At 42.7% G+C, this 47722-nt stretch carries 35 protein-coding genes and 1 tRNA gene (1 of these 36 running past the window's edge); 24 read left to right on the forward strand and 12 right to left on the reverse strand.

Annotated features, from left to right (window positions below; translation table 11 throughout):
- Both DWX23_RS21195 and DWX23_RS21200 read left to right on the forward strand, forming a co-directional pair.
- A protein-coding gene (locus tag DWX23_RS21195; protein ID WP_122375943.1) for a DUF3810 domain-containing protein crosses the window boundary here: on the forward strand, positions 1-849 show its 3' portion. It extends 204 nt beyond the left edge of the window; only the last 849 of its 1053 coding nucleotides appear in the window; its start codon lies off the left edge, out of view; the stop codon is at positions 847-849.
- A gap of 65 nt (positions 850-914) precedes the next feature.
- A complete protein-coding gene (locus DWX23_RS21200; RefSeq protein ID WP_122353983.1) occupies positions 915-2357 on the forward strand; it encodes a TlpA disulfide reductase family protein in 1443 nt (480 codons plus the stop codon).
- Positions 2358-2391: 34 nt separating this feature from the next.
- On the opposite strand, the gene DWX23_RS21205 is transcribed toward DWX23_RS21200, so the two are convergent.
- A complete protein-coding gene (locus tag DWX23_RS21205; RefSeq protein ID WP_122375944.1) occupies positions 2392-2982 on the reverse strand; it encodes an RNA polymerase sigma-70 factor in 591 nt (196 codons plus the stop codon).
- Between the two features lie 127 nt (positions 2983-3109).
- Here DWX23_RS21205 and DWX23_RS21210 point away from each other — a divergent pair, with 127 nt between their 5' ends.
- The 4 genes from DWX23_RS21210 to DWX23_RS21225 all read left to right on the forward strand — a co-directional run bounded on the left by DWX23_RS21210 (position 3110) and on the right by DWX23_RS21225 (position 11417).
- On the forward strand, positions 3110-4126 hold the full coding sequence (locus tag DWX23_RS21210) for a FecR family protein (RefSeq protein ID WP_122375975.1): 1017 nt from the start codon (positions 3110-3112) through the stop codon (positions 4124-4126).
- A gap of 230 nt (positions 4127-4356) precedes the next feature.
- Positions 4357-7830, forward strand: a complete 3474-nt coding sequence (locus DWX23_RS21215) for a TonB-dependent receptor (protein WP_233587722.1) — start codon at positions 4357-4359, stop codon at positions 7828-7830.
- A gap of 12 nt (positions 7831-7842) precedes the next feature.
- Complete coding sequence (locus DWX23_RS21220) at positions 7843-9825, forward strand: RagB/SusD family nutrient uptake outer membrane protein (RefSeq protein ID WP_122375945.1); 1983 nt, start codon at positions 7843-7845, stop codon at positions 9823-9825.
- A 326-nt stretch (positions 9826-10151) separates the two neighbouring features.
- Positions 10152-11417 (forward strand): glycoside hydrolase family 76 protein, encoded by a 1266-nt coding sequence (locus DWX23_RS21225; RefSeq protein WP_122375946.1) that lies wholly within the window; start codon positions 10152-10154, stop codon positions 11415-11417.
- Between the two features lie 123 nt (positions 11418-11540).
- Here the strand turns inward: DWX23_RS21225 and DWX23_RS21230 are convergent, their stop codons facing one another.
- Positions 11541-12146, reverse strand: coding sequence for an HU family DNA-binding protein (locus DWX23_RS21230; RefSeq protein WP_122375947.1), 606 nt, complete (start codon positions 12144-12146; stop codon positions 11541-11543).
- A gap of 254 nt (positions 12147-12400) precedes the next feature.
- Here DWX23_RS21230 and DWX23_RS25210 point away from each other — a divergent pair, with 254 nt between their 5' ends.
- A complete protein-coding gene (locus DWX23_RS25210; protein ID WP_122375948.1) occupies positions 12401-12757 on the forward strand; it encodes a BT4734/BF3469 family protein in 357 nt (118 codons plus the stop codon).
- Positions 12727-14286 (forward strand): VapE domain-containing protein, encoded by a 1560-nt coding sequence (locus tag DWX23_RS21240; RefSeq protein WP_147382560.1) that lies wholly within the window; start codon positions 12727-12729, stop codon positions 14284-14286. Before DWX23_RS25210 ends, DWX23_RS21240 begins: the two co-directional genes overlap by 31 nt.
- Before the next feature lie 104 nt (positions 14287-14390).
- On the opposite strand, the gene DWX23_RS21245 is transcribed toward DWX23_RS21240, so the two are convergent.
- The 3 genes from DWX23_RS21245 to DWX23_RS25030 all read right to left on the reverse strand — a co-directional run bounded on the left by DWX23_RS21245 (position 14391) and on the right by DWX23_RS25030 (position 16563).
- Complete coding sequence (locus DWX23_RS21245) at positions 14391-15215, reverse strand: hypothetical protein (RefSeq protein ID WP_122375950.1); 825 nt, start codon at positions 15213-15215, stop codon at positions 14391-14393.
- Between the two features lie 590 nt (positions 15216-15805).
- A complete protein-coding gene (locus tag DWX23_RS21250) occupies positions 15806-16405 on the reverse strand; it encodes a GNAT family N-acetyltransferase (protein ID WP_122375951.1) in 600 nt (199 codons plus the stop codon).
- Positions 16402-16563 (reverse strand): hypothetical protein, encoded by a 162-nt coding sequence (locus DWX23_RS25030; RefSeq protein ID WP_183671084.1) that lies wholly within the window; start codon positions 16561-16563, stop codon positions 16402-16404. Before DWX23_RS25030 ends, DWX23_RS21250 begins: the two co-directional genes overlap by 4 nt.
- Before the next feature lie 231 nt (positions 16564-16794).
- Here DWX23_RS25030 and DWX23_RS21260 point away from each other — a divergent pair, with 231 nt between their 5' ends.
- Positions 16795-17766 carry an aldo/keto reductase gene (locus DWX23_RS21260; protein ID WP_122375953.1) on the forward strand — a complete coding sequence of 324 codons (972 nt, stop codon included), beginning with the start codon at positions 16795-16797 and terminating at the stop codon, positions 17764-17766.
- Positions 17767-17849: 83 nt separating this feature from the next.
- On the opposite strand, the gene DWX23_RS21265 is transcribed toward DWX23_RS21260, so the two are convergent.
- Complete coding sequence (locus DWX23_RS21265; protein WP_122375954.1) at positions 17850-18257, reverse strand: DUF86 domain-containing protein; 408 nt, start codon at positions 18255-18257, stop codon at positions 17850-17852.
- Entirely contained in the window at positions 18250-18543 is a 294-nt protein-coding gene (locus DWX23_RS21270) for a nucleotidyltransferase family protein (protein WP_122375955.1), read from the reverse strand. The genes DWX23_RS21265 and DWX23_RS21270 overlap by 8 nt, the downstream gene beginning before the upstream one ends.
- Before the next feature lie 163 nt (positions 18544-18706).
- On the opposite strand from DWX23_RS21270, the gene ileS reads away from it, so the two are divergent.
- From ileS to DWX23_RS21295, 5 genes are all read left to right on the forward strand, one after another.
- A complete protein-coding gene (ileS, locus tag DWX23_RS21275; RefSeq protein ID WP_122375956.1) occupies positions 18707-22135 on the forward strand; it encodes an isoleucine--tRNA ligase in 3429 nt (1142 codons plus the stop codon).
- Between the two features lie 119 nt (positions 22136-22254).
- The gene (locus tag DWX23_RS21280) at positions 22255-22635 is read left to right on the forward strand and encodes a TraR/DksA C4-type zinc finger protein (protein ID WP_007657507.1); all 381 of its coding nucleotides are present in this window, start codon (positions 22255-22257) and stop codon (positions 22633-22635) included.
- The gene (locus DWX23_RS21285; protein ID WP_122375957.1) at positions 22636-23262 is read left to right on the forward strand and encodes a lipoprotein signal peptidase; all 627 of its coding nucleotides are present in this window, start codon (positions 22636-22638) and stop codon (positions 23260-23262) included.
- A complete protein-coding gene (locus DWX23_RS21290) occupies positions 23263-24060 on the forward strand; it encodes a DUF4296 domain-containing protein (protein WP_122375958.1) in 798 nt (265 codons plus the stop codon).
- A gap of 3 nt (positions 24061-24063) precedes the next feature.
- Positions 24064-24405, forward strand: coding sequence for a hypothetical protein (locus DWX23_RS21295; protein ID WP_233587724.1), 342 nt, complete (start codon positions 24064-24066; stop codon positions 24403-24405).
- Here DWX23_RS21295 and DWX23_RS21300 read toward each other — a convergent pair.
- Positions 24340-25095 (reverse strand): RNA methyltransferase, encoded by a 756-nt coding sequence (locus tag DWX23_RS21300; protein ID WP_122375960.1) that lies wholly within the window; start codon positions 25093-25095, stop codon positions 24340-24342. The genes DWX23_RS21295 and DWX23_RS21300 overlap by 66 nt on opposite strands.
- Before the next feature lie 74 nt (positions 25096-25169).
- Between DWX23_RS21300 and DWX23_RS21305 the strand changes: the two genes are divergently transcribed.
- The 10 genes from DWX23_RS21305 to DWX23_RS21355 all read left to right on the forward strand — a co-directional run bounded on the left by DWX23_RS21305 (position 25170) and on the right by DWX23_RS21355 (position 41255).
- On the forward strand, positions 25170-27524 hold the full coding sequence (locus tag DWX23_RS21305; RefSeq protein ID WP_122375961.1) for a BamA/TamA family outer membrane protein: 2355 nt from the start codon (positions 25170-25172) through the stop codon (positions 27522-27524).
- Between the two features lie 67 nt (positions 27525-27591).
- Positions 27592-27665 (forward strand) — tRNA-Arg (locus DWX23_RS21310).
- Positions 27666-27866: 201 nt separating this feature from the next.
- Positions 27867-28418, forward strand: a complete 552-nt coding sequence (locus tag DWX23_RS21315) for an RNA polymerase sigma-70 factor (RefSeq protein ID WP_122375962.1) — start codon at positions 27867-27869, stop codon at positions 28416-28418.
- Positions 28419-28501: 83 nt separating this feature from the next.
- Positions 28502-29458 (forward strand): glycoside hydrolase family 43 protein, encoded by a 957-nt coding sequence (locus DWX23_RS21320; protein WP_122375963.1) that lies wholly within the window; start codon positions 28502-28504, stop codon positions 29456-29458.
- A gap of 51 nt (positions 29459-29509) precedes the next feature.
- A complete protein-coding gene (locus DWX23_RS21325; RefSeq protein ID WP_122375964.1) occupies positions 29510-31525 on the forward strand; it encodes a beta-L-arabinofuranosidase domain-containing protein in 2016 nt (671 codons plus the stop codon).
- Between the two features lie 519 nt (positions 31526-32044).
- Positions 32045-33028, forward strand: coding sequence for a FecR family protein (locus DWX23_RS21335; protein ID WP_233587726.1), 984 nt, complete (start codon positions 32045-32047; stop codon positions 33026-33028).
- Positions 33029-33135: 107 nt separating this feature from the next.
- Positions 33136-36594, forward strand: coding sequence for a TonB-dependent receptor (locus tag DWX23_RS21340; protein ID WP_122375966.1), 3459 nt, complete (start codon positions 33136-33138; stop codon positions 36592-36594).
- Positions 36595-36599: 5 nt separating this feature from the next.
- Positions 36600-38441, forward strand: coding sequence for a RagB/SusD family nutrient uptake outer membrane protein (locus DWX23_RS21345; RefSeq protein WP_122375967.1), 1842 nt, complete (start codon positions 36600-36602; stop codon positions 38439-38441).
- A 16-nt stretch (positions 38442-38457) separates the two neighbouring features.
- Entirely contained in the window at positions 38458-39198 is a 741-nt protein-coding gene (locus tag DWX23_RS21350; RefSeq protein WP_158607111.1) for a DUF3823 domain-containing protein, read from the forward strand.
- Positions 39199-39428: 230 nt separating this feature from the next.
- Positions 39429-41255: a glycoside hydrolase family 2 protein gene (locus tag DWX23_RS21355; protein WP_122375969.1), complete on the forward strand. Its 1827-nt coding sequence runs from the start codon at positions 39429-39431 to the stop codon at positions 41253-41255.
- A gap of 127 nt (positions 41256-41382) precedes the next feature.
- Here the strand turns inward: DWX23_RS21355 and DWX23_RS21360 are convergent, their stop codons facing one another.
- Genes DWX23_RS21360 through DWX23_RS21375 form a run of 4 tightly spaced genes read right to left on the reverse strand, consistent with a single transcriptional unit; the run spans position 41383 to position 47604 of the window.
- Entirely contained in the window at positions 41383-42375 is a 993-nt protein-coding gene (locus DWX23_RS21360; RefSeq protein WP_122353952.1) for a family 43 glycosylhydrolase, read from the reverse strand.
- Positions 42376-42425: 50 nt separating this feature from the next.
- Positions 42426-43307, reverse strand: coding sequence for an aryl-sulfate sulfotransferase (locus DWX23_RS21365; RefSeq protein WP_122375970.1), 882 nt, complete (start codon positions 43305-43307; stop codon positions 42426-42428).
- 11 nt (positions 43308-43318) lie between these two features.
- A complete protein-coding gene (locus DWX23_RS21370) occupies positions 43319-45115 on the reverse strand; it encodes a c-type cytochrome (RefSeq protein WP_122375971.1) in 1797 nt (598 codons plus the stop codon).
- A gap of 5 nt (positions 45116-45120) precedes the next feature.
- The gene (locus DWX23_RS21375; protein ID WP_122375972.1) at positions 45121-47604 is read right to left on the reverse strand and encodes a hypothetical protein; all 2484 of its coding nucleotides are present in this window, start codon (positions 47602-47604) and stop codon (positions 45121-45123) included.
- Positions 47605-47722 lie beyond the last annotated feature (118 nt).

Raw genomic sequence — 47722 nt, forward strand, 5'->3', positions numbered from 1 at the left:
AGCATTGCCGGGCTGGTCGTTTATCTGATATATGCGATCGTAAAACGCCGTTCGTGGAAAAAAACGGCCGGGCGTATGGCGGAATACCTGCTATGGGTATATGTCTGGTTCTATATGGTCTGGGGACTGAATTATTTCCGGGAGAACTTTTTTGTCAGGACGCAGATTCCTTATGTCGATTATTCGGAAGATGATTTCCGCTCTTTTCTCTCGGCCTATACCGACTCGTTGAACGCTTCTTTTACACCGGTCGAGAAGATCGATCATGCCGTCGTTGCCGAAGAGGTGAAGAATGGCTATCAGGAAATAGCCGGGCGTTTCGGGCTGGTTCCTCCTGCCGCTTATCTTCATCCGAAACCGATGCTGATCCCGTCTTTGATGAGCGGTGTCGGCGTATTGGGATATATAGGGCCTTTCTTTACAGAATATAATCTGAATCCGGACCTGCTTCCGGTCCAGTATCCTTTCACATATGCACATGAAATGGCGCATGTGCTGGGAATCTCCAGTGAAGCCGAGGCGAACCTTTATGGCTTTTTGGTTTGTTCGCGTTCCGAAGTGCCGGAGATACGTTTTTCTGCCTATTTCGCTTTGTTGCCTTACGTACTGGGAAATGTGTATCAGTTATTACCGGAAGAAGAGTTTGAGCAGTGGAAAGAAACGATATCGCCTGAAATAAAAAAGGCATATAATGATAAGGTGGCTTATTGGCAGGGGCTGTATAGTCCGACGATCGGCGATATTCAGGATACGCTTTATAACTGGTTCCTGAAAAGCAATAACATTCCTTCCGGCCGTAAAAATTATTCGGAAGTGATAGCACTCCTGATGGCACTTAATACAAAATAATCCGCTACATTTGTAACCGATTCTTTTTCAAGAGAGATCAAGTATAAAGCTTTAAAACTAATAGGATGGAAAATCAAAGACTCGGTTATATGCTGGCCGGTATAGTTGTCCTGGGGCTGGCAGGTTGTACCCCCCGATCGATAACCATTGAAGGGAAAGTATCCAATCTTTCCGGTAATACGATCATCTATAATTCTACAATGGATGGCATTTATCAGTTTACCCAGAGAGACACTCTTTTTGTGGAGGCTGACAGTACGTATCATATAACGCTTCCTGGTAAGGAGAATGAAAAATTTTCTTTTTATGTATATGGGCAAAAGTATTTAGGAACGGTTTATGTTGAACCGGGTAAAAATGTACTCGATATCGATGCCTCTCTGGAAAACAGTCTGGAGGTGGAGAACAAGCTGGCGAGGGAGAATGAAGTCGTGAAAGAACTTTCCCGCCTGCAGAAAGATGTATTTAGTTTAAGGGCACGCGAAGGGGATGTATTCCAGGTGGCAAAAGACACCGTAGCCTCTTCCGTTTACAAGAAGCTGACGGACTATGGAGCCGGCATAGAGCAAAAAATAACGGGAGTCGACGATCTCTTTAAGAAAAGAGCCGTACAGGATATCCGTATGCAGATGTTGCTGGCTTTTATGAATCAATATTTCGGGATTAATTACCGGGGTACGGAAGAGACAAAGAAAGAGTGGGAGGCCGTTTATCCGGAAATGTTGGAGTATGCCGATATAAACCAACCGGAGAACGTCTTTTCCACCGCATTTTCCGATGTGATATCGAACATTGCCGGAATAGAACTTTATATGAAAACACAGCAGCAGCCGAAAGACCGGAATGAAGGCAAGCTGAAACTTTTCGACTGGTATAAAGCGAATCTGAAAGGACGTGTACAGGAAGTCGCTATGGCGAATATTATCCTGGAAGATGCTGTTAATGAGAGTTATTCAACGGGTATGCCGGCTTTATATGAACAGTTTAAAGCGTTGTATCCGGGTAGTATGCTTCAGTCTTCGCTGGAGGAAGCGATACGGAAAAACCTCTCGTTTAACAAACTGGAACTACCTGCGGATATTCATGTCCTGAACACGGATAGTGTGCGTTCTTTCAAAGAGATAACCGACCGTTATCTGGGTAAAGTCATTTTTATTGATATCTGGGCAACCTGGTGCGGCCCCTGCCGTCAGTCTTTTGCACATGTGGAACCCTTGCAGAAGTATGCTGAAGAGAATGATATCGTATTGCTTTATGTTTCTATCGATCGTCCGAGCGAAGCCGATTTATGGAAGAAAATGGCGGGATATTATAATCTGAAAGGGGAACATGTAATCATTAACGAGTTCTTTAAAATGGATATCTATAATACATTCGGAAATAACGGAGCATTATATATCCCTCATTGCGCCATAATCAACAAAAAGGGAGAATTGCAGTTCAAAGTCGCATCCAGTCCCGAAAATATGGATAAACTGGCGGAACAATTGCAGGAAGCCGGTAAATGATCGGTTAAGATAATGAATTGAATTTCAGCAAGCTTTATGAAATCAGGTTTTTGGGAAACAGTAACAAGATCAATGGTAAATAATCTTTCAAAGTGACCCGTAACTGTTTTAAGGCTTGCTGGATTCGGTAATTCACCGTTTGGGTGGAAACCTGCAGGATCTCGGCAATCTCTTTGTAGCTTTTATTTTGAAAACGATGCATCACAAATGCTTCCCGGTGGCTGGCCGGTAAGGCATGTATAGCCTGGCTGATCTGTTTTTTCAGTTCTTCCGCTTGATAGAAATCGATATCCTGCAACATCTCCAGCATATATTCATAATAACGTGTCTCTGCCCGCAGTTGCGACTGTTGGCGGGTGAGTTGGTTGAGGCTTCTGTGATAGACTGTTTTGTACAGATATTGACTGAAGGAGGTATTGAATATTTGTATTTCCCGATTTTCCCATAACCATAACATGACGTCCTGCACGATCTCTTCCGCATCTTCCATACTGACAAACCGGTTTGCATACGTACATAACATCGGATAGTATCTTCTGAATAAGGTACCATAGGCTTTTTTATCTCCACGTTGCATGGCTGATAACAGAAGTGAGTCTTCTATCGCTTGTGAGGTGTTTTTCATACTATTTTCTCCTTGGTCACAAAGATAGTTTTTTTGTTGTAGAAAAAAAATATCAAAAAAAGTGAGTATCCGTTTAGTAATCTGTCGGAGTTCCTTTGTCTAATATATAAAAGGGATAAAAATGCAGATGGAAACATTCAATATAGATCAGATAGAGGAGCTCCTTCCCCGGTATTGTTCCGGTGAGGCAACGATAGAGGAATGCCGGATGGTGGAAGAGTGGATCGGGCAGTCAGAAGATAATTACCGGATTGTCAAACAAATCTATGCCATCGACCAGGTGATGGGTACGACCCGGATGGAATTGAAGGTGAATACAGAGAAAGCCCTGGCTTCCGTAAACCGTAAAATGAGTAAGGAACGTCCGCAGGTGGCCTGGTTTACCTGGGTACAACGGGTGGCCGCTATTCTTTTTCTCCCTCTTCTGATTACTTTGGCTATCCAGAATTTTACACCCCGTACGGAAATAGCCCGTATGATCGAGATAAAAACAAATCCGGGAATGACGACCACCGTCAATCTTCCGGACGGATCAAAGGTTTACCTTAATTCGGAATCTTCTTTGACCTATCCTTCTTTTTTCAGTGAAGACGAAAGAAACGTACAGTTGAAGGGAGAAGCTTTCTTTGAAGTACAGAAAGATCCTGAACATCGTTTTGTCGTTTCAGGTCCTCATTTTACTCAGATTGAAGTATTGGGAACATCCTTTAATGTAGAGGCGTTTGAAAGAGATTCGTTTATATCTACCACTTTGGTAGAAGGGAAAGTCCGCTTTGCCTATCAGAAGAATCAGCAGCTTGCCACGATGGAAATGAAACCCGGACAAAAGCTAATGTATAATACCATTTCTTCTCAGGTAAAGCTGATCGAAACGACGGGAGAAGCTGAGGTTGCCTGGAAAGATGGAAAGATTGTTTTCTTGGCAACTCCACTGCCGGAAGCATTGCGAATGTTGGAGAAGCGGTTTAATGTAAGCTTCGTGTTATCGAATGAGCGCCTTCGTAAAGAAGCATTTAACGGAACTTTTACTAATCAGAGGCTGGAACGTATATTGGAAATCTTTAAAATATCATCGAATATTAAGTGGCGTTATATGGATACGCAGAATACAACAAATGAAAAAACGAGAATAGAAATCTATTAAATTGAAAAGATTATGAAAAACAGGCCTCCTTAAAGAAAAACATCCGGAGTGATATTGGCGTATTACTCCGGATGGAAAATAGTTAATTTAAAACGCTTGTTTGGCGACAAGCAGTTATAAATCATTTTTATTAATTAGATCAGTACAAAGTTATGCAAAAACATTTTAATACCCAACAGTTTTGGGTACCGGAGTTTCTTTGGTTTATCTTAAATAAAATACCGAGAGTCATGAAGTTATCTATCTTCTTACTTGTATGTTCTATCAGTTTAGTGCAAGCGACGAACAGTTATGCTCAAAAAGCGACTGTAAATCTGGAAATGCGAAATCAAACAGTCAAAGAAGTTCTGGATGAAATAGAAAATCAGTCGGAGTTCTCTTTCTTTTTCAATATTCGACATGTCGATTTGCAGCGAAAAGTATCAGTTGTTACTAAGAAAAGCGACATATTTAAAGTATTGGATACTATTTTTTCTGGTACGAATGTACATTATTCTGTGTTAGATAAAAAGATTATTTTGTCGACGGAGGCTCACACTCCGGTTGTCCAGCAAAATGGTGAAAAGAGAAAAGTAACAGGGGTTGTTAAAGACGCCAATGGAGAGCCTATTATTGGGGCGAATGTTATTGAGAAAAGTACGGCGGATGGAACAGTAAATGGAGCAGTGACGGATATAGATGGAAAATACAGTATTGAAGTTGGAAAGAATGCTATATTACAATTTTCGTATATAGGCTACAACCAGAAAGAATTGTCGGTTGGGGATCAAACTGCCATAGATGTGTTGCTGGTAGAAAATTCACAGGCTCTGGATGAGGTTGTGATAGTAGGTTTTGGTACACAGAAAAAGGTGAATCTGACAGGTGCTGTTGGGATGGCTACCTCTAAAGAATTGGAAGCTCGTCCTGTAGCTAATGCAGTGTTGGCTTTACAAGGTGTTATTCCGGGACTAAATATATCCAATAGTGGAAATGGTGGAGAACTGAATGCGACTAAATCTATAAATATCCGTGGTACAGGAACTGTGGGACAGGATGCAAATGGAAATTCATTTACTAACGGAAGTCCATTGATTTTAATAGATGGTATGGAAGGGGATATTAATATGTTGAATCCTCAGGATATAGAAAATATATCTGTACTGAAAGATGCAGCATCTTCTTCTATTTATGGAGCGCGTGCTCCTTTCGGTGTGGTTCTGATAACTACTAAAACTGGAAAATTAGGACGTGCACAGATCAACTATAATGGAAATGTACGTTTCCAGACACCTATAAAAATGCCGGAAATGGCAAACTCATGGGAGTTTGTGAATATGTTTAATGATGCCCAGTTTAACCTGAATGGTAATAATTTGTTCGATGCTGGTTATATGCAGCAGGTAAAAGATTATATGGATGGTAAAACTGATGATTATATTTGGGGTGAAGGTTCTGGTGGTAAATGGAATTATGATTATACAACCGCCAATGTGGATTGGCTGAAAGAATATTACCGGAGTATGTCCCCATCTCATGAACATAATATCAGTGCTAGCGGGGGAACGGATAAGATATCTTATTATTTATCAGGTAACTATATGGGACAAGAAGGGTTTATGCGTTATGGTACAGATGATTATAATCGATATACTCTGACGGGGAAATTCTCAGGACAGCTGACAAAAATGCTAAAGGTGGATTATATGAGTCGTTATGTACGTACGGATTATTCACGTCCAACGGTAATGGATGATACTTTATATAACAATTTGCTTCGCCGTAGTCGTCCGACACGTCCGTATTATGATCCGAATGGATACCTTATGGCTGATATTAATTATGTAGCAGCATTTGAGGATGGTGGGCGTTATAAAGAACAGAAAGATGCTTTGGTTCAACAATTCAAAGTCACTCTTACACCTTTGAAGAATTGGAATATTATCGGTGAAATGAATATTAAGATAGATAATAACTGGATCCATGAAGATGCTCTTGTTATTTATTCTCATTATGCGGATAATCCTGATAATACATATATTCCTTCTACTTCTCCTGTTCTGAAAGATAAGGTAGGAGAGTATGCACGCAGACAGACGTATTTGAATCCGACTCTTTTTTCGAACTATAATTTCTCGATCAAGAAGCATAACATCGGTTTGATGGCCGGTTTTCAGGCAGAACAAGTAAAATATCGTACGATGGATGGTTATCGTACCGGATTAGTCGTTTCTGATCTACCGGTATTGGATCTGACAACTAACCGTGAAGATTATATGCTGGGAGGCTATTATCAAAACTGGTTGTCTGCCGGTTTCTTCGGTAGGATCAACTATGACTATGATGGTAAATATTTGCTTGAAATGAATATGCGGTATGATGGTTCTTCACGTTTTAGAAGAGATAGCCGTTGGGTTTTTACACCTTCATTCTCGGTAGGTTGGAATATGGCTCGTGAAGATTTTTGGGGTAAACTGGCAGACTATGTAGAAACGTTTAAGCTCAGGGGCTCTTATGGACAGTTGGCAAATCAAAATACAACCAATTGGTATCCTACTTATCAAAAATTGTTGACTGGAACCAGTGATGGTAGCTGGTTGCAAAATGGAGCGAAACCTAATACGGCTTCAGCTCCGGGATTAGTATCCTCTACATTGACATGGGAAAGAATTAAGAATACAAACATAGGTTTGGACTTCGGTGCTTTTAGAAATCGTTTGACCGGATCGTTTGATTATTTCTGGCGTAAAAACTCCAACATGGTTGGTCCGGGTATGGAGTTGCCGGCTATACTGGGTACGGCTGTTCCAATTACAAATAACTGTGACTTAACCACTTTTGGTTGGGAACTGCAATTGGGATGGCGTGATAAGGTAGGTCAGGTGAATTATGGTGTAAAATTGAATATCTCAGACTCTCAGACTCGTATTGATAGATATGCAAATCCGACAAACTCCTTGAGTACTTATATTGCAGGTGAACTGGATGGTAATATTTACGGATATGAAACAATCGGTGTTGCCCGGACCCAGGCAGAAATGGATGCACATCTGGCAACATTGCCGAATGGAGGCCAGACCGCGTTAGGCTCAAAATGGGAAGCTGGTGATATTATGTATGCTGATTTGAACGGGGATGGTAAAATTAATACGGGAAGTAATACTTTAAATGATATGGGGGACCTGAAAAAGATAGGTAATAAGACTCCCCGTTATTTGACCGGTATAACATTAGATGCCCAGTGGAAAGGTTTCGATTTCTCCATGTTTTGGCAAGGTGTTTTGAAACGCGATTTTGATCCGGGAGAAGGCAGTTATGTTTTTTGGGGACCTACTTCTGGTGGCGAATGGTTTTCCGGATTCTTAAAACAACATGTAGATTATTTCCGTCCTGAAGATACGAATTCCGGATTAGGGGCAAATGTGGATGCCTATTATCCGCGTGCCTTGTTCAGTGGCAAAAATCAGAAAGCGCAAACCCGTTATTTGCAGAATGCAGCTTATATGCGACTGAAAAATTTGCAGATAGGTTATACTTTGCCTATGCAGATTGTAAATAAAATCGGTTTACAGAACTTACGTATATACGTCTCAGGAGAAAATTTGTTAACGATCACAGGGCTGAGTGACACAATGGATCCTGAAACGGCTGGTATCGGAAAGCGGGGTGGTACGGTATATCCGTTGTCACGAACTTATTCTTTAGGTTTAAGTGTTAACTTTTAAAATATAGAATTTATGAAACGTACATATATTAAAATTGTAAATGCATTGTTGTGTGGTTTCTTCTTATTTTCCTTGGGGGCATGTAATGCGTTTTTGGATGAAGAACCTTTATCTTTTGTCAATCCTGAAAATTATCTGAAGTCGGAAGAGCAATTGCTCGCTTATGTCGATAAATATTATGCGGATTTTATCTCTAGTAATACGCATGAAGATGATGACGCAACAGATAATCAAAAAGGAACTAATGAGCGTTATATGAAAGATACCTGGACTGTGGCTCAGAAAGAAAAAGACGATGGTAGCGGTGACTGGGATTTTACTAAAATTTATGCGATGAATTATTATCTTCAAACAGTTGTTCCCCGTTATGAAGAAGGTAATATCTCCGGTAATGATGTAAATATTAAACAATATATAGGAGAGGGATATTTCCTGCGTGCATTGGATTATTTTAAACGCCTGCAAAAGTTAGGAGATTTTCCCATTCTGAAGACAACATTGGAGGATGATTTGGCTATATTGACGGAAGCCTCTAAACGTAGTCCGCGTAATGAAGTCGCTCGCTTTATATTGGATGATTTGGATAAAGCTATTTCATTGATGACCAATGCACCGGCTAAAACACGTATTACGAAAAATGCAGCATTGGTATTAAAGTCGAGAGTTGCATTGTTTGAAGCGACCTGGGAGAAGTATCATGCAAACACCGCTTTAGTCCCAAATGGACCAGGCTGGCCCGGTGCAGAAAAAGACTATAATGCGAACTATCAATATCCCAGTGGAAGTCCGGAAAATGAAGTCGCATGGTTTCTTGATCAGGCTATAGATGCAGCATCACAGGTGGCTGACGCTATTCAGTTGGTAGATAATAACCAGATTATTCGTGATGATGTCAGAAAATCTAAGAATCCGTATTATGATATGTTTGCCAGTCATGATCCCAGTGGATATGATGAAGTTATATTATGTCGGCTTTATAGTTTTGCCTTGGGAAATGCCAGTAATTTTAACCACGTATTGTATCATGGAGGAAATACAGGGTTCACTCATCAATTTGAACAGGTTTTTCTAATGAATAACGGTTTGCCGGTATATGCAGCAGGAAATGATTATAAGGGAGATGACTACATCTCGGATACAAAGCAGGGTCGCGATTGGCGTTGGAGATTGTTTATGAAAGCTCCGGATGAAATAAAGGCTGTAGATAATATCGCTGTTCCCGAACGTTTCCCTGTTATCCCTCGTTTGTATATGACAGATACGAAAATGTCGACAGCGACAGGTTATATTGAAGGTAAAGGCTATTCTTTAGATTATAATGATCAGATGATGGGGCAGGATCAGACTGCATTTGTTGTTTATCGTGCAGCTGAAGCTTATCTGAATTATATGGAAGCATCTTATTTAAAGAACGGCAATATAGACGCTAAAGCGGCATCTTATTGGCAGGCTTTGAGAAATCGTGCCGGTGTCGATCCTGATTTTCAGAAAACAATCAAGGCTACGGATATGGCAAAAGAAGCATTGAACGATTGGGGAGCTTATTCGGCTGGCCAACTGGTAGATGCAACGTTATATAATATTCGTCGTGAAAGACGTTGTGAATTTATCGGTGAAGGACTTCGTTATATGGATGTATGTCGTTGGAGGGCAATGGATCAGTTGAATGGATTTCAGCAGGAAGGTGCTAAGATTTTCGGTCCGATGGAGTCGATATTCGTTGATGATTCGGGTAATAGCCTTTTGGTATATGATCAGGCGGACCAGACTAAAAACAATGTATCATCTCCATCATTGAGCGATCATTTGCGTCTGAATCAAAAGAGTACAACGAATCAGTATTATAAAGGCTTCTATTTTTATGAAGCCCATTATTTAAGTCCGATCGCTGTGCAACACTTTCTAATTACATCTCCGGATGGAAAGACTGTATCTGAATCTCCTATTTATCAGAATCCGGGCTGGCCTATTGAAGCTGGTGCTACCTGTAAGTAATCCAGGGTACTGATTTATATGATATAACAGACCTTACCGGATATAACACAAAATTATATCCGGTAAGGTCTGTTGTTTGATTGTTTTTATTTTGAATAAAGGACCAAATATAAGATGTTGCAGAGTCGGTTGATAGAAATCAAAACCTTTACAATCATTTTGAATTATTGAGCCGGCATTTTTTTTATCTTTGCAGCCTAAGCAAGGTTGTTCAAAAATCCGCTGGTGCAACTACGTGACAATGTAACAAAAGATGCTCAAACAGCCGCTTGGGGAGAGATTTGTTCCCTTTATCACGATAAAATTTAAAAACTTAACAAACAAAGATGAAAAGCAATCTATTTTTAGTTGTAAACTTACTGCTTGTATTATTTACATCATCTGTAGTATGCCGGGCCGAAGGTTTGGATAGTTTAAGTAAAAAGTCTTTCACCTATACGAATGAGGATGTTTGGACTATTTACGAGGGGTTTAACAACACGCTACTCGATACTGATAAATATATCTACAAGACAAATTCATCTTTCCTTTCAGCTAAAGACCGTTTCAACGGGGCAGCAGCCATCTGGTGCCAGCCGATTTATTGGGATATGGCGATGAATGCGTATAAGTTGGCTAAAAGATTAAAGAGTAAAGATAAGCAAGCAACTTACAAGAGATTATGCACAAAGATATTCGAGGGTAATAAAGCGCAATATGCCAATTTTAATTTTGATGACAACAATGAAAATACAGGTTGGTTTATTTATGATGATATCATGTGGTGGACCATTTCTTTGGCACGCGGCTATGAGTTATTTAAAGTTGACGAATATCTGACATTATCAGAATTGAGTTTCAGTAGAGTCTGGTATGGTTCCCCGAAAGTGGGGGATACTGGTTCTTATGATAAAGAAAATGGAGGAATGTTCTGGCAATGGCAGCCCATACAGAACCCGAAACCCAATAAACCTGGCGACGGAAAGATGGCTTGTATCAATTTTCCGACTGTAGTTGCTGCTTTAACTCTATATAATAATGTGCCGCGGAAAAGAAAAGAGTCGACAGATGAATATCCGAAATACCAGACCAGAGAACAATATCTGGCGAAAGGGAAAGAAATTTATGAATGGGGTGTCGAAAATTTGTTGGATAAGCAAACAGGGCAAATAGCCGATAGCCGCCATGGCAACGGACGTCCCGCATGGACTGCCCACGTTTACAATCAAGCTACCTTTATTGGTGCCTCCGTATTGCTTTATAAAGCGACCGGCGAGAAAAAGTATTTGAATAATGCCATTTTAGCTACGGATTATACTGTGAATGTCATGTCTGCAAAACATAATTTATTACCCTTTGAAAATGGAATCGAACAGGGTATTTATACAGCAATTTTTGCACAATATGTGGCTATGTTGATTTATGACTGTAAGCAAACGCAATACCTCCCTTTTCTGAAACGCACGATTGGTTACGGTTTGGAAAACAGGGATAAGTCACGCAATGTATGCAGTGGAGAATATGAAAAAGTTTTGCCGGCAGGTTCAACGATCGATAGTTACTCCGCATCCGGTATACCTGCTTTGATGCTGTTGTTTCCTGCAGATAAATAATGTATTTGGCTATCGTTTCACATAGTACTACATGTTGGAGATTGATTCCATAGGGATTATACTTGTGATGTAATCCGAAAATAATCCTTCATTCCTTCATTAGTGGATGTTTTTCATTCACCATCAATCCTTTACCGCTGAAGGAAATGAATAAACCCTCGTACTTCTATACCCTCCTTTCTCCAGTTTTCCTTCATCTATCAACTTCTTCAGGTCTTCCAGTGCACGATATTTGGAGCAACCTGTCAGTTCCCGGTAGTCGCTACAAGTGATATAATGATGTGCGTTCAGATATTCTGTCAGCCTGCGTACCCGTTCATCGAAAGGAGGAAGAACGCCTTTCCCTTCCGGCATACGTTCCAGGTGCATCGACTTCAATTTACTTTTCAGATATTTGCCGCAGCGGAAATTTACATTACGGAAATGAATTGATTCGCTACGGAGCTCCTTTTTATCCATGACCGGACGTGAAGCGAGCGAAACACTGAAGAAGCCGATGCCGTCCAGTTCGATATTATATCCGTCGTCCAGACGTCTGGCCATCACATCGGCTATGACCTGTAAAGCCCCTTTGATGTCGGCTCCCGAAATTCCGGAACGGCCTTCTGCTTCTTCTATCAGATCATTGGTGTGGATTGTCCCGTAAGGTACAACACGCGGATGTAATGCTTGCTTTTTCTTGTCTCCTGTGGGGTTCGGATTGCGAACCATTCGATATCTTGCACACATATCAGTATTTGTTTAAGGTAAAACTATGCATCCGGTAATTCCGAAGTGCCTTACTCTGTTTTGTTTGTTAATTGTCGTACGCTTGTTCGACAGCTGACAAACGCTTATTCGACAACAGTCTGACAAGCGTTTGCCAGTTGTCAAATAAGAAAGAATAACGGACTAAAGATATAAATAATAATTGATGAAAGCCTTGTTATACATGGCTTTTTTTCTTACTTTTAAGCAGAAAGTACACCTTAAATTACAAGCGAATGAATATCACACATTACAAAGACGGAAATAAATCCGTTAAAACTCTATCCCTTAATGAATTGATCGATATGATGAGGGACTCTGTATCCGGACATGCGGTAGAAGAGTTCCGGAAAAAGCTAGAGGAATATCCTCCGGGATACCCTTGTCCGGCAGCAACCAAACTTCCTCGGATCGTTTTCGGTGCAGAATTGAAAAAGAAAAATGAGACTTTGGAGATGAAAGCTTACAACGGTCTTGTTCTATTGGAAGTCGATAACCTGTCGGGCGATAGGGAGGCGGTAGAGATACGGCTGTACCGGCTACGCTCGAACAACCCTTGCAAGTGCCTGGTGAACCGACGTTCCGTGAGTTGAAACAGCAGGAGCCGCTGCCACTTCAACGGATGGAGGCGGGGCATGAACGCAGTTATTCCGTTTACCTGCTTTATCAGGTGGCCTTGAAAAAAGCAATTGAAGAAGTGGGGAAGGAGTCTGGTGATACGACGGCGGATGCATTGCTGGTACGGTTGGCAGAGAATTGCCTTCGTGCAGGCATACCGGAAGAAGATGTGGTGAAATGGGCGTATGTGAATGTACATTTCCGACGGAACGAGACGGAACTGCGGGCGGCGGTACATAATACTTATCTGCTGGATAAATATTTTGGTGTTGGTCCGGTCATGCCGGTTTGTCAGAACCTCGTATTTCGGATGGATGAGTTTATGAAACGTCGCTATGAGTTCCGGAGGAACGAGTTGAAAGGTGAAGTGGAATATCGCGAACGACGTTCCTATTATTATAGCTTCTTTCCTGTTACCGATGAGGTTCTCAATACGATCTCCCTGCATGCGCAGGCGGAAGGGCTCGATTTGTGGGATCGTGATGTGAAACGTTATATCTATTCCAATAAGATTCCACTGTTTAATCCGCTGGATGATTATCTGGATAATCTGCCGGAATGGGACAGAAAAGATCATATCCGTGCCTTGGCGGATACGGTACCGACATCATCGAAGTTGTGGCGCGAGCATTTTTATATCTGGTTCCTGGGGTTAGTCGCCCAATGGAAACAGATGGGTGGGGTGCATGCTAACAGCCTGTTACCCTTATTGGTGGGGGATCAGGGATGTGGAAAGTCTACCTGGTGCCGTAATTTAATGCCACCGGTTTTGCGTGAGTTTTATACCGACAGTATCGATTTTGGAAATCGTCGTGATGCTGAACTGATGCTGCACCGTTTTGCCCTTATAAATATCGACGAGTTCGACTCGATAGGAAACTCCCGTCAGTCTTTCCTGAAACATCTGCTTCAAAAGCCCGAGGTGAATGCTCGTCGTGCCTACAAATCGAGTGTGCGGGCTTTGAAACGGTATGCCGGATTTGTCGGAACTTGTAATAATATGGACTTGTTATCTGATCCGACCGGCAGTCGGCGTTTTCTGTGTGTGGAAATAAATGGTGAGATAGACCGCAGGCATTTTATCGATTATGACCAGCTGTATGCTCAGGCGATCCATGCGCTCCGTACAGGCGAACGGTATTGGCTGACGCGGGAGGAAGAAAAATCTATTACTCTTCAGAATGAAGTGTTCGAACAGGTTCCGGTGGAAGAGCAGCTTTTCCTGCAATATTTCAAGCCGTTGTCTGAAGAAGGTGGTGAAATTGGCGAATGGCTTCCTGCTGCCGAGATCATGCAACGTATCCGTAAGCGTAGCCGCCTGACTTTTAGCAACACCACTATAAATGCTTTTGGCCGCCTGTTGCGTCGTAACAATGTCCCAAAGCCGGCATATTTTACGTGGAAATGTATATCATGTGAAGGAAATACGGTGATTTTTCTTCATTGGACAATGTGTCTGCAAAAAGGCTTCATCTGTAATTTCTTTATAATTAGAAGTATATAGCCTGTTTGAAGGAATGAAGGAATATTTTTCCAAAAAAGCCATTCGACTCTCACGAGCCGGATGGCTTATAACTGCAATACAGTTTCAGAAAAAATTATTAGGTATTATCTCTTAGCTATTTCTTGATATAGTTCACAATGACCGCTCGGGTCAAAGATCCCTTTTCTTATTAATTCTTTTTCCAGTTTGTTTAAAGATAAGTTCCCGAAGTTTCGTCGTTTCTTCAGTGCGGCAAGTCCGTTGGTTGAAATGAATTTCAGTAAATCTTCCAATGTATATATATCTACCGCTTTAAGAATAGTCAGGGTTCTTGTCTCTAAATCGAGGCTATGGGTTAATGGTTTGGATAGTAATTTCTTTTGTTTGACGTAAGGTATTTGGGATGACGTTCGCTTTGGGGCGGGATGTTTGATTTCGTCCTTTGTTAACTGTGTTTTCAATGATTGTATGTTTGATTTTAATTTGTCGATTTCTATCTCTCTTCGAATACCGTTATCGATATGGGCTCTGACAAATCCTGATTGGATGCTTATATCTGTAATGGCATTCTGAAATATCTCTTTTACCTCCTGGGAGGAGAGGCCCAAATGTGTTGCAACTTTTTCCACGCTTAATCCGGTGGCTAATGCATGGAATACTATTTTTTTTAGATCGGAGTTTAGTAAGTTCCTCATTTCCGATACGATCAATAAATAATCGGGTGTCAGCCTTTTAAACGCTTCAATAATAAAATCACTTTCTTTATCCCTCTTCTCTTCCGGAGGCTGCTCATCAGCCGTCGGTATATTTACAGATGAAGATACGATACTGGCTTCTTCCCATGTTGTTTCTTTGTGATCTGTCAGTACATGGCCCGAAAAGCTTGGCTTCTGGTCGTTGGGGAGGAGAAGTTGTACATAATCACGTATTTTAGTTAACAAGTTTATCATAATACAAGTGTTTTATCTGATAGACATAATTGTGCTATACAAATAGATACTATCCTATTCTCGCGAACCGGACAGTGGCAGAGTCCCCTCTTCGCTATTCCTTTTTACTGATTGTATGATTGTTTAACATATTAATGGGTTGATGTAAAAAGTATAGCTTGAAAAAGGCATAAAAAAACGTGGCGCTATTGCTACATCTCAGCCCTTGTGGGTATCCCTCCCTTGCACACTGATAGTAAGCAACAGCCCACGTCATATCATATATAACTATGTATATACAAATAACATGGGCATTTTGTTGCTACTATCTCAGTTGTGCGTATGTTTGGATGTTTACAAGGGACCGAGATAATATTTTAAAATGCCTTATTCTAAATATTTCTACAGAACAGAACCTAACGCTATAGTTTCTGCACTTTCTGTAGTACTGCAAAGATAGTATATACGATGGAATAAACAACCGTTTATAAGGAAAAAAAGCCTGTTAGGCTTAAAAATCATAAGTTCTGTTTGCAGGGTTTGATGATTGCCGGTAATTATATTTATGTTTGTTGTAAAAAACAGACTGCTCTTATTAATCTGTAATGAAGTTAGGTGATATTAATCAAATCAAAAATCATTAATCGGGTAAAGAGAGAGGAACTTTCTGGAATACCAAGATATTCCTTCTCCTGTTGCTCTGTAGAAAATAGAGGATAAAAATTATTCTTCTCATAAAAAGATATAATAGAGGGCTTGTTATAAGCATCTACTACTATAAAACGACATCCGGTTTTATTTTCCGGACTAATGAACCAATCTTTTATAAAGCCAATAAGTTCATTACCTATATGACATCCCTGATAGTTCATATTTACACCTAGTCGACCGATTAATACGGCTGGATAACTACGACGTTGTTTTGAAAAAGGAATATCTTGAATAACTTTTTTCTTTCGACTATTCGGTAGAAAATTTGCTTTGATACTATCATTTGCTACAGTGAAAGCACATGTTATGACGGATAAATCTTCATCTAAACGAAAGCAATATGTCTTCCCTAGTAACTGCTTGGTGTACAGATCTGAATTGTTCATAAAGAAGTCGTCCAAATCATCATTGCCACAAATGAAAGGTTTACATTCTTTCAATAGTTCCGGTTTTAGTAAGGAGAATGTGCAACTATTCTCTAGAAAATTGCCTTTGTTCATTTCATGTTTGCTTTTTTTAGAATACGATTTAATGATTCAAATCGCTTTTGGGTTTGGTTGGATTCCTGTTTGTTTTGGAAGGCTGCGTCTGCTTTTTTTACAAAGGCTTCAGCTTCTTTCCCATGTAGAACAGGAATACTTTTAATTGCTATTGCCATATTCTTAGTTTTAATATTACTGCAAAGGAACAAAAAATAGAATTAAATATCAATTGTTTGATACTAATTAATTAAAACAACTCCTTATATTTCATGTTTAGATCATGATGGTCGCAATCTTCTTTATATTCTCATATTATTCCTGATCTTCTCATAATCAGTTTTGAAAAGATCGATTATATGCAAGCAAATGTATATTTTTATAGCCTATAAATATTAAACTGCGAAACAATGAAGTATTTGAATAAAGAAACGAATGGCATTACCCTTTCCCGCATTGGCCTGGGGGCAATGAGGATGGCTGATATTCAGCAAGGGATCGATACCATACATGCTGCTTTGGACAGTGGGATTACTTATCTGAACACAGGTGATTTTTATGGTCATGGCGAAAGCGAACTGATTATCCGTGAAGCATTGAAAACACGTAAGCGGGAAGATGTCTTTATTTCTGTCAAGTTTGGTGGAATGCTGACTCCTGATGATCGTTTTTATGGCATCGACGTACGTCCGCAGAGTGTTCAGAATTATTTGGCCTATACCTTGAAACGCCTGGGTACGGACTATGTCGACCTGTATCAACCTGCCCGTATCAATCCGCATATCCCGGTGGAAGAAACGATCGGAGCCATTGCAGATATGGTAAAAGCCGGATATGTGCGTAATGTCGGAATTACCGAGATAGATGCCGGAACATTGTGCCGGGCCCATGCTGTTCACCCCATCAGTCTGGTGGAAGTGCGGTATTCGCTGCTCGACAGAGAGATAGAACAAAGCCTGATTCCTACGGCACGTGAACTGGGTATCGGAATTGTCACTTTTGCCAATCTGTTTCATGGCGTGATAGGAGGTAGTAACCCGGAGGAAAAACTGGCAACCTTGAGCCGGAGGATGCCTCCCCAGGCTGCAGAGAAGCTGAAACAGGCTGTGGCACGGCTGGATGTATTGAAGGAAATGGCCGCAGAGAAGAATGTTTCCGTGTCGCAACTTGCCATTGCATGGGTACTGGCACAGGGCGGCGATATGCTGGCGTTGGTCGGTTCGCGTACAGTCGGTCAGCTTCGGGATACCGTGAAAGCAATTGAGATCGATCTCAGTAAGGAAGATTTACAACGTATCGAGCAGGCTATCCCCAAAGAATATGCCTCCAACTCTGCTATGTTGCCTATCGATCTGGACGAAAACGGTTTGTTTAAATTCTGACTTCTTGTCGTTACTTAAAATATCGGATAGTTTATGACAAAAGAGGCTGAAGTCTATAGAAGAATAGGCTTTGCCTCTTGATTTTAACATCGTTCTGTTGATTCAGTTTTTTCTGCTTCAATATCTTTTTTGATAAGGCTGATGATACTTAGTAATTCAGGTACACTTTCACGTACTGTAGCAAAAATAACATCAGCGTCTATTTCAAAATAATGATGAACGATAATATCTCTCATTCCCATTACTTCACGCCAAGGTATCTGAGGATAATTGACCAATAAACTACGCTCAGTTAATTTATCGAGATTTTTAATGCTTTCTCCTACAGCGATAAGTTTCATACAAACGCCGTCAAGTAGAGACATTCCTTCATTTGAGCCTAAAAAGTCATTTACAGACTGAACATTCCGGCAGCGTTCACATACAATTTCAAGTTGCTCTGTGATACGGTCTAATAGATGGCTGACTTCTGATTTATTTTTGTCAAACATACAGTGCTTCCTTTTCAATGTTCCGTTTCAGATATTCATCCATACGATCACGTAACCTTACCAGGTCGACCCTGGATCCTAACAAGGTTTCAAGCTCAAATTTGATACGAGCTAATGTTAGTAGATTGGGGGCTGGTGCTTCAAAACAAATATCCACATCGCTGTTTTCCGTTTGTTCACCACGAGCTACACTACCGAAAATGCCCATACGGACAATGCCATACTTCCCGGCATGGGAATCCATGTATTGCCGTAATAATTCCAAATACTCATTTGTCGATTTCATAGCAGTCACCTTTTATGAGGTCAAAGGTAACTATAAATTTTTGAAAGGGAGATTATTTAGGTTTATAAAATCCAATCAGGGTATGCTCATTTCTTTATTGTCTAATTAGAATTAAATCACTAACTTTGCGGCATTTTTAGAAGATAGTTAAAAATAGCGCGATATGAGTAAGAAATTTACCGAATACTCTAAGTTCGATTTATCGAATGTCAATAAAGAGGTGTTGAAGAAATGGCAGGATGGCGACATCTTCCATAAGAGTCTTGAAATCCGTGAAGGATACCCCTCGTTTGTATTTTATGAAGGTCCGCCTTCTGCAAACGGAATGCCGGGTATTCACCATGTTATTGCTCGTTCGATTAAAGATATTTTCTGCCGTTACAAAACCATGAAAGGATATCTGGTGAACCGTAAGGCAGGATGGGATACTCACGGCCTGCCGGTTGAGCTGGGCGTTGAGAAATCTATGGGTATAACCAAGGAAGATATCGGTAAGAAGATTTCTGTCGCTGACTATAATGCAGCTTGCCGCAAAGATGTGATGAAGTTTACCAAGGAATGGGAAGACCTTACCAATAAAATGGGGTACTGGGTGGATATGGAAAATCCGTATATCACCTACGATAACCGTTACATCGAAACATTGTGGTATCTGCTGAAAGAATTGTATAAGAAAGGGTTACTGTATAAGGGGTATACCATCCAGCCGTATTCACCGGCTGCCGGAACGGGGCTTAGCTCGCACGAGTTGAACCAGCCGGGTTGCTACCGCGACGTGAAGGATACCACTTGTACGGCACAATTCCATATCCTCGATCCGAAACCGGAAATGGCTCAGTTCGGTGATGCATTCTTCCTGGCATGGACGACTACTCCGTGGACATTGCCTTCCAATACGGCACTCTGCGTGGGTCCGAATATCACCTATGTGGCTGTTCAGACTTACAATCCGTATACTGGCATGCCGATGACAGTTGTATTGGCTAAGGATCTGATGAATGCACATTTCAATCCGAAGGCTGCTGACCTGGAGCTGTCGGATTATAAAGCTGGTGATAAACTGATCCCGTTCAAGGTTGTAGGTGAATGGAAAGGTCCGGAACTGGCTGGCATGCATTATGAACAGCTGATTCCGTGGGTAAATCCGGGTGAAGGGGCTTTTCGTGTGATCACAGGCGACTATGTGACAACGGAAGACGGTACGGGTATCGTACATATCGCTCCGACATTCGGTGCGGACGACGACCGGGTGGCGAAAGCTAGTGGCGTGCCTCCGTTGATGATGATCGATAAGGATGGCAACAACCGTCCGATGGTCGATATGACGGGAAAGTTCTACCTGTTGGAAGATCTGGATCCTGAATTTGTACAGACTCGTATGAATGCAGCCGATTATGATCCGTTCCAGGGTAAGTTCGTGAAGAATGCCTACGATCCGGAAAAGACCGACAAAGATGAGACATTGGATATCGAGATATGTATGATGTTGAAGGTACAGAACCGTGTGTTCCGCATCGAAAAGCATGTACACAACTACCCGCACTGCTGGCGTACCGACAAACCGGTATTATACTATCCGCTGGATAGCTGGTTTATCCGCACGACTGCCTGCCGCGACCGTATGATCGAACTGAATAATACGATCAACTGGAAGCCGCAGAGCACAGGTACGGGCCGTTTCGGTAAATGGCTGGAAAACCTGCAGGACTGGAACCTGAGCCGTAGCCGCTACTGGGGTACTCCGTTACCGATCTGGCGTACGGAAGACGGAACGGAAGAGATGTGTGTCGGTTCGGTAGAAGAACTGTACAATGAAATAGAGAAAGCCGTTAAGGCCGGATTCATGGAATCTAATCCTTATAAGGACAGAGGGTTCAATCCGGGCGAATATAATAAGGACAATTACGAAAAGATCGACTTGCACCGTCCGTATGTGGATGAGGTGATCCTTGTTTCCGAAAGCGGCAAGCCGATGAAGCGTGAGACCGACCTGATCGACGTTTGGTTCGATTCGGGTGCGATGCCTTATGCACAGATCCATTATCCGTTTGAGAATAAGGAAATACTGGATAACCGTACGGTTTATCCGGCTGACTTTATCGCAGAGGGGGTCGACCAGACTCGTGGCTGGTTCTTTACCCTGCATGCACTGGCAACGATGGTATTCGACAGCGTGGCTTATAAAGCGGTTGTTTCCAACGGCCTGGTGCTGGATAAGAACGGTAATAAGATGTCTAAACGTCTGGGTAATGCAATCGACCCGTTCTCGACGATCGAACAGTATGGTTCAGACCCGCTGCGTTGGTATATGATCACCAATGCGTCTCCGTGGGATAATATCAAGTTCGATATCGACGGTATGGATGAAGTGCGCCGAAAGTTCTTCGGTACATTATATAATACGTATTCATTCTTTGCTTTGTATGCAAACGTGGACGGCTTCGATTATTCGGAACCGGATGTTCCTCTGAACGAACGTCCCGAAATCGACCGCTGGATCCTTTCTTTGCTGAATACACTGGTGAAAGATGTAGACGGATACTATGATACCTACGAACCGACCCGTGCGGGACGTGCTATCTCTGAGTTTGTGAACGATAACCTGAGTAACTGGTATGTACGCCTGAACCGTCGCCGTTTCTGGGGCGGAGGCATGACGACGGATAAGTTGTCTGCTTACCAGACTTTATATACTTGTCTGGAAACTGTAGCCAAGCTGATGTCTCCGATCGCTCCGTTCTATGGCGATCAGCTGTTCAGCGATCTGATTGCCGTTACCGGACGTGAAACGGTGGAATCTGTACACTTGTCGGATTTCCCGAAATATGATGAAGCATTGATCGACAAGGATCTGGAAGAACGTATGAAGATGGCACAGGATGTTTCTTCTATGGTACTGGCTCTGCGTCGTAAAGTGAATATTAAAGTTCGCCAGCCGCTGCAGACCATCATGGTGCCTGTTATGGATGCACACCAGCAGGAAAGCATTGAAGCGGTGAAGAACCTGATCCTGAACGAAGTGAATGTAAAGGAACTGAAATTCGTCGATAATGCCGCCGGTATCCTGGTTAAACGTATCAAGCCTGATTTCAAGAAGTTAGGCCCGCGTTACGGAAAGATCATGAAGAGCTTGGCTGCTGCTATCCAGGGTATGAGCCAGGAGGATATCCTTGCTTTCGAAGCTGCCGGTACATTTACTTTGAATGTGGAGGGACAGGAAGCTACGTTCGAACTGGCTGATGTTGAAATCATCTCCGAAGATATACCGGGATGGTTGGTTGCCAACGAAGGCCGCCTGACGGTTGCCCTCGATATCACCGTGACGGAAAACCTGCGTAAAGAAGGGCTGGCACGTGAATTGGTGAACCGTATCCAGAACCTGCGTAAGAGCAACGGATACGATATAACCGATAAGATCAACGTGACCGTTCTTTCTTCCGACGAAATGGATGACGCAATTAAGGAATTTAATGAATATATTGCGAACCAGGTGCTGGCCGTATCTGTTGAAATTACAGAGCATGCGATAAGTGATGCGACTGTCCTTGATTTCGAGGATTTCAACCTGTCGGTGCGTATCGAGAAAGAGTGATTTTTTTCTTAAAAAAGAAAGGCGTCCCTTGCCGCATATAAATATTATCGTATATTTGGACTGCGACTTGGATCGCCTGATATATATTATGAATTGTGGAACCTAAAATTAAATGAACCATGGCAGAAAAGACAAGATATTCGGATGCTGAACTCGAGGAGTTCCGCGCCATTATTTTAGAGAAGTTGGAGGTAGCCAAAAAGGATTACGAGTTGTTGAGATCGGGTGTAACCAATTCTGATGGGAACGATGTGGCCGATACATCTCCAACATTCAAGGTGTTGGAAGAAGGTGCCGCAACTTTGTCGAAGGAAGAGGCCGGACGTCTGGCACAGCGCCAGATGAAGTTCATACAGAACTTACAGGCTGCTTTGATCCGTATTGAAAATAAGACTTATGGCATTTGTCGCGAAACGGGTAAGTTGATCCCGAAGGAGAGACTGCGTGCCGTACCTCATGCTACTTTGAGTATCGAAGCAAAACAAGGAGGTAAAAGATAAATGAAATTTTCTAAAGGTTGGGGAGCAGTGTTAATCGTAATGCTGCTCCTTATTCTTGACCAGGCTCTTAAAATCTGGATCAAGACGCACATGCAGTTGCACGAAAGTATAGAGATCACTCCGTGGTTTTATCTGTACTTTACCGAAAATCCGGGGATGGCTTTCGGTATAGAGGTGATAGGCAAATTGTTCTTATCCGTATTCCGCATTGTGGCGGTCGGTTTTATCGGATATTATCTGTATAAACTGGTTAAGGAGAAGTACAGTTTTGGCTTTATTGCGTGTGTCTCGTTGATCTTTGCGGGAGCTATCGGTAATATAATCGACTCTATATTTTATGGGGTCGTATTCGACCATAGTTTTGGTCAGGTCGCCTCTTTTATGCCTGCCGGCGGTGGTTATGCTACCTGGTTGCACGGGAAAGTGGTGGATATGTTTTATTTCCCGTTGATCCAGACGGTATTGCCGGACTGGGTCCCGATCTGGGGAGGAGAGGAGTTCGTCTTCTTCCGTCCGATCTTCAACCTGGCAGATTCGGCTATCTGCGTAGGTGTGTTCTTGTTATTGATATTTTACCGGCACACTTTGTCGGCCAGTCTCTCAAAAGAAAAAGAAAGTAGTAAATAAATGCGGAGTAAATTGCGCAGATACGGTGTCGTATTGTTGACGGCGGCTTTGGTGGTTTCCTGTAGTAAGGTGCCTGATGGTATTCTGTCCGAAAAGGAGATGAAGGCTGTCCTGATAGATATGCAACTGGCGGAAGCTATGATCAGTACCGACTATAAAAAATATATCGACGATGCTGAAAAGGAGGCGCTTTATCAGTCCGTATTTCGCAAACATAATATCGAACAGGCTGTTTACGACAGTTCGCTCGTCTGGTATGGAAGTAACCTGGATGTGTATATGCAGGTGTATGATCTGGTACTGGCGGAACTGAACGAACGGCAGAAAGCATTGGGGGACGTGCAGGCTAGTGCAGCTCCGGTTTCCAAACAGGATTCCGTCGATATCTGGCCGCGTCTTACTTATCTTACCTTTGAACCGAAAGCTGTATTCAACGGCATAACGGTCGATATCAAACCGGAAACAAACTATCCTTCCGGTAGTACGTTCGTTCTGGGAATGCGTGTCTGGGGATTGAACGATGCTATGAAAAGTCGTCCGGAGATCCGTTTGAGTGCCAACCAGGGGGATACGGTCATTACCGTAAACGACAAGATCCTTCAGGATGGTTATCATGAGACGATTTTACGTACGCTACCGACCAAGCAGGTGAAGAGTGTGTATGGTTTTATCCGCCTGGACGGAAAAGAGGATTCGACCTCTTATTTCAAAATCTATGTGGATAGCCTGAACCTGATGAGGTATAACTATGGACGGCTTTCCGTTGATACCGATTCCCTGAAAACGGCTACTAAATAATTTTTGACAAGTCTTATGCGTCGGATCGCTTCTCATTATATATACTGGCAGAAATGGTACCGCATGCATTATCTGGAACTGGATGCGGAAGGTCGTTTTGCCGGTGTGTTTCCTTTAGAACAAGAGATAGCGAATACAGAGTTTTATGACGGTACATTGTTACCAGTGCCGTCCGGTGTCAGTTTTCCACCATCCGGAGCTTTTTCTATGGAATGGTTAGCTGTCTCCGATCGGGTGACGGTTTCTTCCTTTGTGTATATTTACCGGTTAACCGGCATTTCACCCGCGACGTCTGAACTCAGCACAGACAACGGCCGTGGCGATTGCCACGTTCAGAGACTCTGACGTTTCTCTTTCCTGCGGGTAATTGGGGATATATAACTTCTCGTTGACCAGTGCTTCGGTTTCTGGGCGGATGCCGTTTCCTTCATTTCCCATAATGATAATGCCTGTTTCCGATAGTTCTTTTGTATATATGTTCTCTCCGTCGAGGAATGTTCCGTATAGTGGTACCTGGTGTTCCGCTTGTTTTTGCAGATAAGCGGGCAGGTCTGTGTAATGGACTTTTACGTGGACGAGTGCTCCCATGGTCGCCTGTACTGTCTTGGGACTGAATGCGTCGGCTGTGTCCTGGCTGCAAACGATATGTTCGATGCCGAACCAGTCGGCGAGCCGTATGATCGTTCCCAGGTTACCGGGGTCCTGTATACCGTCGAGAGCGAGGATGAGCTGCTGCTGAGGGTCTGCTTCTTCCAATGACCAGGCGGGGCGTTTGAAAACAGCCAGTACATCCTGCGGATTTTTCAGGAAGCTGGCTTTCCGTATGTCATTGTCATCGGCTTCCAACAGTTCTTTGGCGGGAATATCACCTTGCGTTGCCATCCACGACGGCTTGGCGATCAGCAGGTCGCATTCGAACGCAGGCAGCATGTCTGCCACCAGCTTATTTCCTTCGGCTACAAACGTATTCGTCTCGTTACGAAACTTCTTCAATTCAAGTGAACGTATCTGTTTTACTTTCGACTTACTCAGCATCTTTACTCTTTTTACAAAGCAAAAGTACGGGATTTTATTTAATTTCAGCTACATTTGCGTGCGTAAAAGGTCGAATGATGAAGGGAATCCTCCATATATTATATTTCATATGCCTTGTTTGGATACTGGCCGCCTGCAGTACGACAAAATATGTCGGTGACGGTGAATATCTGCTTGATAAAGTAGAGATTGTCTCTGATAATAAAGCCTATAAAACGAATGATCTGAAGCCTTATCTCAGGCAGCAGCCTAACTTTAAGGTGTTCGGTCTGATGAAGTGGCAGCTTTTTGTCTACGACTGGTCGGGGCGGAATGAAAAACGCTGGCTCAGTAAGCAGCTTCGCCGTATCGGTGAGCCGCCTGTGATTCTGGACACTACGCTGGTCGATCAATCGGCGGATGAGTTGAGGCGCTTTTTTATCAATAAAGGATATGTAAACGCGGAAGTGACGGCGGAGGTGGATACCTCGCGCCAGAAGAAGGCTGTCGTTACTTACCGGATCAATTCGAATATCCCTTACCGGATACATAACTATACGATGAATCTGGATGATCCGAAGATCGACAGTATAGCTCATCTGACTGCTCCCAAACGTTCGGCCGTATCATCTGCTTTCCGTATATATCCGGAAGATTATACTTCTCTGGTGAAAGACAGTGCTTTGTTCGACAGGGATATACTGGATAAAGAACGGCAGCGGATCACCTCTTTGCTTCGCAGACGGGGGTATTATGCGTTCAACCGCGATTACCTGGCATATCTGGCAGACAGTTCTTATAACAGGAATATAGTCGATCTGGATATGATACTGAAGCCTTACCGTAAACTGAAGCCGGATGGCTCGGTGGTCGATACCGTTCATCACCAGTATTATATAAAAGACGTGACGATCGTTACCGATTATGATCCGCTGAACCAGGCGCAGAGTGATTTGTCGGCTCGTTCAGGCGATACGGTAAAAGCCGGAGATCTGCAGATCCTCTATGGAAATAACGGAAGGAGTATCCGTCCGGGTGTTTTGCGAAGAAGTACTTATATTACTCCCGGCAGATTGTTTAATGAGCGGGCGGTAGAACAAACCTATTCTTCTTTTGCCGCTCTCCGGGCCTTGAGAAATGTGAATATCCGTTTTACGGAAGTGGAGGTCCAGGATACCATGATGCTGAATTGTACTATCCTGACTTCTCCGGCTAAGTTGCAGGGATTCGGTGTTGACCTGGAAGGGACAAATTCGGCGGGCGATTTCGGATTTGCTTCCAGCTTGAATTACCAGCACAGGAATCTGTTCAAAGGTTCAGAGGTTTTCTCTGCGAAGGTGCGTGGTGCTTATGAGGCTTTGTCCAAGAGTTCGGCAGGCGGTAATTATTGGGAGTTGGGGGCAGAGACGTCTGTATTGTTTCCTCGTTTCCTGTTCCCTTTTGTCAGTGAAAATTTCAAACGGAAGGTACGGGCATCTACGGAACTGAAGGTAAGTTACAGTATTCAGACGCGTCCGGAATACAGGCGTGCCATTCTGTCCGGCGGTTGGAGTTATATCTGGCAGGAACGGTCGAATACGCAAGCTCGCCATGTGTTTAAGTTACTCGATATCGATTATGTGCATTTGCCGAAGATCGATCATGACTTTGAAGAGAGTTTGCCGAATTCTACCCGGATTTACAATTTTACCGACCAGTTTGTCGTAGGTTCCGGTTATACATATTCATTTACGAATTACAATCCCCAGAACCGTCTCCGGAATACACATTCGCTACGTGTCTCGTTTGAAATGGCAGGTAACCTGTTGTATGCATTCTCTAAAATGACTCAGGCGAAAAAAGATAAAGACGGATTATATAATTTGTTCGGTATCAATTATGCTCAGTTTGTGAAAGGGGATGTCGACTTTAGTAAGAGTATTGTGCTGGATAGCCGTAATAAAATCGCTTTTCATGTGGGCGTTGGGGTTGGTTATCCGTATGGGAATGCGAAAATATTACCTTTTGAACGGACTTATTTCTCGGGAGGGGCGAATAGTGTCCGTGGATGGTCTGTTAGAACCTTGGGGCCGGGCGGTATGCTGGCGGATTCTGTCAAATCGTTTGCCGACCAGGTAGGAGATATCCGGTTGGATCTGAATCTGGAATACCGGACAAAGATGTTCTGGAAGTTTGAACTGGCTGCTTATGTTGATGCCGGAAATGTCTGGACGATGAGACCGGATAAGGAACGTAAGGATGGAAATTTCGACTTCTCCCGTTTCTATAAAGAGATAGCTGTTTCTTATGGTTTGGGATTGCGTCTCGATTTCGACTTCTTCCTGATTCGTTTCGATACGGGTATGAAAGCATATAATCCGATGGAGCGGGGAAAGGATCGGTGGGCTATTTTGAAGCCTAACCTGAAGAATAACTTTGCCTGGCATTTTGCAGTAGGTTATCCCTTCTGATGAAAAAAAAGACTTTCCGGTTTGCATATTAAAAAAATAGTACTACCTTTGCACCGCAAATAAGGATGGTTCCGTAGCTCAGCTGGATAGAGCAACGCCCTTCTAAGGCGTGGGTCGAGCGTTCGAATCGCTCCGGAATCACTGCTTGTAAACCCCTCTGCAATTTGTAAATTGCAGAGGGGTTTGTTTTTTATGTAATCCAACTAATCTTTAAGGGTAATAAAAGGATTTGATGTTTAGTACTTTAATCCGTGAATATTAAATAAAAGATTCCTTTATTAAGAAAATATTGAATCTTTGTGTATCTTTGGAGCCAGTGAAAACAATCAATGAATTTGGAGGATGGGCAGTAACAACGATGATATATTATTGCTAAAGCTAATAAAACAAGGTGATCAGATTGCTTTTAAGCATTTGTTTTATCAGTATATGGATTCATTGGAACGTTTTATTACCTATTATATCCATGACCGGGAAAAATCGCAGGAGCTGGTATTGGACCTTTTTACCTATATATGGGAAAACCGTGAACGTTTTGAGATAAAGTTAACATTGAAGGCCTATCTTTTTCAGTCAGCCCGTAATAAGGCTTTTACTTATATCCGTGATAAAAAAATACCTGTCTATCTGGAAGATGTCTCTGCCGGTGAAGTAGGACAAGATTATAATTCGGATTTGGAGTTCCAGGAATTGTACCGTTTGATAGAAGAGGCCGTATGTCTTTTGCCGGAGAAATGCAGGGAGATATTTAAGAAAAGCCGCGAAGAGAATTTAACCAATAAAGAAATAGCCCAGCAACTTCATATTTCAGAGAAGACGGTGGAGGGACAAATAACGATAGCCCTTAAGAAGATTAGAGTCTATTTGGGCGATTCTTATTCATATTTGTGGTAAAAAAACTTTATATTTTAGGGGGTACCAAGCCTTTTTGAGTCTATTTTTGTAAAAGAAAATGTTTTACAATAATTCTCAATGCCATGAAAAAAATATTCTTGATGCTTTTTGTGTTCTTTTGGGTTGGAGTGACCTCTGTCTGTGGACAGCATATTTCTTTGGCTGATCCTACGATCTTTTATGAAAACGGAACTTATTACCTGTATGGTACAGGTGGAGATTCTAATTTCGGTTTTCAGGTATATACTTCTAAAGACTTGAAAATTTGGAAGGGACCGAATGGCGCTTCCGACGGATATGCTTTAAAGAAAGGCGATTCATTTGGATCGAAGGGATTTTGGGCTCCTCAGGTTTTTCGTTATAAAGGGAAATATTATATGGCTTATACGGCTGACGAGTTTATAGCCATAGCTTCTGCCGACAGTCCTTTAGGACCTTTTCGTCAGGATAAAATAGCTAAACTGCCTGCTGAAATCAAGCAGATCGATCCGTATGTGTTTTTTGATGAGGATGGCAAGGTTTATCTGTATCATGTCCGTCTAACAAAAGGAAACCGCCTGTTTGTTGCTGAACTGAATGAAGATCTTACCGCTATAAAAGAAAACACTCTCCGGGAATGCCTCTCTGCAACTGAAGACTGGGAAAATACAGCACATTCGGAATGGTCGGTTTCTGAAGGCCCTACTATCCTTAAGAAAGAGGGTGTTTATTACTTTTTCTATTCGGCTAATGATTTCCGAAATATAGATTATGCGGTAGGTTACGCAACTTCCCGTTCACCTTATGGCCCCTGGAAGAAGTATGAAGGGAATCCGGTTATTAGCCGTAAACTGCTGAAGCATAACGGGACCGGTCATGGAGATGTTTTTATTGATGAAAAAGGGGATATGCGTTATGTGTTCCATACCCATTATTCGAACTCCGTTGTATCTCCCAGGCAAACAGCTATTGTCTCTTTGCAGGAAAAGGCACAGGATGGTATCATTCGTTTTTGTATTTTGCCTGATACCTTTTTCTTTCCTCAATTAATGAATAAATGATTAAATAACCTCTCCGGAATTTTATCTCTCCGGAAATAAAATAATTGTATTATGAAGAAAAGTATATTGTTCCTCTCTTTGATTTGTGGTGCCTGTACAGCTCCACAAGATACCTTGCTGGAACAGGTCGATCGATTATCAACTTCTACGCAGAATGATTTTTATGTAAGTAACCGAGCTCCTTTACAGCCGCAGCAGTTTATAAAACTCCCGGCCGGTACTATTCAGCCGGAAGGATGGTTGAAGCAACAACTGGAGTTACAAAAAGAAGGTCTGAACGGACATCTGGGAGAGATCAGTGCCTGGTTGCAAAAGAAGGATAATGCCTGGTTGGAAACCGGAGGCCAGTGGGGATGGGAAGAAGTGCCTTACTGGTTGCGAGGGTATGCAAACCTGGCTTATATTGTTGAAGATAATCAGATGCTGAATGAAGCTAAATTCTGGATTGAGGGTATCTTGAAAAGTCAGCGGGAAGACGGTAACTTCGGTCCGATGCATCTGAATGACGGTAAACAGGATTTTTGGCCGAATATGATTGTCCTGTGGATCATGCAATCTTATTATGAATATTCGAATGATGAGCGGATAATCGATTTTATGACGAAGTATTGTAATTACCTGCTTACTGTCCCGGATGAAGATTTCTTATATAGCTATTGGGAAAATAGCCGTGGCGGAGATAATCTTTGGAGTGTCGTGTGGCTATATAATCACACGGGCGATAAGAACTTACTTACGTTGGGCGAAAAAATACATAAAAATACGGCCGACTGGACAAAGTCGACTCAATTGCCTAACTGGCATAATGTAAATGTAGCGCAGTGTTTCCGTGAGCCGGCTACTTATTATCTGTTTTCGGGGGATTCATCCATGCTGGCTGCCAGCTATAATGTGCAAAGCCTGGTGCGCAGGGCATTCGGACAAGTACCGGGGGGCATGTTCGGTGCAGACGAAAATGCACGTATCGGCTTCTTTGATCCCCGGCAAGGTACTGAAACCTGTGGTTTTGTGGAGCAGATGGCTTCAGATGAAATTATGCTGCAGATCAGTGGCGATCCTTATTGGGCTGAAAACTGTGAGGATGTGGCATTTAATAGTTATCCGGCGGCATTGATGCCGGATTATAAGGCCCTTCGTTATATAACCAGTCCGAATCATGTCGTAAGTGACTCTAAAAATCATCATCCGGGTATTGATAATAGCGGACCGTTTCTTTCCATGAATCCGTTCAGTAGTCGTTGTTGCCAGCATAATCATGGTTTCGGATGGCCATATTATGCCGAAAATCTAATTTATGCAACACCGGATAATGGAATAGCTGCTGTTTTATATAATGCTTGTCAGGCGAAAGTTAAAGTTGGAAACGGAACTGAAGTGACGATAAAAGAACAAACGAACTACCCTTTTGAGGAAATAATTCGTTTTACTTTGACGACACCTGAAAAGGTTTCATTCCCACTTTATTTGCGTATTCCGTCGTGGTGTAAAGATGCGTCGATTGCCGTAAACGGTCAGAAGTTGGGTGTCGATTTGATTAGCGGTAAATATGCTAAAATCACACGTGAGTGGTCGGATGCAGACGAAATCGTTCTTACGGTTCCCATGACATTCAATTATCGCCAATGGCAGGTAAATAAAAATAGCGTTAGTGTCGATTATGGTCCTCTGAGCTTGTCTTTAAAGATAGACGAAGATTATCAACAGAAAGACAGTCGTCAAACAGCTATCGGCGATTCAAAATGGCAGGAGGGTGCCGATGCTTCTGCATGGCCTACTTATGAGATTTATCCGGCAAGTCCGTGGAACTATGCTTTGCAGCTCAACAGCCCGATCTCGGTTCAGCGTAAGGAATGGCCTTTTGATAATAATCCATTTACATTGACTAATGTCCCATTGGAATTTAAGGCAAAAGGACGTCTTATTCCTGAATGGAAGATCGATGAATATGGTTTATGCGGTGTGCTTCCTTATGAAGATGCCCCGAAAGCAGACACATTGGACGAAATAACATTGGTTCCGATGGGAGCTGCCCGTTTGCGTATTGCATCGTTTCCGACAACGGAGTAGGTGTTGTGACCGATCTCTTTAGCTATGAAATTGATCCTTTACGGATTTTTATGTATAGAAAGTATATGTAGATATTGGAATCTTCTGTTTATCTTTGTCTCGTACAGCAATAAGGAAAGCGTAACCGGCTGTACAATGTACGAGTAAAGCATAAGCGTTTAAGATATTATCCGATTCTGAAATCTGGACAATTTCACTATGACCGGATAAGGTACAACAAACGTTCATGCTCTTTTCTTGTTATATACCTAAGTTATTGCGTATACCAAGATAAAGAGCGTGGGCTGTTGTATATATTGGTCATAGGGGCAGTCCAGAGCCTCAGAATCGATATGTCAACAGTTTCCACGCTTCTTTTTTTATTATCCAATTCGGAAACTGGTGGATCTGGTAACCGTTTTGAATATGAGCAATTTATCTTTCCGTGATCTTCCCGGATCAAATTTTTTCAAAGAAAAATACAATCCTTTTAGGGGGTAGCTATTCTTTTTGAGTCTCACGATGTATAAGATGCAAAAAATGGATAGAAACATACCTTGGGATATTATAATAAAGGGATTTAAACATGAAATCTCGTTAGAAGAGCAACTTGATTTGGAACGGTGGCTTGCTGACGAGAAGAATCTCTTCGTATATAAAGATTTACAATCTCTTTGGTTAGCTATTATAGAAGAAGGTACAACTTTTGAATCGAATGTGGATACTTTGTGGGAAAAGATGGAGCTTCGCATGAAGAAAGATGAACCTAGAATAATAAAATTCTCGCAGGCTTCTTTCCGCTGGTTCTCCGGGGTTGCATGTGTTTTAATCCTCGCTTTATTATCTTTAACCGGATATATCTCTCTTGAAACATATAAAGGAGGGCCGGTTTATACCTATTCTTCTCTGACAGGTAAATCGAAAGTAATACTTCCTGATGGTTCGCAGGTTTGGTTAAATACTGAATCTACGTTGGAATACTCAGCTTCAATCTGGAATAAAACAAGAAATGTCAAATTGAAGGGTGAGGCCTATTTTGATGTAAAGAAGGATCCGGATCGTCCTTTTATTGTCAAGAGTAATAATTTTGATGTCAGAGTACATGGTACTACTTTTAACGTGGCAGCACGTGATAATGAACCGAATATAAATGTTAGCCTGTTGTCCGGATCTGTAGTTGTCGGCAATGGCTCAGTTTCAAAGACGATAGTACCGGGTGAAACGGCTGTCTGTTCCAAAAAACAGGGCAGTATCCTGACAAAGAAGAATGATGTACTTTTTGCTGCCATGTGGGCGAATGAATCCATTCATTTTGAACGTAAATCAATAAAGGAATTATCCAAATATTTATCTAAATGGTATGGTGTAAAGATCATACTGGATCCTCTTATTCCTGAAGATCAGGCTTATACATTTTCTATCAGGCATGAGCCTCTGGAAGAGATCCTTCGGTTAATGGCTCGGACAAATCCTATCCAGTATAGTTTTGATGAAAAGAATATTGTGAAAATCATGAATAAGTAAAACCTTTAAAATCAAATGCCTATGAAGTAACAGGAAAGAAAAAGTAATATTGTTTTAACCTTTTTATTAATTAATTTATTTCGATAATAATCTTAAAATAAGAGCTTATGAAGAAGCAAATGTTTTATGAGGCCAGTGGGAAAATCTGGAGAATCCCCTTGTTTGTCGGTCTCTTTTTTCTTGCCTCAAGTTTGTATGGATATTCAAACGAGCAGGCAAAAGCTTTCTCAATTCAATTAGAAAATGTATTGTTAAGTGAGGCAATTAACCAGATCGAAAAGGCGAGTGGTTACTCCTTTTTTTATGATGAGAATAAAATAGATTTTTCTCATCGGGTCAGTGTAAATGCGAAGAACCAGACTGTTGCCAGTATTTTAGATAGCATTCTGAAATCGACGGGATTAGCTTATGAGATTTCGAATAATCAGATTGTTTTATTGCCGGATGAAAAGAGAGCAACCGGCAGAAATGGATCGGAGCCAATTGCAACAAAGGTACAACAGCAAAAAACTACGATAACAGGAACAGTTATCGATAATTTAGGAGAGCCTGTAATTGGGGCAAATGTTGTTGAAAAAGGAACAACTAATGGTACTATTACAGATATGAACGGAAACTTTTCTTTGAGTACATCTCCAAATGCAACTTTGGAAGTTTCGTTTATCGGGTATATAACTCAGCGTACACCTGTTAAAGGTTCAACTGTAAATATAACATTAAGAGAAGATGCACAGGCTTTGGATGAAGTTGTTATTACCGGTTTCGGTATGTCACAAAAGAAAGAATCTCTGACGAGTGCAATTTCTTTAATTGACTCCAAAGATATAGCCCGTTCTTCTGCCTCTACATCTTCGGGTGCATTGGTTGGTAAGATCGCTGGTGTGAACTCCCGTCAGACGGATGGTCGTCCGGGTGCAAGTACCGGTCTTCAGATTCGTAATATGGGTACTCCGTTGTATGTAATAGATGGTATCCAGACGGATGAAGGGCAGTTTAATAATATTGACTTTAATGATATTGAAGCGATCTCTATATTGAAGGATGCTTCTGCTTCTATCTATGGTGTACGTGCTGCCAATGGTGTAGTAGTTGTAACAACGAAGAAAGGTCGCAGAAATACAAAGAATACGGTAACTATCAACGCACGTTATGGCTGGCAGTCTGCATCTGCATTCCCAAAACCCGCGGATGCTGCTACCTATGTTTCTAATTGGATACAATCGGAAACGTTACAAGGAGTGGAAGAACAGAACCGTAAGTACACGATGGAAGATTTGGGTAAGTGGCAACAAGGAGCAGAGAAGGGTTATCAATCATTTGACTGGTATGATTTCATCTGGGAAACATCTCCTCAGTCTTATGTTTCAGCCAATGTATCCGGTGGATCTGATAAGGTAAATTATTATTTCTCTTTAGGTTATATCAACCAGGATGCTATGATCCGTAATTATGGCGGTTTCAAACGATATAATACGCAGATGAATATTGATGCTCAGATTACCGAACGTTTTAAAATGAGTGCATCTATGAACGGACGTATCGAATCGCGTGTCAATCCGGGTGTTCCGGGTGGTGACGACTATTGGTTGCCGGTATTCGGTACTTACCGAAATCTTCCGACAGTTCGTCCATTTGCAAACGATAATCCTAAATATCCGGCATTAACATCCGGTAATAAGGATGTGAATTTCGGTCTGTTGAATTATGATATTTCCGGTAAATATCAGGATGACTGGCGTGTAATGCAACTTACATTCAATGGTGAATATAAGATTATCGACGGATTGACGGCAAAGGCTCAGTTTGGATTCTACTATGGTCAGCGTGAACAGAATAACCAGGAAAACGAATGGGACCTGTATCGTTATGATGAAGATAAGGATGAATATATCATTGTGGATGGTATGCATAACCCTTACCGGGACAGAACGATCAAAAGAGTCCAGGATATTACGACAAATATTCAGTTGAATTACAAGAAAAGTTTTGACGATCATCATATCGATGTAATGGCAGGTATGGAGTCTATTAAACGTGATCAGCCGGAACATTTTATCCATTCAACTCCAACATCCAATACGTTACATTTAATAGATGTAGATGAAATTGTTGAATTTAATGATTATGGTAATAGGACGGAAGCCCGCTTGGGTTATACTTTCAGAGCCAATTATGATTTTGCATCTAAATATTTGTTAGAATTCTCCGGACGTTATGACGGTTCCTGGAAATTCCCGCCTAATCACCGTTGGGGATTCTTCCCGTCAGGTTCTGCCGGATGGCGTATCTCAGAAGAAAGTTTTTGGAAAGACAGCAAGTTGTCGAATATCGTAAATGACTTTAAAATCCGTGGTTCTTATGGTTTGTTGGGTGATGATAATCTGGGAAAAGATGGTGATAATAAAGACTATTATAGCGCATTTGATTATATGGGAGGATACAATTACAAAGATGGTGGTTCGACTATCGACGGCGCTTATGTTGTCGGCTCTGTTCCCCGTGGTCTGCCCGTTACAACTATCTCATGGATAAAAGCTAAAATACTGGACATCGGTTTTGATGTTTCGTTCCTTAATAATCGTTTGTCCGGTCAGTTTGACTATTTCCGTCGTACACGTGATGGTTTGCCTGATCGTCGTTATGATGTGTTGATCCCGGCTGAAGCAGGTTTTGATTTACCTTATGAAAATTTGAAATCAGACGTGCATACAGGTTATGACCTGTCTATCCGATGGAATGATAATGTAGAAGATTTTTATTATTCGATCGGAGTGAATATGACTTATTCACGTTTCCTGGATTGGAATCAGTATAAACCTCGTTTCGGTAACTCATGGCATTATTATCGTAATTCTATTGATGAACGTTATGGTAACCTGAACTGGATGCTGGAATCTGACGGACAATTCCAGAGTTGGGAGGAAATTGCTGCCTGGCCGATTGATAATGACCGTCAGGGTAATAAAACAATTCGCCCGGGAGATATTAAATATGTCGATCAGAATGGTGATGGTGTAATTAATAGTATGGATGAACGTCCTTTAGGATATAGAGAAGGTGGTACTCCCATTGTAAATTTTGGTCTTAACTTCAGCTTCCAGTGGAAAGGTTTTGACTTGGCATTCGACTTGACAGGTGGTGGTTTGAACAGTAGATATCAGGATTATGAGCAACGTAATCCGTTCCATGACGGAGGTAATAATGCACAGTATTATATGGAAGATACCTGGCATTTAGCTGATATTACAGATTCGAACAGTGCTTTGATCCCGGGTAAATATCCGACTTTATTGATCGGGAATTCAGGACACAGTAACTATTGGAAGAGTGATTTCTGGATGCATAATGTACGTTATATGAAGCTCCGAAATCTTGAATTCGGTTACTCATTACCGAAATCGATACTGGCTAAAGCTTTTATTACTGATTTACGTTTGTATGTTTCAGGACAGAACTTACTGACTCTGACCAATACTCATGGTATAGACCCGGAAATTGAAAATTCGGCAGGTCTGGCTTATCCTACAACACGTATTATTAATTTAGGTCTTACTCTTAAATTCTAATTAGTATGAAAAAGAAATATATTTATTCTGCCTGTTTGGCTTTTACATTGGCATTTTGCGGATGTTCCGATTTTCTGGATCGGGATCCGGACCGTATCTTGTCTGATGAACAGGTGTTTAGTGATGAGAAAATGATTACCTCTGTTCTGGCTAACTTCTATGGTCGTATGGAGTGGGGGCAACGCATAACAGATGCCGGTTCTTATGTTTGTTTGGACGAGGCTTTACGTTCGAGTGGAGGTCCTGATTTATTCCGTACTTTTGGTGACGATCACTGGCGTATTTATGATTACGGATTGATACGCAATATCAACCAGTTTTTGGCCAGCTTGAATAATACAGATGTAATATCTGAAGAGAGAAAGAACCAGCTTCGCGGTGAAGTTCGTTTTATGCGTGCCTATACTTATTTCTGCATGTGCAGATGTATGGGAGGAATGCCGATTGTTGGCGACGAAGTGTTTTCGTATGAATCGGGAATGGATATCACTACTTTACAATATCCTCGTTCGACAGAAGCAGAGTTGTATGATTACGTTATTAAAGAATGTACCGAAATCGCAGCGGATGGAATGTTACCATCTGAAGCTTCCAAAAATTCAGCCCGTGCAACCAAATGGGCAGCGTTGGCATTAAAAGCTCGGGCTGCTGTATATGCCGGTTCTATTGCCAATTATAATAACAAAATGGAGAATCCTGTTTCTACTCCGGGTAGCGAAGTCGGTATTCCGGCATCTAAAGCCTCTGAATATTATAAGATAGCATATGATGCTGCGAAAGCTGTGATTGATGGAGGTGTGTATGTGTTACAGAATAATATATCTGATAAAGCAGATAATTTCTATGCCGCAACTACATTGAAAGATAATAATACCGAAGTTATTTGGGCACGTGATTATAAAGGTCCGTCCAATTATCAGGGATGGACTCGCGATAATATTCCGTCATCGCATGCCGAAGATATCGATCAGGCGTATTTAGGCCCGGTACTAAATCTGGTGGAAGATTTCGAATACATCGGTAATCGTGATGGAAAACTGAATATAAAAAATTCTGACGGTAGCTATATCGCTTACGATAAGGCAATAGACCTGTTCAAGGATAAAGATCCTCGTTTGTTTGCAACTGTAATAGTACCGGGTTCTTCTTTCAGAGGTTCGGAAGTAGTATTACGCGCAGGTGTTAAACGTAATGAGAGCGGTGAATGGAAAAGCTATCATGGCAAACGTGGACAGGATGTGACTTCAAGGGGGTTGATCATTACTCCGGTAAATGGTCCGATGACTACCGGGGACGACCAATATGTAAACAAATCAGGTTTCTTTGTCAGAAAGTTTATGGATGAAACTGTCGGTGCAACCACCCGTGGCCGTGGTTCTGAAGTATGGTTCCCTCGTTTCCGTGTATCGGAAATGTATCTGATTGCTGCTGAAGCTGCCATGGAAATGAACGATCAGGATAATGCTCGCCGTTATTTGAATGCAGTTCGTGAACGTGCCGGTATCCAGCCGTTGAACGGAACTATCACACTGAATGATATTGTTCGTGAAAATCGTGTGGAGTTTGCTTTTGAAAACCATCGTTTCTATGATCTGAAACGTTGGAGACTGGCAGATAAGTTTTGGGATAACAATGAGAACACCTCGACGGCTATTCATCGGGTATTGTTCCCTTATCAGATTGATCAGGTGGGCGATCCGAATGACTTGAAATGGGTTTTTGATGCTACAACAACTTATATGTCTCCGTATCCTCGTTATTTTCAACCGAAGAATTATTATAACTTTATTAACCAGGATTGGATTAACAGGAATCCTAAGATGGTGAAGAATCCGTATCAATCTTAATTAAAAGGTAATGAGAATGAAAAAGATAATATATAATATAGCCTCATTATTGTTGTTGGCTGTTTTTGCCACTAGTTGTGGTATGGATAATTACGATGCTCCCGAATCCAAGTTGTATGGCCAGATCCTGTACAAAGATGCCGGTGGCGTAGAACATCCTTTACAGGTGAAAGGTACCGGAGAAGCCATAAAACTCTCGTTATATCAGTATGGCTGGCAGTTATCAGATGGTATTACGTTGTATGCCGACCAGGATGCTAAGTTTGAAGCCATTCTTTTTGACGGCGATTACCATATGATTACAAACAATAATAATGGTCCCTGGAAAACTGTACAGATATCTGAAGTAAAAAAAGATACAGTCGATTTTACACTGAAGGGTAGTACCGAAGTCAAGATCTATGTGACTCCTTATTTTATGATAGAAAATGCTGCAATCAGTCTGAATGGAACGAATGTATCGGCTACCTGTGCTGTAAAACAGATTATTTCTGATGCAGCGATAAATACGCAAAGTGTGTTTATTAGTTCTACCCGGTTTGTAGATGAGCAGACGAATTTCGCTCGTATGGACTATTCTGAAGATAAGTCTGCCGGGAATAAAAACTTCTCATTCGCGATAACCGATGCATCACAGCTAAAATCTTTGGAGAATGCAAAGAATCGTACAGGAAAAGTGTATGCTCGTATAGGTATTAAGGCAGAAGGAGCTGACCAGTTTATTTATTCGGAGGTCTTCGAACTTGCAGTAAAATAAATTGCTTTGTAGGAGGGGTGTGTCATTAGATAATGATGCACCCTTTTTTTATTATGACCTCAAAATATATAGTTATGAAAGTACATGCCTTTGGCTATTTATATTTTTCAATATAGAAATATTTATACAATGATATAGAAAGTGGGATTTACTTATTAATTTTGACCCATTGAATTTTCAGGCAATTATCTCATTCTAGATCTCATTTACTTATATTAAATAACAATATCATGAAAAAAGTTGTGTTTATTTGCTTTCTCTTCTGTTTCTTTTTAGGGGGAGGGATTAGTATGAAAGGGCAAAGCCCGAATAAGTTTACATTACCAACTCCCTGGACCGATAAAGCATTGGAAGTTGCTGTTCCTTTGCCGGAATATCCGCGGCCACAAATGGTGAGGACGGAGTGGTTGAATTTGAATGGTGTATGGGATTATATGGGTGGAAAAGACTTACAGGACCCGGTGTCGGCAACTTCTGTCCCGACATTCCCCGTTAAGCCGGAACAAATCAAGGTTCCTTTCCCACCGGAGGCAGAATTATCTGGTATTGCCCGCAAAGGGGATACTTGTTTATGGTATCGCCGAAGCTTTACTATACCCGGAGCCTGGAAAGGAAAGAATGTCTTATTGAATTTTGGTGCGGTAGACCGTATTTCGACTGTGTTTGTGAATGGAAAGAAAGTGGGCACACATACAGGAGGATATGATGCTTTTACTTTTGATATTACTGCTTTTTTGAAGTCGGGTGAAAATACTCTTGTGGTCGGTGCCTATGATCCTAACGATGGAAAGGCCGCATCCGGTAAAAATGGGCCGCGTGGCGATTATACTTTTACGTCCGGTATCTGGCAGACAGTCTGGTTAGAGCCTGTGGAAAAACAATATGTTTCTCGGATCAAGCTGATCCCCGATCTGAAGAACAACCGTTTGGAGGTGCTTGTTAACACAGATAATGACGGGTTAAAAGTTTCGGCAGTAGCAAAAGATGGTGGAAAGGAAATAGCGAAAGCGGAAGGAACCGTTAATGGTAAGTTTTATATTCCCATACAGAACCCTCGTCTCTGGACTCCTGAAGATCCTTTTTTGTATGATTTAAAGTTACAGCTGAAGAATACGAAAGGTAAAGTAGTGGATGAAGTCGATTCTTATTTTGGAATGCGCTCCGTTTCTTTAGGAAAGGTGGATGGAGTAAACCGCCCTTTATTGAACGGTATGTTTGTTTTTCAAATAGGGTTGCTGGATCAGGGATATTGGCCGGATGGTATTTTTACGGCTCCGACGGATGAAGCATTGCTGTATGATATAGAATTAGCCAAACGGGCCGGTTTTAACGTGATCCGTAAGCATATAAAAGTGGAACCGCAGCGTTGGTACTATCACTGTGACCGCCTGGGATTGATGGTCTGGCAGGATATGCCTAATCTTTGGGAACCGGATGGTACCGATTCTGTTGCTGTACGTAAGCAGTTCCGCGAAGAATTGAAAGTAATGATCGATCAGCATATCAGTTCACCTTCCATAGTGATGTGGGTTCCTTTTAATGAAAACTGGGGAGCGTTCGAGGTTACTGATATAACAGCCTGGGTGAAAAAGTATGATCCGAGCCGCCTGGTCAATGGTTTGTCCGGCTATAATTATGCACCGGGTTACCGGCCGGCCTATGGAGATCCCGGTAATGGTGATTTCGTCGATATGCATCATTACGGCAAAATAGAACCGAAGGCAATGCCTCGTCCGGATGAGAAAAGAGCTGCGTCTCTCGGTGAGTTCGGAGGGAAAGGATTATTTGTCAGAGATCATTTATGGCCTGTAAGGAATGATGCTTATGAAATGATGTTGAACAAAGAGGTACTGACCGATACATATATACTTATGCTTAACGAATTGGAGCAAATGATTAAATACTTTGGCTTGAGTACGGCTATTTACACGCAGACGACGGATGTGGAGCACGAAATAAACGGGTTGGTCACTTATGATCGTTGGGTTGAGAAGATGAATCTGGATAAGGTTAAACAAATCAACCGGGAGGTAATAGAAGGTACGCGGCAGAAATAAGTAGCATATCGATGTGGGGAAGGTAGCACTATAGTGTTGACAGGTGTAAGTCTATAGTGCTGATAGATGTAGGTTTATAATGTTGATACATCTGAGTCTATAGTGCTACCTTATCCTTTTTCAGTATTTAGAATACAGGGGTTTCAGCCTCCAGTGAGGGGGTAGAGCCGGTTACCTCCGGCCAGTCGTTTACCCATCTGACCTGATCGAGCATCAGGACGCGTCCGGTAGGATTTTCTTTACTTACCGCATGATAAAGCATCCAGTCGTTTCCGGCTTTGTCAGTCACTATTTCCGAGTTATGACCTGTACCGACAAAAGCCTCATTTCCGCGAATCAGTATCTCATGATGGTTTTCCATCATCGGTTGCCCCTTTTTGTCCACATAAGGACCGAACAGGTTTTCTGAACGGCCGACTACGGTTGTATAGGTGCTTTTTAATCCTTCGCAGCAACTGCCGATAGAGGCGAACAGGTAATAATATTTGCCACGTTTATGAATATAAGTTCCTTCATAAGCTGTACCGGCTACCTGTTTTTTCTCTGCTCCTTCCTTCAGGGTTAGTCCGTCGTCTGACAACTCTATCCCGTAAATGCCCCGGAAGCTTCCCCAGAACATGTACTTTTTGCCATTCTCTTCGATGTAATACTGGTCGATTGAGTTTTGCACACCTATCGTATTGCTCCTGAACATCATCCCCCGGTCGGTAAAAGGACCCTCCGGTTTGTCGGCAGTTGCGACTCCGATACCGCAGGTCCATTCTCCACCCCAGACGGACATGGAGTAATATAAAACGTATTGCCCGTTGATATAATTGATATCAGGTGCCCACAGACCGCCTTTAGGCTCGAAAGTCGGACGGGTTTCGTCTGTAAAGGCAGTACCTACTTCTTCCCAGTCTACCAGGTTTCTGGAACGGTGGATAGGGAGATTGCGGATATTCTCCGTTGCATACACGTAAAAGTAACCGTCATCGGCTTTGATGAGGCTGGGGTCCGGAAGGCTGTAATCGATGACAGGATTCCTATAGGTCTTATTTTCTGTTTGTAGCGGCTTATCGGCCAGACAGGCTGTAAGCGATGCAATCCCGAATAAGGATATAAAAAATAATTTTCTCATATAGCTGTTGTCTGAATGATTGTTTGAATAAAAACGAATTAGAAAGTGCCTTAATGAAACGAACCGGTATTTTCATCCAGGCTGAATACGGAAGACATGGTTTGTATCCCTTCCTGATCCTTTAATGTACATAGAACGTTCTTATCCCTGTCTACCAGGAACAGATGATCCCGTTTTTCCGGATTTACATGCCCGACCCAGTTGGTGAAGAGCAAACGTCCGTCAGGGAAATATTGCATGCCTCCCAGAAACTTTAAAGGCTCTCCGGGAATGTCCTTGTTCGATATTTCCCATACGGTGTTGCCTTTTTTGTCTAATTCGACAATGCGGGGATTCTGGGTTTTATCGGCTACGGCGACCAGTGTGTGGCCGTTCGGCAGCCGGATCACAGAATGGGGACCGCCGGGGACCTGTACCTGCCAGACCACTTCTCCTTTTGAATTGTATTCTTTGACGTATTCCCCTCCGTAATGCGCAACGAGATAATTGCCATTATCCAGTTTGCGGGCATTACGCATAAAGGCGAATGTTCCGTCCGAGACACCTTCCGGCAGGATGCACACCTCACTTACGATTTTCCCCCCGGGAGAAACTTCCAGTAAGCGTCCGGCATTGCATTCACCGATAAAAGTATTCCCGTTTTTCAGACGCTGGCAGGCGAAGACGGGACTTTCCGAAGCATAATAAAAGACGGTATCGTTTTGCCGGGTCACTTCCAGTACTCCTTTGCCAACCGAAAACAATAAGTTCCCATTCGGAAGTACCCAGAGATCATTCGATTCCGGAGCCTCATGTTGCCAGACGATCTTGTTGTTTTCCATAATGAAAACGATCCCCTGGGAGTAATCGGCTCCGGCGAAGTTCCCGCATTGTGCCAATACATTAAAGCAGTGGATGCAGGAAAGAAAAAGGATATAAGTAAAAAGTCTCATAATGTTGTTTCTTAAAGAGATAATACGTATTCTGCCAGGTCGTTCAGTTCGTTTTCCGACAGTGTTTCTGCGGGGCCATGCACTTTCAGCATTTCCTGCATGGTGTAGCTGCGCCCGTCATACAGGTAAGGAGCTGTTCTCCATACTTCGTTCAAGGCGGGAACATCCATTTTTACATTCTTATCCGACCCGTTCGTCCAGTTTACCTTGTATTGTTTCATATCCGTATAATAAGTACCCGAATGACAGGACGCACAGTTTTTCTCGAAATGTACCTTCCCTTTTTGGGCTGCTTCGGATAAATTACCGTTTACCAGGTAAGGACTCGGAACCGGCGACAATGACTTCAGGTATACATCGATGGCCGGAGCTATTTCTTCTGTCGAGGCAGCAAATAAGATATACTTGATACCTGAGATAACAGCCGTTTCCGCATCTTTACGAATACCGGAAACCATACAGGGAGGAGTCTGGTGGGATAAAACCAATGTCTTGGTATTCTTAGGATTCCCCATGCCGTCGTTCAGCAAATCCCAGTTCAGCCCGTCCATGCGGGCATCGTTGGGATGGCAACTGGCACAGCTCTGCCATTCCTGGAAACCGATGGAAGCATCGTGGAAATACATATCGCCTTTCCCTTTTTGAGTGGATGCGAGCGCAGCACCCAATGAGGTAGAAGCCATATCCTTGCCGCTTCCGTTGAAGGCAACCAATTCTCCGGTATAGTAATTCGCCGTATAGACTTTATCCGGTGTGACGTACAGGGCACGGGGACCTTTCCCCTGCGTTTTGTAGAAATCGCGGATGCCGTATAAGAAACCGGCATCATCCGGGATATGCGCATAATCTTTGGTCGAAGGGGTTACTTTTTCGCCTTCTTTTGCCCGTGCCAAGCGGTCATGCAATGAGGTTCTGTCTACACAAACCAGTTCGTGAGTTCCGGAGACAGAGATCCATATTTTACTGTCATCCGGCGAAACGACAACGTTCCACGGATTGGAGGCGCCTTTCTGCGGAGTGTCCAACAGGACCGTGTTTTCCACTTCCTGTGTATGCAGATTGATGACGGACAGGACGTTCGTACTCATCCATCCCCGGTCTACCTGATTGGTCGGGAGCTGGTAGCGTGCCAGCAGATGAACGGCATACGCATAATCGCCTTTGCTGTCCGTAGCCAATGCTTTTACATCTGTGGAACCGTTTGGAAGCTGTAAGCGTTTCACTACCTTTTTATTGTTTACATCGACAATATCCAACTGGCAGGCAATCGGATAAGTGAGCGATGACATTTCCGGCAGGTTGTTGGCAACCAGCAATAAGCTGTCGCCAGCGAATGAAACGATGTCTACCGGTTCGCGGCCTACGGTAATCCGGTTCAACACCTCTTTGGTTTCCGGAGATACTTCCCACAGTTCGTTGTTGAAGCGTTGAGTTGTCCATAAAGAGCCTGTCTGCCGGTTGAACAAGAGGGCTGAAGGCGTGTGTCCCAAGGCTGTTTGAGAGATAACGGACAGGTCTTTCCCGTTCAGCTCACATAAAGAGCCTCCGACACCGTCGCATACCACCCAGATATGCCGGTCGGGCGTTTCCGTCAGGTCGTTGGCGGCGGTTGGCAATGTCACTTTGATACCTGTATTCTTTAAACGGGTATCGATGAGGCATATTTCTTTTTTATCCCGGTTTGTCACCAGAAGTCCGCCTTCTTCTCCGGCACTCCATATATGATCCGGAGCAAAAACATCATTCCCGTTGCATCCTGTCAGGGCAGCCAGGCACAGACAGGCTATATAAGTCCAGTTTATTTTCATAATCTTTACTTCTTTGCTTTTAACGATTGAAGATACTGACGGATGTTTTCTTTCTCGGCAGCCCGGGATGTCTCCCGCTTCTTCTCATAATACGTATAATAATCCTTCTCCTCCTGTGTCCAGTTGTTTGCTTCCCGGTAATCACCGATGAACGGTACGCACAGGTCGATCCATAAAGCGATCGTTTCCATTTCTTCCTTGCTCAGGTTGCATCCGCCGTGCCCGTTTTCGAGCCGTTTGATCAGGTTGCTTGTGTTGGAACCGGCAAAATAAGGGGCGAGCAACGTCGGTTCGGACAGATTGCTTATCCAGTTTACTTCCGGGTGATGAGCATCTCCCTGCCAGGAGTCGTTGTCTCTCGTCATCTGGCGGGCATGCGTCAGGTTCAGATAAGAGTCTGAGAACTTGCGCTTGGTCTGCTGGTCGACTACTTTCAACTCGCCTTTCAGGCTCAGTTTGCTTTTCACCCCGTCATGGCAGGATATGCAATGAGCATCCCAGATAGGCTGCACCTCTTTGATGTAACTGAAGCAACGGTCGCCAATTCCTTCCGGCTCGATCTTTTGGATACCGGTGTTCATCGCCATAGATACCGGATGCGAAGCTACCGGAACCGTATTTTTGTGCTCGTGGCATCCTACGCAACTTTGTGTTTCTCCCGGCTGCAAAGTTGACCAGCTACGCATGGTCTGTACAACGCGGTTGTTTTCATCCAATGCCTGGAAGTATAAAGGCGTGCGGCAAGGCACTTTGAAGAAGGCCGAACCGTCCGGCTGCACATCTATCGTTCCCAGTATCCGTTTTACGTCCCAGCTGGCATTGCCGACTCCTACCGGGGAAAAGGCATGTCCGCCGCCACCCGCGTCAAAGCCATAAGCGGCACCGATACTGGCTACGCGGTAGATGGGTTCGACAATCCGCAGTTTCTTGATCGTTCCCGGCTCGATGCCTTTCAAACCGTTTCCTTCGTAAATGTTCTGCATATAGTAGACACCTTCCTCTTTCGTGTAATCCACATTGTTTACACGCTCGAAAGGACGTTCACGTTCGGCCAGCAGGACTGGCTGATTGCAGGATATGCTGGCATCCGAAACCAATAGTTCGCGTTCTTCGTCCGGTGTCATCCAGTAGATACCAAATTCCATCGGATGGCCTACGTGGTAGCCTAGCGGCGTATAGGAAATCAGAAACTCTTCTTCATTCAAAGGGTAAGGGTGTTGGAACTGGTCGTCGAATTGTCCGTATGTATCGACTTTTACAGCTTCCGGCCTGTGGAGCGGGGCAACCAACATGACACCTTCGTTCTCATCGCGTCCGGCTTCAGGGTCGATGATGCATAATTTACCGTGTTGAGGAGTGTGATGACCGAGGATGGTTGCCATCACCTTTCGTGTTCCGGGGATTTGGCGGGTATGTGTGACCGTGGTAGGGAAGAAGCTGTTTCCTCCGTAATACTCAGCCTGTCCGGTACCGTCCGGATTCATCTGGCAGAGCGGTTGCATAAATACCTGGCCACGGTCGTTGTATTCCCAACGGGTATAGACAACGCGGCCGTCGTCGAGCAGTGTCGGATTGGAGGTATGCACCTGGTCGAATCCGACCTGCCGCATATAACGTCCTTCGCGGTCGCAGAGATAGAGGTTGCTGACTTCTACAGTCCAGCAGTCTACCGCACTACCGTTGCGGGTCGAGTTGAACAGGATATTTTCGTCCGGCAGATAGATCGGCTCTATATCGGCAAATCCCAGGCCGGAAGTGATCTGTTTCAGTTTCCGGGAGGGCATTTCCATTTCGTACAGGTGGAAGTCGTCTTCTTTCTGTGATTTCTTCCAGGCAAATAATATATGCTTTCCATCGAAATGTACGTCCGGATCACGGAAAACGCCGGCTGTATCTTTCAGCAAGGTTTCTTCTTTAGCCCAGATACCATCCATCTTAAAAGATGCCAATTCTCCCCCGGCAAAGAAATTACATTCCGCACGGGCATCGGACAAACCTTCCGTATAGGCAAAGAAAGACGGACGCAGCGTACGGAATTTGGTAAACACAACTTCGGGAGTGTTCTTTATAAATGAAGCCAGCCGCTGCTCTCTTCTTTTCGTACAGGCGTCGAGATAGGAAGACAAAGCCTGTGTGATGCTTTCCGGGGTATCGGTTACTTTTGTTTCCAGCTGTAGTTTGTGCAGGCGTTCGCTGATCTGACCGGAAAAAGTCCCGTCAAACCATTTCACATTGCTTCCATCCTGTAGCCACCAGTCGTAATAGACGGGATAGTGATGATATAAATGCAGATGCGCCTCCCGGATCAGGGTGGCGGTACTGTCTTTTGAGACTATCCCTTCGGTAGCCTTTATTTTATTGAATCGGTCTTGTATTTCGGCTATAAATTTCTGCTTATCGACGGGATGGTGATCTTTATACTCGTTGTTCTGACAGGCTGCCAGTACAACGAGTATAAGTCCCATTCCTATTTTGTGTAAGTTATTCATGTTACTCCCTTCTTTATTAATAATCCGGTTACCGGAATAAACTGAAACGATGCTTTGTTTGTCTTTTTGTAGATATGGTTGACTCTCTATAAGAATCCAAAATGAGAGAACAAAATTA

The sequence above is a fragment of the Parabacteroides sp. AF18-52 genome, from assembly GCF_003479145.1.
Taxonomy (GTDB): Bacteria; Bacteroidota; Bacteroidia; order Bacteroidales; family Tannerellaceae; genus Parabacteroides; species Parabacteroides faecis.

Bases quoted from the DNA above. Each gene is read 5' to 3' on its own strand.
- DWX23_RS21215 (WP_233587722.1), top strand. From the start codon at position 4,357: ATGAAGTTATCTATCTTCTTACTTGTATGTTCTATCAGTTTAGTGCAA.
- DWX23_RS21205 (WP_122375944.1), bottom strand. From the start codon at position 2,982: ATGAAAAACACCTCACAAGCGATAGAAGACTCACTTCTGTTATCAGCC.
- DWX23_RS21340 (WP_122375966.1), top strand. From the start codon at position 33,136: ATGAAGAAGCAAATGTTTTATGAGGCCAGTGGGAAAATCTGGAGAATC.
- DWX23_RS21260 (WP_122375953.1), top strand. From the start codon at position 16,795: ATGAAGTATTTGAATAAAGAAACGAATGGCATTACCCTTTCCCGCATT.
- DWX23_RS21320 (WP_122375963.1), top strand. From the start codon at position 28,502: ATGAAAAAAATATTCTTGATGCTTTTTGTGTTCTTTTGGGTTGGAGTG.
- DWX23_RS21290 (WP_122375958.1), top strand. From the start codon at position 23,263: ATGCGGAGTAAATTGCGCAGATACGGTGTCGTATTGTTGACGGCGGCT.
- DWX23_RS21265 (WP_122375954.1), bottom strand. From the start codon at position 18,257: ATGTTTGACAAAAATAAATCAGAAGTCAGCCATCTATTAGACCGTATC.
- DWX23_RS21300 (WP_122375960.1), bottom strand. From the start codon at position 25,095: ATGCTGAGTAAGTCGAAAGTAAAACAGATACGTTCACTTGAATTGAAG.
- DWX23_RS21335 (WP_233587726.1), top strand. From the start codon at position 32,045: ATGGATAGAAACATACCTTGGGATATTATAATAAAGGGATTTAAACAT.
- DWX23_RS25210 (WP_122375948.1), top strand. From the start codon at position 12,401: ATGAATATCACACATTACAAAGACGGAAATAAATCCGTTAAAACTCTA.
- DWX23_RS21315 (WP_122375962.1), top strand. From the start codon at position 27,867: ATGGGCAGTAACAACGATGATATATTATTGCTAAAGCTAATAAAACAA.
- DWX23_RS21210 (WP_122375975.1), top strand. From the start codon at position 3,110: ATGGAAACATTCAATATAGATCAGATAGAGGAGCTCCTTCCCCGGTAT.
- DWX23_RS21245 (WP_122375950.1), bottom strand. From the start codon at position 15,215: ATGATAAACTTGTTAACTAAAATACGTGATTATGTACAACTTCTCCTC.
- DWX23_RS21325 (WP_122375964.1), top strand. From the start codon at position 29,510: ATGAAGAAAAGTATATTGTTCCTCTCTTTGATTTGTGGTGCCTGTACA.
- DWX23_RS21270 (WP_122375955.1), bottom strand. From the start codon at position 18,543: ATGAAATCGACAAATGAGTATTTGGAATTATTACGGCAATACATGGAT.
- DWX23_RS21365 (WP_122375970.1), bottom strand. From the start codon at position 43,307: ATGAGACTTTTTACTTATATCCTTTTTCTTTCCTGCATCCACTGCTTT.
- DWX23_RS21345 (WP_122375967.1), top strand. From the start codon at position 36,600: ATGAAAAAGAAATATATTTATTCTGCCTGTTTGGCTTTTACATTGGCA.
- DWX23_RS21280 (WP_007657507.1), top strand. From the start codon at position 22,255: ATGGCAGAAAAGACAAGATATTCGGATGCTGAACTCGAGGAGTTCCGC.
- DWX23_RS21230 (WP_122375947.1), bottom strand. From the start codon at position 12,146: ATGTGTGCAAGATATCGAATGGTTCGCAATCCGAACCCCACAGGAGAC.
- DWX23_RS21285 (WP_122375957.1), top strand. From the start codon at position 22,636: ATGAAATTTTCTAAAGGTTGGGGAGCAGTGTTAATCGTAATGCTGCTC.
- DWX23_RS21355 (WP_122375969.1), top strand. From the start codon at position 39,429: ATGAAAAAAGTTGTGTTTATTTGCTTTCTCTTCTGTTTCTTTTTAGGG.
- DWX23_RS21370 (WP_122375971.1), bottom strand. From the start codon at position 45,115: ATGAAAATAAACTGGACTTATATAGCCTGTCTGTGCCTGGCTGCCCTG.
- DWX23_RS21305 (WP_122375961.1), top strand. From the start codon at position 25,170: ATGATGAAGGGAATCCTCCATATATTATATTTCATATGCCTTGTTTGG.
- DWX23_RS21375 (WP_122375972.1), bottom strand. From the start codon at position 47,604: ATGAATAACTTACACAAAATAGGAATGGGACTTATACTCGTTGTACTG.
- DWX23_RS21225 (WP_122375946.1), top strand. From the start codon at position 10,152: ATGAAAAGCAATCTATTTTTAGTTGTAAACTTACTGCTTGTATTATTT.
- DWX23_RS21360 (WP_122353952.1), bottom strand. From the start codon at position 42,375: ATGAGAAAATTATTTTTTATATCCTTATTCGGGATTGCATCGCTTACA.
- DWX23_RS21200 (WP_122353983.1), top strand. From the start codon at position 915: ATGGAAAATCAAAGACTCGGTTATATGCTGGCCGGTATAGTTGTCCTG.
- ileS (WP_122375956.1), top strand. From the start codon at position 18,707: ATGAGTAAGAAATTTACCGAATACTCTAAGTTCGATTTATCGAATGTC.
- DWX23_RS21250 (WP_122375951.1), bottom strand. From the start codon at position 16,405: ATGAACAAAGGCAATTTTCTAGAGAATAGTTGCACATTCTCCTTACTA.
- DWX23_RS21220 (WP_122375945.1), top strand. From the start codon at position 7,843: ATGAAACGTACATATATTAAAATTGTAAATGCATTGTTGTGTGGTTTC.
- DWX23_RS21350 (WP_158607111.1), top strand. From the start codon at position 38,458: ATGAAAAAGATAATATATAATATAGCCTCATTATTGTTGTTGGCTGTT.
- DWX23_RS25030 (WP_183671084.1), bottom strand. From the start codon at position 16,563: ATGGCAATAGCAATTAAAAGTATTCCTGTTCTACATGGGAAAGAAGCT.